Origin of the sequence: Bacillus cereus group sp. BfR-BA-01383 (assembly GCF_022663495.1) — a bacterium.
Classification (GTDB): Bacteria; Bacillota; Bacilli; order Bacillales; family Bacillaceae_G; genus Bacillus_A; species Bacillus_A cereus_AU.
This window is the reverse complement of the sequence record NZ_JAKUFP010000008.1, coordinates 115,343-173,013: the sequence shown is the minus strand read 5'-3', so window position 1 is coordinate 173,013 and position 57,671 is coordinate 115,343. Positions and strand designations below refer to the sequence as shown.

Here is a 57,671-nt window from a genome sequence, read left to right as displayed (position 1 = left end):
TGTAACGACAAAAAAGGCAAGGTGTTCACGTTAAATAGACTAAACTAAGAAGAGGATATTATGTTCAATATATGAGCATATATCCTCTTTTCTTATACATATTAGATTAGTTATATAGATATTGAAAATATAGTTCAATATCTATTATAAAGAGAACGGTGTTCTCCTTTCCTATTCGACTCGCGAACAAGCTTATCATTTATTACTACAACAACATAGGATAGTTGAACAAGAACAATAGATCTTTATGGTAAAATTTATTTGTGTAAGAAGAAATGAGAATTTGATTTTGAATAAGATTAAAATTTACTAAACAATCACTGTAGTGAAGGTATTATGTTTAAGACGTAAGAGGAGAATAAATAGCATGATAAATCAAGCTGAATGGTTGTGGCAACGTATTATTGAAAGAGGATCAAATTCTGAAGGTAACTTTAAAGAATCATTAAATCTTCGGCCAGGTGCAAGTGATGAAGAGTTTCAACTTATTGAGGATACACTGGGGGTTACACTCCCTGAAGAAATGAAGAGCTTTTACAGAGTGTATAACGGACAAACTTGGGAACTCGAGGTGAATCCATTTGTAAGGAATTTGACTCTGTCCCCTACTTCTGAAATTATCGATAATTGGAAATTTTTACAGGAAGAATTCGATCCTGATGATGATTTAGAGCCAGATATTGAAAAAGAGCTTAAACCAGATCTTTGGAATTCTAAGTGGATTCCAATTGCAGAAAATGGTGGCGGAGATTATCTTTGCATTGACACAGATCCATCTGAAGTTGGAGTGTCAGGACAAGTTTTATACTTTTACCATGATTGGGGAAGACGTGCTATTGAGGCAAAGAATATTTTTGAATTCATCGAAATTTGTTTAAAAGAAGAGAATTGTGAATAAATGTACTTAAAGTAACGGGTGCTTTAGTTAAATAAGAAAGGACATTACATATTAGTCATATAAAATATGCAATGTCTTTTAATTTATCTAACTTTTTTCATTTTAGGTCTTGATAAATGGTTTCACCTTGTCTTTTTCTGTAACTTGTTTCATGTGAAACTATTTTTAATAAATGGTTGTTTTATGGAAAAGATACGTTAAAATGAATACATATTATGAGGAGGGACAACCAAATTGAATACAAAAAACAAAAAAATAGCTATGGGAACTATTTTACTAACTTCTATTATTGGAGTTATCAGTGTATCTCTTTATTTCACATATTATGGTACTCCTTGGGGAAAACAAACAGCAATTACAGAATCAAAAAATTATATTACAAAATACTTTAATCTAGACACGAAAGTCAAAAATACTTCTTACGATTCTAAAATGGATAGCTATGCAATCGCCTTTGAAACAATTGAAGATGGAGAGTTTACTATCGAATATAAAGGTCCTAATAACTTTAACATTTCCCCAGGAGTTCAAGAGTATTTAAGTAAACACTACAAATTTAAAGAGTAGTAACGAAACATACATATACAAAAAAAGAGTTGGTGTAACGCCAACTCTTTTTTCTTATTCTTGTCACACTGTTACATCTTCCCTCTCTATATTTTTAATTCCGTAATATGCAATCGCAACTCCAATCGCTGCAAATGCTAGTTGAAGGGGAAGAAAGGTTGCTATAGGAAACATTTGGTTGCCATTAATTGCGATTAGCACAACGATAATAGATGAAACAATAGTAGCTGGTACTGAACGTTTACGCATTCCGAAGTATAATGGGATTAAACTCATTCCCGCAGTTGCAATCGCTAACGGAACAAGGTTTATCCCTTCTTGCATTAATTGATCTACTGTGAATGGATTAGGAAGAATCGAAAAATAACTATCTATTCCAAAGAAAATTCCTACTACAAAAATATTAGATAAAATAACTGTTATGAATGTTACTATTGCTGTAATAGCCAACTTACTAATCATCATTTTCTTTCGGCTAATTGGATAAGAAAACATAAGTAATATTGTTTTGTTTTTATATTCATCAATTATTAACTTGGCTATTAGTACACCACCAAAAATAATAAATGTTGCTCTTACTATTGCACTAGCCATTAACAAAATCGCCTGTGGATCCCTTATTTCTGGATCTCCTTCTATTTGAGAAACGATGCTAACAAAGATCAATAATGCCAGTATAACAATATTTGCAATGACTGCTCTCTTCACATACCATCCGAGCTTAAATTTCTTCAGTTCTAGCTTCATAAGACGTAACATAATAGTCCTCCTCTCTTTTAAAATTTAATTGATATAAATTTCCTTTATCGTATCTATCTCAAAAGCAACCTCCTTCTTAAAGTCTTTTCCAGCGAATGTCTTAAAACCAAAAACTACACTAGCAATTGTAAGAAATAAAATAGAAATTACTATTATTTTCTTCACTGATCATACCCCAGTTCGTCGTTGTTTTACGCTTGCTTTACGCCACATCAATCTTGTCGATTTTGCGATACGAAAGATAACTAATAAAAATCCCTAATAAACAGAGCACTATTGGGATAGCTATAAAATTATAAAAACTTACTTGATTGTTTCCAATGTTACTGTTCATTATCATCCCAATTATTACTGCAGAAGTAATCGTTGTTGGTGCCGATTTCTTTCTCATCCCAAAAAATAAAGGAATTAAACTTATACCAGATATCATAAATGCATTTATAAAAGTAGCTGGAACGGTAGCTATTATTTCACCCATCGTAACAGGCGTTTCAATTACTCCCATCATTGGATTCATAAAAAGTATGAGCAAACTAATAGTGAAAGTAGCAATAATCATGCTCACAAAACAAAAACTAAAAACGATTGTTAATTTCGCCCTCATTAACATTTTCCTTTGCAATGGATACATAAACAATAGTTGCATTGTTTTGTTCTTATACTCATCAATTACTAAACGTGATAAAATGACCGAACTAAAAATAAGAAATGTCATCCTAATAAAGATGTTTGCTAAGGTCATATATTTTGTAAAATCAGTGAGCGCCGCATCTACTTCACCTTTCGCTCCTAACCCCATAAGGCTTACTGCAACAAAAATTGCTATAATACAAATCGCTACCCCTTTAAAGTAACTAGATAGTTGATGTTTCTTCCATTCGAGCTTCATTAGTTTAAACATATAAGCCACCTCCATTAAGCGTGAATGCCTTCTCCATCCATTACATTTAAGAAATACTCTTCTAAGGAACTATGTTTCTTATTAATACTTTCTATCTCTATATCGTTCATAATGAGTGCTTTTGAAATGGCTTGCTGCGTCACCTTCAATTCATACACACGAATCATATTTCCACTCATTATTTTGTAATTTCTTATACCGAGTTTATCTTCTAAAATATAAGCTGCACGTTTTACATCAAGAACAGTGATTTCAATGTACTCTGTTTGTTTTCCATTAATACTCTTCATTGAAACTTCTTTTATTAGTTTCCCATTTTGAATAACACCAATTGTATCTGCCATTTGTTCCATCTCGCCTAAAATATGACTAGAAACTAATAAAGTAATGCCATATTCTTTGCAGAGCATTTTAAATAAATCTCGCAATTCTTTAATACCAATTGGATCTAAACCATTAATCGGTTCATCTAAAATAAGTAGCTCTGGTTTTGTCATGATTGCTCTTGCAATACCGAGTCGTTGTTTCATCCCTAATGAAAAATCTTTTACTTTTTTATTATCAATGCCGTGCAGTTTCACTAAATTTAAAGCATGATCAATTGCATTTTTATCGTAATAGCCCATATATTCACAATGTAATTCTAAGTTTTCCTTTGCTGTTAGCTTCTCATAAAAAACCGGATATTCAATAATTGTCCCCATTCTTTTTAATACTTCATAAGAAGTGTCTGTTAACTTCTCGCCGAAAATTTCAATATCACCGCTCGTCGGTTTAATTAAATTCGTAATCATTTTCATAATCGTTGTTTTACCCGCACCGTTCGGTCCTAAAAAACCGTAAACCTCTCCTCTTTTCACATGCATATTAACACTAGAGATGACTTCTTTTCCTTCGAACACTTTCGTCAGCTGATTCGTTTTTAATATATATGTCATGTCACTTTCCCCTTTCGCACTACTCTATAGTTCTATAATAGACAACGGAAATCTCTTTTTTCTTACCCGTTTCTTACAAATTCCTTACGTTCAAAAAAGCTTGTAGAATCTACTTCTCTACAAGCTAAAACTGCATCTTTTTTAATACAACTGTAAAAATTGTTTTTTCATACGGCTTACTAGAAAGATGAATTTTCCCATCCATCGCTTCCACAAGTCTTTTCGTAATCGTTAACCCTAGACCGCTTCCTTGGTACAATCTATTTCTCGAATCTTCAAGTGTGTACATACGCTCAAACACTTTATCAATATGGGATTCATCAATTCCTTTTCCTGTATCCCATACGTCTATATACACGTTCGTTTCATCATCTCTTAAAGTCATACCGAGTGTCTTTCCATCGTCCCCATATGTAATCGCATTTGATATTAAATTATTTAACACTCTGCCTAATACTTCCTTATTTCCAAGTGCATATATATTTCTTTCTGGTATATCAATATGAACCTGAAAACCTTTCGACGTCACTAAATCATAAAAAGATAAAATCTTTTCGCGACAAACTTCATTCATATTTACTTTTGTCATCTCGATTGCTTTGTCACCAGATTCTAATTTTGCCAAATCAAAAAACTTATGAATCAGTTCCATCACTTCCAGCGTTTTCACATGCACCTTTTCAAGTAATATTCGCTGTTCTTCTTCACTTATTGTTTTATCCTTATTTAACATTTCTGTATATCCAAGAATAACTGTTAGTGGTGTTTTTAAATCATGTGAAATATTTGAAAGCATTTTTCTCATCGAAATTTCTACTTTTGCATGATCTGCATTCGTTTTCTGCTTTGCATCTAATAAATGATTAATCGCCACTAATAACTTTTGCAATTCTAGATCATCTGTCATAACGAGTAACTTCTCGCCTGTTTTTTCATGTACAATATCTTCTAACTTTTCATATGTGTATCGTAAATTTTTGCTACTAGTTTTCCTCATTTTATATTGTATGTAAATGACACATAACAATATAAAAATAATGCCCATTAACAGATTGACCATATTACATCACTTCCAACTTATAGCCGATGCCCCATAATGTTTTAATATATTCTGGATTAGATGGATCACTTTCAATTTTCTCACGCAATCTTCTCATATGGACATTAATAACGTTATCGTCGCCATAATACTCTTCATTCCAAACTAACGTATATATTTGCGCTTTTGTAAATACACGATTTTGATTCTTTACGAACAGTTTTAAAATCTCAAATTCTTTTAAAGTAAGTTTGATCGGCTTCCCGTTTTTTTCTACAGTAAAATTAATTGGATCAATCATTAAATCACCAATCTGAATCATCTTTTCTGTTGTTTCTGTAGCTGAATATTTCGTAGATCTTCGAATACCTGCTTTTACACGTGCAGCCAATTCAATCATAGAAAATGGTTTACAAATATAATCATCTGCTCCAAGTCCTAACCCAACAGCTTTATCAACATCTGTATCTTTTGCTGACATCATTAAAATTGGAACAGCACTTTTTTCTCGAATGATTCTAACGACTTCTAATCCATCTAACTTTGGCATCATTATATCGAGGATAACTAAATCAAAGGATGATTTAAAAAAAGCCTGCACCCCTTCTTCTCCATCAGACGCGATTGTAACTTGAAAGCCTTCTTTCTTTAAATATTTTTCCACCATCTCTTGAATTGAATTATCGTCTTCAACTAATAAAATATGATGTGACATATGCCTATCCCCTTTTTTACAAACATTAACAATTTAATTGTATCGTAACTGCTAAAGACTGGGAATAATTATTTGAATTTTCAAACCAACTTCCCTTCCTTCCTTAACAATGATATGATGAAATTCACTACTATTGTTCATAATTAACTTTATATAAAGGAGACTTATCATGTCAGAAAACAAAAAAGTAAGCTTAGCTGATTTAATGCGCGAACAACTTGCAAAGAAAAAGCAAGGAAATGGAAATGGTTCAAATAATACAAATCAAAGCCAAGCAACGAAAAAATTACAAAACCAACAAACAAAGAAAACAAACAACCAACGTAGACGTACAGGTGTATAAATGAACGGGCAAAAACGATCTAACATCGCGTCAGGTCTTGAAGTTGATATTGTATTAAAACAAGATCAACGAACTGGCAAGCTAACAAGAGGAATTGTAAAAGATATTTTAACAAACTCACCATCTCATCCACACGGAATTAAAGTACGATTACAAGATGGGCAAGTCGGTAGAGTACAAAATATTATTCAATAAGAAAAGGAGCTCAAGTAAACTCGAGCTCCTTTTTCTTTATTAACCTTTAATTTTCTCGATGAAAACTACTTTTAAATAGTCTCCCTCTTTAAACTGATCGATTGTACGGAAATCTTCTGGTAAAGAATGTTCTTCTAATATTTTATATTTGCCATTCATTTCTTTAAATGCTGTATCAATGAAGCCTTTAAACTTTTTCATATCGAATGCACTACAATTTGTAGAAGCAACGATAATACCGTTATTTTCTGTAATGGCAATTGTTTCTTTTAATAAATTTTTATAGTCTTTCGCTGCGCTAAATGTATATTTTTTTGAACGTGCAAAGCTTGGTGGATCTAGTACAACCATATCAAACTTCATCTTTTTCTTAGCTGCATATTTAAAGTAAAGAAATACATCTTCTACGATAATATCTTGTGCTTCGTAATCAATTTCATTTACACTAAACTGCTCAATCGTTTTACTTAAACTACGATTTGCAAGGTCAACACTCGTTGTTTTGCTCGCCCCACCAAGCGCTGCAAATACAGAGAAAGCACCTGTATAAGAGAACATATTTAACATCGTTCTTCCCTTTGCATACTTATCACGAATTTGTTTTCGTACGTTACGCTGATCTAAAAATACGCCAACCATCGCTCCGTCATTTAAATATACAGCAAAGTTTACACCGTTTTCTTTTACGATAAGCGGGAATTCACCGCGCTCTCCTGCTACGAAATCATCACCTTCAATGTATTTCCCTTTCGTATCAAAACGCTTTTTCTCATAGATACCTTTAAAGTTTGCCACTTTTTGAAGCGCTGCTACGATTTCATCGCGGAAAGTATAAATCCCTTCACTATACCAACTTATTACGTAATAACCATCATAATAATCGATAATTAAACCGCCAAGACCGTCTCCCTCACCATTTAGGACACGGAATGCCGTTGTATCATTTGACTTATAAAAATGTTTTCGTTTATGTAAAGCAGATTTGATTTTACTTTCAAAGAAATCCTGATTAATTTGCTCTTTCTCTTTTCTCGTTAAAATCCAACCGTATCCTTTATTTTGCTTTCCATAATAGCCTTTTCCGATGAATTGGTTCTTTTCATCTACTACTTTAATAATAGTCCCTTCTTCTCGGACATCATTTAAATTTTGAATTGCATCTTTTAAAATAAGCGGGTATCCACTTTTAATTTCTTTTATAAATTTCGGTTTTATTTTTATAGTTACTTCAGATCGCATGTAATGTCTTCCTTTCCATTTGAATGCTTTCTATTAGTAGGAAGCATATAAAAAAGAGGCTAAAAAACAGCCTCGTTTCACTATACCATATTATTGCTTCGCTAGTACAACTAGCTCATCTCCTGGCATAACTGTTATATATTTATACAATGTCGAAAACGTAAGACTACCGTCATTGTGACGAATCAATAATAGTACGTCCTCTGAATGGATCTCTTCTTTATTAATTTTTTGTTCTTTCTCAACTTGTATCGTTTTAAATGTATAACTCAGTTAACTATAGCCAAATCATTTCTTGATAGAAAATTTTATAATTAACTATATTTATATGAAAATTACAATTGACATTGAAAATGATTTTCATTATCATTAAAAGTATATGAATTCTTGAAAACCAATTTATATTATAGGAGGAATAAACATGATTATTGTTACAAATACAGCTAAAATTACAAAGGGCAACGGACATATATTAATCGAACGTTTTAATAAAGTAGGTAAAGTTGAAACGATGCCAGGATTTTTAGGACTAGAAGTTCTTTTAACACAAAATACAGTTGATTATGATGAAGTAACAATTAGCACTCGTTGGAATGCAAAAGAAGATTTTCAAGGTTGGACAAAGAGCTCAGCATTCAAAGAGGCTCACTCACATCAAGGTGGGCTACCAGAATATATTCTTGATAATAAAATTTCTTACTACGATGTTAAAGTTGTACGTATGCCAATGGCTGCAGCACAATAACTTTTGGTTTAATACTTGGTATAGAAGTATGAGAAGTAATGTATCTTCTCAACTTCTATACCTTTTCTTTTTTCAACTTCTTTTCACCAACTTCGCATGAACGACTAGTCTGCCAGCCTCTGGGTCCAGTGCATAATCACACGTAGAAAGTGTTAAAATTTGATCATCTACTGTCACTTTTGTATCTGTTTTATAGAGTGACCTTTCCTTAAGTTTTTCTAGAAAAGATCCATAGTCTTCATCGCTTCCAAAATCCGTTTCAATATAATAGAAATCAGTTGTCGTTGTATATACTGAAAATACTTCTACATCATACCCTTCAAACAAAGTATCGTAATACAATTTGCGATGAGACATAAAGAAATCTTCTTCTAACATTTTTTTAAGACTCCCAAACATAGAGCCATCTTTCATACGATGTCCGTATAAAATTGTATTTCGATTTTGAGATTTCACATCGTTACGATGATCCATAAAAATACTGCCTGCCCTCATATCTTCACCTTTATAATTACGGTATAAATAGTAATCATTATCTTTCGCTTGAACAATCGGATAATTAATTTGCGTATCATCCATCGTAATCCAACCAACTATTTCTGGATTGATTTTTTGTAAAGCTTGAAACTGTGTTCGTATTTCTCCGTCTTTTGCCTTTTCCTCTATCGGACTCCGCTCATAAATTTCTTGCGCCTCAGCCAGTACTTTACGATTTTCATAGTAATCCATAAAAATACCGCCTAATTCATACATAGAGTAGAAAAAGATACCTAAAAAGACGACTGTAAGTATTCGTTGAAAAAAAGAACTCTTTTTCTTTTCTTTTTTACTACTCAAATTATCACCTCAAAATAGAGTCGTATATTTAAATACCCATTGGTACCATATACAATCCTGTATCCTCATCGTGCTTTACAACAACGTCTACACCATATATCGTCTTAATCATATCTTCCGTTACGACTTCACCTGGCTTACCCTTCATCACAATTTCTCCATCTTTCATAACGATAATATGATCGCTATAACGGATTGCTTGATTAATGTCATGTAATACCATAACAATCGTTAAACCATGTACTTCATTTAACTCTTTCACTAACTCTAATATTTCAAGCTGATAATAGATATCTAAATACGTCGTTGGTTCGTCTAAGAACAGCATGGGCGTATTTTGCGCTAAAGTCATCGCAATCCAAACACGTTGCCTTTCTCCACCAGATAATGCATGTATTGGCTTATCACGCTTATCTTGTAGTCTCGTACACGTCAATGCTCTTTCGATTGCTTCGCTATCCTCATCAGTTTGTGTAGAAAAAATATTTTTATATGGCATACGCCCAAAACTCGTCAATTTCTCAACTGTAATATCTGATGGCGCCTCATTTTGCTGATGAACGACCGCTAGCTTTCTAGCAAATTCTTTCGGCTTATACTGGCTAATAGCTTTCCCATCTAGCATTACTTCCCCGCTACGTGGATTATGATTTCGCGACATAACACCTAGTAATGTTGATTTCCCACAACCATTTGGACCAATAATTGTTGTAATTTTTCCAACCTCTATCTCACTACTAACAGACTTTAAACGATCCGTTACATTATCATAAGAAAAGGTTACATTTTTAATTTCCATGAACTCGATCACTCTTTCTAAGCAAGAATATTAAAAACGGACCACCGATAACTGCCATAATCGTCGCCGCTGGAATTTCATTAGGCGGTACGATTAGCCTACCGATTGTGTCTGCCGTTAAAATTAATAACGCACCTGCAAGGGCTGAAAACGGAATAAGTACTTTATGATCTGATCCAACCAATTGCCTTGAAATATGCGGGATAAGTAATCCAACGAAAGCGATAACGCCCGCAATCGCAGTTGATACAGCTGCTAACAGGACAGCAATGGCAGAAATAATAAGGCGTACCCTTGTCACATGAAGTCCAAGGTTTTTAGCCGTTTTATCTTGTAAAGATAATAAATTACACCATGCCCCTACAAACAGTGCAAGTATAAGGCCGATCGATCCATATGTAACAAGTACTTCCACATCGCTCCATGTCTTCATCGTTATATTAGATGTTGTCGTCTGTTTAATACTTTTAATGAAATATCCGCAAATCGTAACGAAAGATTCATTTAAACCAGTAAACATCGCATTAATTGCTATACCGATTAAAATGATGCGCAGCGGACTTAAACCTGATTTCCAAGAAAACGAATAAACGAGATAACAAGCAAACGCTCCGCCTAAAAATGCGAATAGTGGTGTCCAGAAAAAGAACTGAGGAAATAGCGTAATGATAACAAGCGTCATAAAACTGGCCCCTGAAGATATCCCGATAACCCCAGCATCCGCAAGTGGATTTTTCATAACAGCTTGGAAGAGCACACCAGAAACAGCAAGCGCTGCTCCAGTGAAAAGTGCGATAATAATGCGCGGGAAACGTAAATCTTTAATGACTTCAACATCTTCATTTGTCCCTGTAAATATACCTTGTAAAAGCTCAAAAACTCCAACTTCTAGACTCCCTTTCACTGCCGAAATAGTAGTCATCACAACGAGTAATACAGTAACTATGAAAAAACTCCAAATTTTTTTATTCATCGTAATCTTCCTTTATTTATGAGATGTATCATGGATACATCTTTTTCTTTAGTTCATCTAACGCCTCTATAGCTGCTAAATTCCCCGTTGTTCCAAACAAACGCTCTTCTAAATCGTACACTCTATTATTTTTAACTGCGGCAAAGTGCTTCCAAATATCGTTCGTTTTGAATTCCTTATCAAACATTTTCACAACTTCATCTGGCATACCGTGTGCTGCACGTAAAATAATATCTGGGTCAGCTTTTTTTAAATACTCTGTATTAGAAGCTAAATACTCTACTTTTTCACCTTGTACTATATTTTTACCACCTAGCTGTTTTACTAAATCCCCAATATATGAGTGTTCTGTCGCTACTAAATAGCTTCCAGGCACTCCAAGTAAAATAAGGACTGTCGGTTCTTTCTTCCCTTTTACTTGTTTTTGAATGTCTGCAACCTTTTTATCAAACTTTGTTACGACTGCTTCAGCCTGTTTCTCACGCCCATATTTTTTACCCAGTTCTGTAATTGAGTTTTGCATGTTTTTTAAACTCGTTAAATTTAAAAAGTTTGTCTTAATGCCCGCTTCATTAAAAACTGGCTTCAACTCATATTCAAGCGTCGTAACAGATAATACTTCTGATGGTTTCATTGATTTTACTTTTTCCATATCAGGACTCATCGGGTTTCCAACACCCGGTAAACCTTTATAACGCTTCGGTAATGTTTTATAACTAGTTGGAACACCAACTAAATCTACTTCTAACGCATCCATAATTTCAGTCACAGCAACTGTCGTTGCAATAACACGTTCCTCACTACTGCTCTTTACCTTTTTTGCCGTTTCTTTTTTGGGTGATGAGCACCCAGCTATACTAAATAAAAGAATGATAGCCATGAATACACTCGTGATTTTCTTCACTCTCAATCACCACTCCTTTCAGTACAATATGAAACGAGTCTTGATGCATGAAACCATGCATCAAGACTCCAAATTTTACAGCCTACCTGCTCTATATTTACGAACTAATAAAGCAAGTGAACCTAATAGTAGCACCATGTATAAACCAAGTTGTGCTGTATCTGCAGTTTTTGAGTTTTTCTCTTTTTTTGCACCATTATCTGTAGCATCGTTTTTCTTCTTACCGTCTGCATTTCGATTAAAATCAGGATTACTGATTGTTTTTACATTGTCTACTTTCGGTGTAATCACTGGATTTTTCGAATCATTCTTCGGATCGTTTTTTGGATCCTCTTTAATAGTTCCTACTGCACCAATACTATTTGTATCAAATTGAATTTGTACGTCATAGAAATGATGGTAGTTCATTGAATCGATATCTACTTTTACTTTCGCATTTAATTTCGCAAATAAATCATCAATCTCAAATTCTACTACTCTCGTATTTACATTTTTATCTTCACTCACTACTTTTGCATCAACAAATGCACCAGCGTTTTCTGTTTGGAATTTCGTAATCCACGCACTATCTTTTAGTGTCACCGCAACATATTTTTTGCCATCTTTTACTGTTAATCTCGCTGGATTTACAACGTATTGATTCATCATTGAAATCTCATCCGTTTTATCTTTTAACACTTTAAAAGCAATATCATATTGACCGTCTTTTAAATTTTTCGGATCAACTGTTACGTGTCCATTTTTGTTATTATTTCCGCCTTGATTATTGTTTCCATCTTGGTTACCGTTACCACCTTGGTTGTTGTTTCCGCCTTGGTTACCGTTACCATCTTGGTTATTATTTCCGCCCTGGTTACCTAAAGCTTTAATACTACCTTTATCAAATGCAAATTGAATATTATAGAAATGATGGTAATTCATTGAATCAATATCTACTTTCACTTTCGCATTCAATTTTTTCGATAAATCGGCTACTTCTACTTCCACTACTCTTGTATCAGCTTTCGAATCTTCGCTTAATACACTTGCATTAACAAACGAATTGTTTTTCTCAAACTCAAACTTTGTAATCCATGAGCTATTCGTTAATGTGAAGGATACATACTTTTTGCCATCTTTCACTTTTAACACACCTGGACTCTTCGTGTACGTGTTCATCATTGAAATTTCTTCAGTTTTATCTTTTAACACTTTAAAATTGATGCTGTATTCGCCATCTTTAATTGTTTCAGCATCTGGTTGCTTGTCTCCATCTGGTTGTTTGTCTCCGTCTGGTTGCTTGTCTCCATCTGGTTGTTTGTCTCCATCTGGTTGTTTGTCCCCGTCTGGTTGTTTGTCTCCATCTGGTTGTTTATCTTCACTTTTAATTGGTTCAAGTTTGTCTTGCTCAAATACAAGTTGTACGTCATGCGTTTGCTTGTAATTTTTTGATGCCATCTCGATAAATACTTTTGTGTTTAGTTTTTTTGATAAATCGGCTACTTCAAACTCTACTACTCTTGTATCTTTTTCTTTATCTTCACTCACTACTTTTGCATCAACAAATGCACCATCTTTTTCCGTTTGGAAATTTTTAATTAATGAGCTACTTTTTAGTGTTACGATTGCTTTTTTCTTACCATTTTCTACTTTTAATACTCCTGGATTTTCCATGTAAGTATTCATTTTAGATTCTTCATATGTTTTATCTTTTAACACTTTAAATGGAATGCTGTACTCACCATCTGCAATTGTGTTAGAATTTGGTTGTTGATCTGGGTCAGGCTTTTGGTCGGGCTTCTGACCTGGATCCGTAGTTTCATTTGGATCTGGCTTATTAGCTGGGTCCTCTTTTTCATCTGGTTTTTCTACATGAATTGGTGTAATGCTATTTTGATCAAATGCGATACGAACGTTATAGTCATGATGATAATTTAAAAAATCAATATCTACTTTTACTTTCGCATTTAATACCTTCTCTACATCTTCCACATCAAATTCTACTACTCTTGTATCTTTTTCTTTATCTTCACTAATTACATTTGTCTCAACGAGCTGACCTGCCTTTTCTGTTTCAAACTTCGTAATCCATGAACTATTCGTTAATGTAAAGGATACTTTCTTTTTCCCATCCTTCACTTTTAAAGTTCCCGGACTTACTGAATATTGATTCATCATCGACTCTTCATCTGATGTATCTTTTAACACTTTGAACCCAACTGAATACTCACCATCAGCTAAAGTTGTAGCTGCTTGAACTGCAAGTGGTTGTAGCGTTGATACGAATGTAAATATCATTAAAAACATAGCAACAACAATCTTAAGATACCTGTTCAATGAAATAACGCTCCTTTATAAAAAAATTTAATTATTTAATACTGTTCTCATCAAATACAAAGCGAATATCATATGAAGCATTATAATTAATAATTGGGATATTAATTTTCACCTTGCCGTTTAGTTTTTTTGAAAAGTCATCGACTTCAAATTCTACGACTCTAGTATTCTCTTTTTTGTTTTCACTTAACACAGCCGTTTCTACAAATTGTCCATCTTTCTCCACTTGTAAACTCTTAATAGAAGCACTATCTTTCACTTTAAATGAAACGTATTGTTTTCCCTTTTTGACTGTTAATGTTGCTGGGCTTTCAAAATAACTATTCATTCTGGATGCTTCATCTTTATCGCCTTTCCACACAGTAAAAGCAATATTATACTTTCCATCAGCTAATTTGGTAGCAGCTTTTGCATCTTGTAAACCTAGTGTTGCGATAAACGTAAATAAAACAGCAAATACAGCAATAATCATCTTAAATTGTTTAAACATATATTCATCGCCCTTCGAAAGAGTTATTTACTTAACTTCACTTTACGAACTAAGAAAACACCCGAGATAAGAACTAACGCTGCAAATAATCCAATGCGGGCATCATCACCTGTTTTTGGGTTATCTGTTTTTTCAGCCTTGCCACTCTCATTTGTTCCTTTATTTGTATCTTTGTTTGTTTCTTTACTCTCTTCTTTCTTTTGCTCTTCTTTTACTTGTCCATCTTTTTTAGTTTGATCATCAGTTTTTGTTACAACAGCTGCATTGTTATCGCCGCCTACAGCTTTTACGTTTGCATCAAATGCAAAACGAATTGTGTAGTGGTGATCATAGTTTGCACTTGGTACAACAACATGAATTTTTACTCCTAACGGTTTAGATAAATCATCAACTTTAAATTCAACCGTTCTTTTATCTGCTGCTTCATCCTTGCTAATTACTTTTGAATCAACGAAATTACCATTCTCTGGTGCTTTAAATTCTGTAATCCAAGCACTATGATTCATTGGAACTTGTACTCTCATCTCACCATTTTTTACAATTAACTTAGCTGGTTTTTCAAAATAATCATTTGCCATTGAAGCTGAATCATCTTCCGCCTTTTTGATAACGTAGTTAATATCGTAAGTACCGTCAGCTAATTTTGCTGAAGCTTGTCCAGATGGCATTACGAGAAAAGCTAGCATACATACTAACGTTATGATAAATGCGGGTAATACTGAAAACTTTCTCATTTTGCTTACTTCCTCCTTGTTTATCTTTCGTTTTATAATTCGAAAATGATAATCATTCTCAATTTATGAGAAAAAAATAATCTCTTCTACCTTTATTTAATTGTCATTACTTTATGTAATATAAGTATCATTGATTATCATTCTCATTGAAGGTCAAAAAAATAATTCCCTTCTCTTTCCCTATAAGAAGCACTATACAATACTTCAATTGATTTATTGATTATCATTCTCAATTCACCACAAAAAAAATAACCTACCTATTCTATTGTTCTATCACCTCTTCTCCCAAAAATGATATAGTCATAGAAAACCTCTTCCCTTGCTCCCGTCACTTCCCTTCCAATATTTCCACAACTAAGTCAATCTTAGCCTACTCATAAATTTTTTGTCAACTATATTATGTATATTTTTTTAAATATCCGAATTTCCCTATATACGACTTTTTCTACAAAAAAAGAGACTTTCTATTATAGAAAGCCCCTTTTCTCTATTTTTCTACAGCAATTTCATGCTTTTGAAACTTAGAAACTATATAACCAAATCCTATACCGATTATACCTGGAACCAACCAACCAATCCCTACACTATATAATGGAACCTTATCCAAAATAGGTGCTAATGCTGCAATTTGAAGGTTTGCATTGTGCAATCCATCAAAGAAACTGATTACGAACGCTCCTACAATACCTCCTACATACATCGCTAATGGAAGACGAACGTAATTTTCAACAAGTGACAATACAATAAGTACGATCCCAATTGGATAAATTGCGATTAAGATTGGTAATGCTAATGCGTTTAACTGAGTTAAACCAAGATTTGCTACCATAAATGCCAATACACAGAAAATGAAAACAACTTTTTGATATGAAAGCTTCGGTAATAAGGAAGAAAAGTATTCTCCACAAGCAGCAACAATACCTACAGAAGTTGTTAAACATGCTGCTGTAATCGCGATACCTAGTAATAAAGTTCCGTAACTTCCAAATAAATGATTCACAACGTTTGTTAAAATAATTCCTCCGTTTGCGCCCATTCCAAGAGATACACTAGAAGCCCCAAGATACGCAAGCGCTAAATACACAAGTAATAAACCAAGTGCTGCAATAAGTCCTGCAAAGATTGTTACTTTCGCAATGCTGTTCTTATTTGTAACACCTTTTGCTTTTAAAGCATTAATGACAACATTTCCGAATACAAGTGCTGCAAGTCCATCTAAAGTTAAATATCCGTCAATAAAACCTTTAAAAAGAGGAGCACTATATGCTTCTGTCGGTGCACCAAACTCTCCCATTGGTGTAATAAGTGCTTTCACTACGATAATTGCAATAACAGCTAACAAAATTGGAGTTAACACTTTACCGATGCGTCCCACTAATTTCGATGGATTTAAAGCTAAATAGAAAGTTACTGCAAAGAAAATAAATGTAAAGATAACAAGTGGATATGCTTGACCAGCTATCTCACTTGGTAAAAACGGTGCAACACTCATTTCATAAGCAACTGTTCCTGTACGTGGCACACTTACAAACACACCTAAACATAAATAAATTGCAGTAATAAAAACAAGTGCAAATACAGGATGTACACGTCCCGCTAGCTCGTTAATATCTCCCTTTAAGGCTATAACAATTACTCCTAATAAAGGCAATCCAACGCCTGTTACGATAAAACCAAACAGCGCGATCCATACATCAGTTCCAGCACCTTGCCCTAACGCTGGTGGAAAAATCATATTACCTGCACCAAAAAACAGTGCAAATAACATTAAACTTATTGCAAACATCTCTGAAAACTTTAAAGATGATTTCATTTCCACTAACCCCCTAAAAAAAGTAATCACAAAATATTCTGAATTCAAACCAGTCACATGTTCCCTTTCAAGCATACTTCCCTATAAAAGAACGCAAAAAACACCCGTCCCTAACAAAGGGACGAGTGTTGAAATCGTGGTTCCACCCTTATTCTAATAAAATGAATTTATAACGAAATAAGCTCATTTTATAGCTCGTGTAAATTGATAACGGTTTTATCCGCCAAGAATTACAATGCATCATGTATGCAGTTCACTCTTGAAGTTTAGAGGTGGTAAGCTTGTCTTTTCGTATTAGGAAGCTCACAGCCTAAGGCTTCCCTCTCTGAGAATCGTAAAATACAACTCATGTCCTCATCATTACTTTTATAAAATATTTTGTCGAAACTTGTTGTTTTTTATTATATGAGCTATTTTCAAAAAAATCAATAGTTTTATTTTTTCTGACAAAAAAATATAGGGAGAAAACTTTTCTCCCTATAACTGATCAATTAATATTTTTAATTCCTCCGATGTAACGCTCCGCCATTTTCCAGATTTAAGCTCATTTAGCTCTATATTCATAATGCGCACTCGCTTTAACTTTGTTACAGTAAACCCGAAAGCACGGCTCATTCTACGAATTTGCCTGTTCATCCCTTGCGTTAAAACGATACGAAATGTTGACTGATCGACTCTCGTCACTTTACACGGCTTCGTCATGCCACCTTTAATTTTTACACCGCTGGACATCTCATCAATAAACCAATCCGTAAAAGGTTTATCGACTGTAACAACATATTCTTTCTCGTGCTCATGATCTCCGTGTAAAATTTGATTCGCAATCGCGCCATCATTCGTTAATAAAATAAGACCTTCTGATGCTTTATCTAGCCGTCCAACAGGAAAGATTCGCTCTGGATAATTGATATAATCAATAATATTATCTTCAATATGATCCGCTGCTGTACAAGTAATTCCGACCGGCTTATGAAAGGCGATATACACCTTTTCTTTCTCTTCTTTTGCAATAACCTGTCCATCAATCGTTACAACATCACCATCGCTCACGTTTGCACCGTGCGTACATATTTCGCCGTTAATAGCCACGCGGCCCGCTTTAATAAGGCGGTCTGTTTCGCGTCTTGAGCAGGATTTTGCTTCGCTTATGTGTTGGTTGATTTTCATAGCTTATTCCTTTTCATATATATTAAAAGCGTCAATCTATGGCAATATCATTATGCCACGATTGACGCTCCTTTACTTCGCAAAAACAACTAAATAAATAACCCCAATCACCAAAAATATTCCACAACAAGCTAACAATACTTTTGCAAGTTTGTCCATAAACATATAATGGTTTCCCCTTTTGTTTGGTTGTTTGCTATTTTAATTCGACAACTGTTACGCCTAGGCCTCCCTCGCCCATGTCACCGTAACGGAAGTTCTTCACACCGCGGTGCTTCTTCAAGTAATCTTGTACACCTTGGCGAAGCGCTCCTGTTCCTTTACCATGAATGATTGATACACGAGGATAGCTTGCAAGCTGGGCATCATCTAAGTATTTCTCAACGCGCATCATTGCATTTTCAAATCGTTCACCACGAAGATCAAGTTCTAATGAAACGTGGTAATCTCTACCCTTCACACTTGCGACAGCTTTTTTCTCTGTTTGCTTCGGTGTATTAATGTATTCCATATTGGACTCTTTCACTTTCATCTTCAGAATACCAATTTGTACGCTCCACTCTGTATCACTTACTTTTTCAAGTAGTTGACCTTTTTGACCGAACGTTAATACTTTTACTTCATCACCTGCGCGTAATTGTTGTTTCGGCGCTGTGTTTTTCACGTTTACTTTTTGTTTCTTCACAAGCTCTGGCGCTGCGCCTTCTAGACGGCTTTTCGCTTCAATAAGTTCGTGATCTTTCACGTTTGCAAGCTGTGCTTTACGCAATTGACGAAGTTCTTGAATAATGCCTTCTGCTTCTTTCTTTGCAGCTTCGACTTTTTCTTCCCCTTCTTTTTGCGCTTTTAATAATCGTTCATCGCGATCTTCGTTAAATTCAACAATTTGACGTTGTAATTCGCGATGAAGTTTTTCAGATTGTTTGCGAAGCGCTTCTGCTTCGTTCCAGTCACGCTCTGCGTTCTTTTGACTTTCTTCTAACTTCGCAATCATATTTTCAATTTTATTCGTATCTGTACCAATGTGGTTACGTGCTTGGTCAATAACGCGATCAGATAACCCAAGGCGCTTCGAAATTTCAAAGGCGTTACTACGTCCTGGTACACCGATTAGTAATTTATAAGTTGGACTTAATGTGTTCACATCAAACTCAACACTCGCATTAATAACTTGCTCACGGTTATATCCGTATGCTTTTAATTCTGGGTAATGCGTCGTTGCAACAACGCGAGCACCGCGGTTACATACTTCATCTAAAATTGAAATTGCTAGTGCAGCCCCTTCTTGTGGGTCTGTTCCAGCACCTAATTCATCGAATAAAACTAAGCTTTCAAAATCAGCTTTTTCTAAAATATCAACAATGTTCACCATATGTGAGGAGAACGTACTTAAACTTTGTTCAATCGATTGCTCATCACCGATATCAGCAAAGATATTTTTGAATACACAAATCTCTGATTCGTCCATTACTGGAATGTGAAGGCCAGACTGCGCCATTAATACACAAATACCAACTGTTTTCAGTGTAACTGTTTTACCACCTGTATTCGGTCCTGTAATAACAATCGTCGTGAAATCTTTACCGAGCATGATGTTATTTGGCACAATAATTTCCGGATCAATAAGCGGATGACGTGCTTGTCTTAAATTCATATAACGCTCATTATTTACGATTGGCTTCGTTGCTTTAATTCGCTTCGCATAAAAAGCTTTTGCAAAAATGAAATCAAGATTTGCAACTACTTCTACGTTCGATAAAACGATATCAGCTTCTACTGCCACTTCTTCTGTTAACATCAATAAGATGCGTTCGATTTCTTGTTTTTCTTTCACACGTGCTTCTTGAAGTGCGTTATTTAATTCTACAATTACTTGTGGTTCAATAAATAACGTTTGTCCAGAAGCAGATTGATCGTGAACAATACCGCCATATACGCCGCGGTATTCTTGTTTTACCGGGATTACGTATCGTTCATTACGTATCGTTACAATTGCATCTGATAACATCTTTTGTGCGTTTGAAGAACGCGTCATGTTTTCTAACTTTTCACGAATACGGCTTTCCGCAGTACGAATTTGGTTACGAATACCACGCAGTTTATCACTTGCGCTATCGACTACTTCACCGCCATCACCAATACAATTTGTAATTTTCTTTTCTAAATCATATAAAGATACAATTTGAGCGACATGTCTTTCTAAAATCGGAAGCTCGACACCATTATCAACCATATCTTCGATGAAACGTTTCATATTGCGACTACCGTACATCGTATTTGCGATATCAAGTAGTTCATTTGGGCTTAACATACTTCCAATCTTTGCACGCTTCACATTTGAGCGAACATCAGTAATACCACCTAATGGTGCACTCCCTTTTAAACGAATGACTTTCGCCGCTTCATCCGTTGTATCTTGCATTTCTACAATTTCTTCAAAGTCAGTGCTCGGCACTAAATTCTTCACTTTATCACGACCAAGTGAAGATGCTGTATGTTCAAGTAATTGTTCTTTTACTTTATTGTATTCTAATACACGCAACGTTCTTTCTAACATGTTGCAGGTCCCCCTTGTGTTACTTATTACGTTTAATATAGTCTAATAAACGTTCAATATCCCATGTGTTAATCACGTTATCTTTTTGAATCCAACCTTTACGCGCTGCTGCTACACCTGTTTCCATATCCTCTAACATTTCAAGTGTATGAGCATCCGTATTAATCGCTACTTTTACACCAGCGTCTTGTGCTTGTTTTAATAATTTCGCGCTTAAATCTAGACGGTTCGGATTGGCGTTTAATTCTAAAACTGTATTTGTTTCTTTCGCAAGTTCGATTAGTAAATCTGTATCTACATCATAACCCTCGCGGCGTCCAAGAAGACGTCCTGTCGGATGAGCAATCATCGTGACATGCTTATTTTCAAGTGCAGTGCGAAGGCGTTTCATAATCGTTTCACGGTCTTGTGAGAAGCTAGAGTGAATAGCTCCAATGACATAATCTAGTTCTGCTAATACTTCGTCATCAAAATCAAGCGAGGCATCTGGTAAAATGTCCATTTCAATTCCGCGTAAAATTGTAATGTCTGGATACTTTTCATTCATGCGCTCAATTTCTTTCGCTTGTTCGCGAAGACGCTCTTTCGTTAAACCGTTCGCTACTTTTAAGTATTGTGAATGGTCCGTAATCGCCATAAACTTATATCCACGGGCACGGCATGCTTGTACCATTTCCTCAATGGAAAAAGCACCATCACTCCACGTTGTATGCATATGCAAATCACCTTGTATATCAGAGAATTGAATTAAGTTTGGATACTCTTTAATTAATTCAATTTCTTTTCCATCTTCACGCACTTCTGGCGGGATAAATGGAAGACCGAAATGAGCGAAGAACTCCTCTTCTGTGTCAAATGTTTTCACTTCGCCTGTTTCTAAGTTTTCCACACCGTACTCACTAATTTTTTCGCCCTTATCTTTTGCAATTTGGCGCATTTTCACGTTATGATCTTTTGATCCTGTAAAGTGGTGAAGCGTTGTAATAAACTCTTCTGGTTTTACTAAGCGGAAATCGATTGAAATATCATATTCATATTGAAGACGAACAGAAACTTTCGTATCACCACTCGCGATTACTTCAATCATATTATCGAACTGTAGTAAATGTTCACGTACTACTGCTGGTTCTGTCGTTGCAATGATAAAGTCTAAATCCTTCACTGTCTCACGAACACGACGTAAGCTACCAGCGCGAGAGAAACGAATCACTTCAGCAATATTCGACAATTTCTCCTCTATTTCCCCGGCAATAGGCAATACCATCGCAATTGGTAAACGCTCTGGACGAGATCCTACTTGATCGATTGCTTCTAATATTTTCTCTTCTGTTTTCTTACCGAAACCTGCTAAAGCTTGTACTTTATTTTCCTCACAAACAGCTTTTAGCGAGTCCATATCAACAACACCAAGTTCTTTATATAACTTAGCTACCTTCTTACCACCAAGGCCTGGAAGTTTTAATAACGGTAATAAACTGCTCGGTACTTCTTTTTCAAGCTCTTGTAATACTTCGGATGTTCCCGACTCTATATATTCTTGAATAACCGCTGCTGTTCCTTTTCCAATACCAGGAATCTTTGTGAAATCTTCAATTTCAGAAAGGCTACGATCATCACTTTCTAGTGCTGCTGCCGCTTTACGAAATGCAGATATTTTAAATGGATTCGTGCCCTTTAGTTCCATAAACAGGCCGATTGTCTCTAGTAATTTAATAACTTGTTTTTTATTTACTTTCATCATTATCCCGCCTTTCTTTCATAGAAAAAAACTTCTCTTTCCGAAAAAAGAGAAGTTATACTCTGCTACCTGTCTGCCATAGTTCCTTCACCTTTTCAGAAAGAATCGGTGTATCGTCTACAATTATTTTGCTAATTGTTGATTTTTGTAATGGTGTTTGTACTTGTTCAATTGGAAGAATGTTTCCAACGATAATTAAGACAAACAAAATAATATACACTTCTAAAAATCCGAGGATTGCCCCCGCAAACGCATTTACTTGCTTTAAAACCGGTATTTCTGCAAACATATTTAACAAATTACCAAGTAATGAAAGTGCGATTTTTGTAATAACAAATAATAAGATAAACGCAAGTGCTTGATAAAATACTGTCTCAATATTATTTGCATCAATCCATTCTGGAACAGATACATTTTTATCAAATGGATACGGAATAAATTTCGCAAGTGCTGGCGCTAAATCTTTACAGTACCAGTATGCAACAAGGTATGCGATAATAAAGCTTGTTAACTTTACAAGTTGCAGAATAAACCCTCTGCGTAAGCCAAGGAAAAATCCCATAACAAGCAGTAAAATGATAATAATATCAATCATGTTATTCCATTCCTTTTTTTGTCATACTTTCTTTCAATTTCTCATGTTCTTCTTTTAATTTTATGTAATCGTGTATGACGTTTACCGCCGTCAATACCGCTAGTCTACTCGTATCAAGCGAAGGATTCTTGGCATTGAGTTCGCGCATTTTATCATCCACAATCGCTGCTACCATGCGGATATGACTTGTACTTTCATCGCCAACAACTGAATACTGTTGGCCATATATTTCTACATTAATTCGACTTTTATTTCCCTTTTGTTGTGACAACTCACCGGCCTCCAATCACGTACAGAATCCTAAAGTTTATAATACCATGAACCATCATATTATGGAAACAGAAAGAACAATCCGATATGATAAAAATAACAATATAAAAAAAGGAGCGACCATATTGTCAAATTCTATCGTAATACAAACAAGTTCTACAGTAATTGAAGACATGAAACAACAATATAAACAAGCGCTAAGCTCGAAAATTCCGCAAGGCGGTATCTTCATGGCAAAGGTGCCATCTTGCACGATTACAGCGTATAAATCTGGAAAAGTAATGTTCCAAGGAGGACGCGCTGAAGCAGAAGCTTCTCGTTGGCAAACTGTCTCTCAAACACCAAAAACAGCTGTAAAAAAATCGGTCGATTCGCATCGTTATGCTCCGCCCGCTTCCATCAGCACAATGTCTATTTTAGGATCAGACGAAGTAGGTACTGGTGATTACTTCGGGCCGATGACAGTAGTTGCTGTATATGTGGATGCGAAGCAAATTCCACTTTTAAAAGAACTTGGTGTAAAAGACTCAAAAAACTTAAACGATGCTCAAATTGCTGAGATTGCAAAACAACTCCTTCACGTTGTTCCTTACAGCTCTCTTGTACTTCATAACGAAAAATATAACGAGCTGTTTGATAAAGGAAATAATCAAGGTAAGCTAAAAGCTTTACTACACAATAAAGCAATTACAAACTTATTAGCAAAAATGGCCCCAACAAAACCAGAGGGCATCTTAATCGACCAATTCACGCAACCGGATACATACTATAAATATTTAGCAAAACAAAAACAGGTACAGCGTGAAAATGTTTACTTCGCTACCAAAGGTGAAAGCGTCCATTTAGCAGTAGCTGCCGCTTCCATTTTAGCCCGTTACTCATTCGTAAAACAGTTTGATGAACTAAGTAAAAAAGCTGGTATGTCTCTTCCAAAAGGTGCCGGTAAACAAGTTGATATTGCCGCTGCTAAGTTAATTCAAAAGTTTGGTAAAGAAAGACTACCTGAGTTTGTGAAACTGCATTTTGCTAATACAGAGAAGGCGTTTCGCTTATTGAAAAAATAACTACTTTTTAGTATCGACAGGATTTTTATGAACTAAACAAGGCGAAAAGAATTGAATTCTTTTCGCCTTTTATAAATGAACTATGGGCAAATTAATATGCTGTTTCGAATCGCTAATATACAACATTCTTTATTAAGTAAAAAAGGAGAGTCTCCATGACTCCCCTTCTTCATATTTAACTTCGCTTCTGCTTCTTATTTGATGAAGGTACTTTATGAGAACCCGTTTCATGCGTTGTTGTTCCTTGTCCTTCCACCTCTGGAGAACCTAGGACTGATCTAGAATGATCTGTTTTCACTTTTTTACTCATTGCACTCACCCCCAAGATTACTTTTTACTTAAGGGTAAAAAACTATTCAACATAACCATATGAACAAACACTCTTTTACTCTCGTATCTGTTTTTCACTAATGTCCCATAGACGTTTTGCGGCATCTTTATCCAAGGCAGCTTCAGACGTTTTTCCTATTTGCTTATCGGCATAGTAACAGCCACTATGATTAGTAACTCCAGTTGATTCCGCTAGCCATATTAAAGTTTCAGCACCTTCCTCAGGCGTACGAGAGAAAGGTTTCATTGCTGCCATAGTTAAGCGAGCAACCAGACCATTGTCCTGGTTAAAATTCGTATTCACTAGCCCCGGATCAAAGCTATAAGCACTAACACCCGTTCCCTCCAACCGCTGTGCCAATTCAGAAGTGAATAAAATGTTAGCTAGTTTTGTTTGTGCATAACGCATTGTAGGACCGCCCATGAACTTCCTAACACCACGATAAAGTTGTTCTGCATCTAAATCACCGAAATCAATTCCCTTTTTAGCCATTTTGTGACCGTGAGATGCGGTGGTGATAACACGAGCAGGAACACTTTCCTTTAAACGCTCCAACAACAAATTAGTGAGTAAGAATGGACCTAAATGGTTTACCGCCCAAGTCATCTCCAAACCGTCCTCCGTAAGCTGCCTTGTTTGAAATAAAGCACCAGCATTATTCACTAATATATCAATTCTCGGACACCTTTCTAAAATCTCAGTAGCTACCCGGCGTATAGATTGTTGGGAAGCCATATCAGCGAAAAATATATCTACCACTGCATTCCCATTCGTTAAATTTTCAATTTGAGTCATAACATCATTCGCTTTTACTTCATTACGTGCAATGATTCCTAGCTTGGCACCGCGTTCTGCAAATACCTTAGCTGCCGCTAATCCAATACCACTTGTTGCACCAGTGATTACTATATACTTGTCACGTAATGTCCATTTTGTATGACTTGGAATTTCCCCCATTGTATCAAAACCCCTTCCCCATAAATGTCGCATTCATTTTACTTATATATGAAGTGAGAAGGGAACTTTGAACAACATCTTTTCCAATCGTGAAACACTTTATAAAATTCGAGTTCTAATTACATCCTTTTCCAATAAAAAAAGCGAGAGCAATTGCTCTCGCTTTTTTGTATATTTTAGAATTCAGAAGAACCTGGAGTTCTTGGGAATGGAATTACGTCACGGATGTTAGCCATGCCAGTAATGTACATTAGGAAGCGCTCGAAACCTAGACCGAATCCAGCGTGTTTTGTACCGCCGTATTTTCTAAGTTCTAAGTACCACCAGTAGTCCTCTTCGTTCATACCTAGTTCTTTAATTCGGTCTACTAAAACGTCCATTCTTTCTTCACGTTGGCTTCCGCCGATTAATTCGCCGATACCAGGAACTAGAAGGTCAGTAGCAGCTACTGTTTTACCGTCTTCATTTAAGCGCATGTAGAATGCTTTAATGTCTTTCGGATAGTCAGTTACGAATACAGGGCGTTTGAAGATTTCTTCTGATAAGTATCTTTCGTGCTCTGTTTGTAAGTCAATACCCCATTCTACTGGGTATTTGAAGTCAGCGCCTGATTCTTGAAGCACTTTAATTGCTTCTGTATAAGTGATGCGGCCGAAATCAGAGTTAATTACGTTGTTCATGCGCTCTAGAACTGTTTTGTCAACGAAGCTGTTGAAGAATTCCATTTCTTCTGGTGCATGTTCTAGTACGTATTTCATTGCATATTTCAGCATATCTTCTGTAAGGTTCATTACGTCACCTAATTCAGCGAATGCAATCTCAGGCTCAACCATCCAGAACTCAGCTGCGTGGCGAGTTGTGTTTGAGTTTTCTGCACGGAATGTAGGTCCGAATGTGTACACATCACGGAATGCTAACGCATAAGCTTCAGCGTTCAGCTGTCCACTTACTGTTAAGTTTGTTTCTTTACCGAAGAAGTCTTTTGATTCGTCAACTTGTCCGTCTTCACCTTTTGGTACGTTGTTTAAATCTTGCGTTGTTACGCGGAACATTTCACCAGCACCTTCTGTATCACTACCAGTGATGATTGGTGTGTGAACATGTACGAATCCACGCTCTTGGAAGAACTGGTGAATCGCAAATGCTGCGATAGAACGCACACGGAACGTTGCAGAGAATGCATTTGTTCTTGGGCGTAAGTGAGCTATTGTACGTAAGTATTCAAATGTGTGACGCTTCTTTTGAAGTGGGTAATCAGAATCTGATAAGCCCTCGATATCAATTTTTTCTGCTTTAATTTCAAATGGTTGCTTCGCTCCAGGCGTTGCAATTACTTTACCTTCTACTTTAACTGAAGAGCTAAGTGGAAGCTTTGCAATTTCTTTGAAGTTTTCTAATTCTGTATCGAAAACGATTTGAACGCTTTTGAAGAAGCTACCGTCGTTTAATTCGATGAAACCAAATGCTTTTGAATCACGTAAGTTACGAATCCAACCTGATACTTGTACTGTTTGATCTGCATACTTTTCTGTATCTCTATACAGACTTTTTACTAATGTGTTTTCCATAGTGAAATGCTCCTTTGCTCATATATTTAAATACAAAAAAACCTTTCATCCATAAAGGGACGAAAGGTTAAACTTCGCGGTACCACCCAATTTGTCATAAAGACCAACTTTAACTCGTATGTAATACATACTTCCCGGTTTGTAACAGGCCGGATTCCCGTCTAAGTCTACTCTTGAATACAAGCTTCAATTTCGGTTAGCAACTCCAAGGTGTTCTTCACATATACCGCCTCATCAGGCTCTCACCGCCCCTGACTCGCTTTGGATTATAGTATATACTACTTTTCCTTATCATCGTCTTTCATTTTGTTAAACTAAAATTAATGTACTACATTCGAGAGAAAGATGCAAGGTGTATATCAACTGGTTAACACCTCGTCTAATAATAGAATAATTTTGTCGTTCTCTGTCGATAAGTCGATATCTCTTGTCGAAACGGCGATATAATTAAAGTTATGTTCGATATATTCTATTTTGCAGCGATATAATGAGAGTTGCGTTCAATATATTCCAATTTGCGGCGATATATTTATACCGCTGTCGATACATAAAAGAACTGCCGGAAAATATTCCGGCAGTTTTTTCATTACTTACGTAACTCCGCACCAAATTTCTCTTCTACCGCTGTTAATACACGGTTATGTGCTTCTGTTACTTCTTCGTCTGTTAATGTACGTTCTGCATCGAAGTAGTTCATAGAGAATGCAAGTGATTTCTTGCCTTCCTCCATTTTTTCACCTTCGTATAAGTCAAATAGTGTTACATCTTTCAGAAGTTCTCCGCCAGCTTCAGCAATGACTTGCTTCATTTCACCAGCTTTTGTTTCTTTTGTTACTACAACAGCCATATCACGTGTCATAGATGGGAAACGTGGAATTGCTGAGTAGTAAGTTTCTTCCACGTCTGCACCGAATACTTTTGCAAGAGATAGTTCGAATACGAATGTATCTTTCACATCTAATTGTTTTTGCGCTTCAGGGTGCAATTGACCGATGAAACCAATTACTTCGCCATCTAATACGATGTCAGCTGTACGGCCTGGGTGCATGCCTTCACGTTTTGCTGGTGCATATGTGATTTGATTTGCAACGCCTAGTACGTCGAATAATCCTTCTAACACACCTTTAACTACGAAGAAGTCTACAACTTTCTTCTCACCTTGCCATGCATGGTGAAGAGCAAGACCTGTCATAACACCTGCAAGATGTTGTTCTTCTTTCGGAAGTTCTCCTGCTTCTGTTGGTAAGAAGATAGAACCTACTTCATATAAAGCAACGCTGTCGTTTTTACGAGCAACATTGTATGAAACTGCTTCTAACAATTGTGGCACTAAGCTTAAACGAAGTTGGCTACGCTCTTCGCTCATTGGAAGTGCAAGGTTTACAGGTGCTTTTTCATTTGGCTCAACCATGTATTGTTTCGCTTTGTCAGCGCTTGTTAATGAATACGTGATTGCTTCATATAAACCAGCACCTTCTAGGAAGCGACGTACTTTACGACGTTTCGTTTGTGCTGCTGTTAATTTACCACGAGTCATCGTTCCAGAAGGTAATGTAACTGGAATGTGGTCATAACCGTATAGACGGCCCACTTCTTCTACTAAGTCTTCTGAAATTGTAATATCAGGACGACGTGCTGGTACATTTACATGGAATGTTCCTTCTACTTCTGTGAATGGGAATTTCAAGTTTGTGAACATTGTACCCATTTCACTCGCAGAAATATTTGTACCTAATACACGGTTTACTTTTTCAGCAGTAACGGATACTGTACGCTCTTCTACTTGTAAGTTATCAGCTTCTACTACACCTTCAAGTGCTTCACCGCCAGCGTATTTCGCCATTAAAGCAGCTGCGTGTTGAATTGCTTCAAATGTACGTGTTGGGTCGATTCCTTTTTCGAAGCGTGCGCTTGATTCACTGCGAAGACCTAAGTCTTTTGATGTACGGCGCACTGTTTGACCTGCAAAGTATGCAGACTCAATTAGAACGTTTACTGTATCATTTGTAACTTCAGAATCAGCCCCGCCCATTACACCAGCAACAGCTAAAGCTTTTGTACCATTTGTAATCACAAGGTGATGGCTTTGTAATGCACGTTCTTGATCATCTAACGTTTGAATCTTTTCGCCTTCTGTTGCTAGACGAACAACGATTTCTTTTGAACCTAATTTATCGTAATCGAATGCATGTAACGGTTGACCGTATTCCATTAAAATGTAGTTTGTAATATCAACTACATTGCTAATTGGACGAATGCCAGCTGCCATAAGGCGCGTTTGCATCCACATTGGTGATGGACCAATTTTTACGTTTTTAACCATTTTTGCAATATATAACGGGTTTTCTTCTTTCGCTTCTACGCTTACAGAAATGTAATCAGAAGTTTTTTCTGCTGTTTCTTGTAAGTCGATAGCTGGAAGTTTCACTTCACGGCCGTAAATAGCAGCTACTTCATATGCAACACCTAGCATGTTTAAGCAATCTGCACGGTTTGGTGTTAAACCAAGCTCAAGTACTTCATCATGTAAGTTTAGAATTTCAAGTGCATCCGCACCAACTTCAGCGTCACTTGGGAAGATGAAGATACCATCTGCGTATTCTTTTGAAACTAACTTTCCATCAATGCCAAGCTCTTGAAGAGCACAAACCATGCCGTGAGAAGCTTCACCACGTAGTTTTGCTTTTTTAATTTTGAAGTTACCAGGAAGTACAGCACCAACTTTTGCAACTGGTACTTTTAAACCTTTTGCAATGTTAGCAGCACCACAAATAATTTGTACTGGTTCTTCTTCACCGATATCGATTAAGCATTTGCTTAATTTATCAGCTTCTGGGTGTTTTTCACATTCTAATACGTGACCAACTACAACACCTTTTACACCTTTATTTAATACTTCAACACCTTCTACTTCAATACCACTTTTCGTGATTTTGTCTGCTAGTTCTTGTGCTGTTACATCTTTAATATCTACATACTCTTGTAACCAACGATATGATACGAACATATTTATCCTCTCCTTCCCTTACGCTCGTTTGAATTGTTGTAAGAAACGTACATCATTTGTATAGAAATGACGAATGTCATCAACGCCGTATTTCAACATTGCGATACGCTCTGCGCCCATACCGAATGCGAAACCTTGATATTCTTTTGAATCATAACCAGCCATTTCAAGTACGTTCGGGTGAACCATACCTGCGCCTAAAATTTCAATCCAGCCAGTTCCTTTACAAGTGCCGCAACCTTTGCCGTGACACATCATACAAGAAATATCCATCTCTACAGATGGCTCTGTGAATGGGAAGAAACTTGGACGAAGACGGATTTCACGGTCTTCACCGAACATCTTTTTCACGAATACTTGCAGTGTACCTTTTAAGTCACTCATACGAATGTTTTTGTCAATTACAAGACCTTCAATTTGCATGAACTGATGTGAATGCGTCGCATCATCGTCATCGCGGCGATACACTTTACCAGGACAAATAATTTTAATTGGGCCTTTTTCTTTATTATTTTCCATTGTACGCGCTTGTACAGAAGATGTATGTGTACGTAGTAGCGTTTCTTCTGTAATGTAGAATGTATCTTGCATATCACGCGCTGGGTGATCCTTCGGTAAGTTTAACGCCTCGAAGTTGTAGTAGTCTTTCTCTACTTCTGTTCCTTCAGCAACTTCATACCCCATACCGATGAATACATCTTCAATTTGTTCCACAACAGCTGTTAACGGATGGTGACAACCTGTTTCAACAGGACGACCTGGCAATGTAACATCAATTGTTTCAGTAGCCAATTTCGCTTCAATTACTGCTTTTTCTAAGTTACCAATTTTGTCATCTAGACGCGTTTGAATCGCTTCACGTACTTCATTGACTAATGCACCCATACGTGGACGCTCTTCTGCTGATAATTTCCCCATACCACGTAATACTTCTGTGATTGGGCCTTTTTTCCCTAAATACGCTACGCGTACGTCGTTTAAGCCTTTTAGCTCTTTCGCCTCTTCAATAAGCGCTAACGCTTGCTGTTTTAGCTCTTTTAAACGTGCTTCCATTTGGAACCCTCCTAATTTTAAAAATAAAAAAACCTCGCTCCCAAAAAGGGACGAGGTAAATTCGCGGTACCACCCTAAATTGACAGAACAAGTCTGCCCACTCATTAGTTATAACGATCAATTCTGACCGGAACGCCTTTACATATACATGGTCCTGGCGTCAACTCCAGAGGTGAATTCACTTCCGTCTACCATAAGAATGCTTTCAGTCTATGGCATTCTCTCCCTATATGGCGATTTTGTAAGCTACTCTTCTCTATCAACGTTTTTCATTATTTAACTTTTATTGTATGTTCAAAAAAGTTCGATACTCATTTCACCACTTTTTTATGAACATGTACTTCAACTTATTATAAGAAGTTTTTTATTTGTTCGCAACTGAACTTTGTAAATAATACGTTAAAATCCCTGCTGCAACCGCAACATTTAATGATTCTGCCCCGCCGTAAATCGGAATATACAGGTTTTGATCTGTTTTCACAAGAATTTCTTGGCGTACGCCACTTCCTTCATTTCCTACAATTAATGCAAAACTTCCGGCCGGTGTTACTTCACCATACGGAACTCCATTTTCAAGAGCCGTTCCATATACAGGGACGTTATTTTCTTTTAACTTGTCTACCCATTCTTCTAAGTTCCCTTTTACAATCGGTAAGTGGAAAATAGAACCTTGTGTAGAGCGTAGTACTTTACTATTATAAACATCAACACAACCTTCTCCAAGCACAACGGCATGAATACCAGCTGCATCAGCTGTACGAATAATCGTTCCTAAATTACCTGGGTCTTGAAGGCCATCTAATAAAAGAAATTTCCCATCAGTAAGAGCTACTTCTTTCTCATGCTTTTCACAAACAGCAAATACACCTTGTGTCGTTTCTGTTTCACGAAGTACTTTTACAATTGCTTCAGGCACAATATACATTTCCACATCATTAACCGTCCAATCTTTCGGAAGGTCTGTCTGATCTGAAACGATAAGCTCTGTTACAACTCCTGCCTTTAAAGCTTCCTCTACTAAATGGAATCCTTCTACAAAAAATAAACCTTTTTTATCGCGTTCTTTTTTCGTTTGCAGCTTTTTCCACTGCTTCACACGCGGATTTTGTACTGAATCAATGTTTTTCATAATATGTATTTCCCTCTCTTCTTGTCCTATCATTATAGCCTATTTTTCATACATATTTACATAAAAAAGAACAAAAACTAACGTCAGTTTCAATTCTGAAGAAGAGGTGAAAGTGATGAGTTTTAATCTACGCGGTGCTGTATTAGCGAATGTATCTGGAAATTCACAAGACCAATTACAAGAAACGATTGTCGATGCAATTCAAAGCGGTGAAGAAAAAATGCTTCCAGGTCTTGGCGTTTTATTTGAAGTCATTTGGAAAAATGCTGATGAAAATGAAAAACACGAAATGTTAGAAACACTGGAGCAAGGATTAAAAAAATAAACAATAAAAAAATCACCTTAGAAAAAACTAAGGTGATTTTTTTATGTCCACAAAATTTTTCTTTTCCTAAACATTTCTACTTTACTAACGCTGATTGATGGAGTACAATGTTCAAAATACATTTAAACCGATCGATTTTCTTCATATACACCATTAGATAAAAGGAGTGAATGTTTTATGCACCGTATTACGCTTGAACAAGTTTTTAAACACCACATTACACAAAAATATGTAAATCGTTCTGGAATGGTCCATGCGATTGCTGTCGCTTACCATGCGTTTCACTTAGCTAAAAAGCATCACGCCTCAGTCGATGCTGCGACAAAGGCTGGTTTCCTTCATGATATTGGACATCATACGTGGTACACAGGCGGCGAATGGGACTATGACTTATATAAAAAGAATGATATACATGCAATTAAAGGGGCAGAAAGAGCTCACAAATTGCTTATTAGATTAGGAGAACATCCGAAACTAGCAAAAGAAATTTCTATCGCAATTCTTCTTCATACAGATTCTTTCTTAGTGGAACAAGAAATTGAAAGAACATCTCTGCAAAACATTATTAAATGGGCGGATGAAGCAGATGAAGAACCCGGCGGAGCGCACCATTATAGAACGATTTCTTATGAAAAAGCGTTAAAAGCAATGCAGCAGTTAGATCGATTGGTAGAACGTGAATTGCAAATAGAGCAATCGAAATCAAATAACAAGGCAGAACATAGTTATCAATGAGAAAGAGGCATCACTATAGGGTGATACCTCTTTTATTATTTTTACTAATCATGTAACAAGAAGTTCAATTTAAAAAATTCTAACTTTGTATGTAATATTTGAACATAACATTATAAATAACAATACTTTATAATTATATATAAAAATATAAAAGAGGTGATTTTATACATGCAATCCACTACACAACTTCCATACGAACAGAAACACTCCATGTCATGGGGGCAATTTATTAGCTCTGTCTTATTTGCCTTTTTTGGAACCGGACTTATCACTTTATTTCTAGCATTACCTTTAATGATTTATACAGCTGGTCTCACAAATAAAAAGCAAATAGCCTTATATGATTCTATTGCAAATACTACAAGTATCGCATTGCAACTAGGGATTTTATTGTTCTTCATTTTTAAATACGAACCTGCAAAAAGACTATTACTAGAGGCATTTAACTTTAGGGCACTCAAAGAATGGCGTACATACATATACTTGTTCCTGTTTTTCGCATTAAATATTCTTCTTAATTTCATCATGTCAAATTATGTATTTCAAGACGCAACAAAACAACAATCTTCTGCACTAAACTTAGAAGTTTTTAATCAATATCAAACATTACTACTTATTGGCTTTGCAATACTCACACCCATTTTTGAAGAACTCATTTTCCGTGGCTTCATACTTCGCTTCTTCTCAGAACGCTTTCCATTTTGGATTGCAGCAGTCTTAACGAGTTTCTTCTTCGGTATCGCACACACATACTCACTCGGAGTCATGGTAATCACCTTCTTCATGGGACTTTTAATGGCGATTTTATGTAAGAAAACAAATTCCATTATTCCAGCTATGTTATTTCATATTATGAATAATACGTTGGCGTTTTTAAGTTAAAAAGAGGTATCATCCCGATGCCTCTTTCATTCTTTTATAGCAACTTCAAACTCTTCTTCTGTTAACACTTTTCGATCATTCGTATCATTACTACACATTTCTATCAAATTATATATATTTATTAATAATATCCAAAATAACCCTCATGTAGTAAAATATAACTCATTACATAGAAGGAGATTATTTATGTTGAGCTTACTTTGGATTTTTTATATGCCACTTCTTGTTTTATGCGGATTTTTTTGTGGTATTTTTTTAATTATTACTGGCATTAAACATCGCAAATTACTTGTTGGTTTAATAGGGCTACTCAGCCTCTCCTTTGTCACACTACCTTTTGTTTTTTGGGGTATGGGGGTGAATAGCGATACAATCCTTCCTATTTCAACTACTTTATATTGGATACTGTTTTCTTTAACTGGATTATTGGCGGGATTAAGTGGATTACAAGCAAAAATTAAAAGTATACGTAATATGGGGTTTATTATTTTTATTGCTGGAATATTAGGGGTTATCTTCTGGCAACTCATGTCTGTAGGGGATTCATTCTATATCCAATAGTTTTTTAGAAATCCACAAATCGGAGGTAATATAGAAGTGTTTGGACTATTAACTTGGATGATTTTGGCTCTTATTTTGATGTTATGCGAATTCATCGTTGGCAGTTTTTTAATCGCTGCCGGAATTAAATATCGCAAATTACTTACCTTTATAGCTGGATTGATTAGTGTATTACTTATCATTGTTCCTATCATTTGTATAGGTTATGGAATAGATTTAGAGAGGATGGTTCCAATTTCGGGAACTTTATATTGGTGTTGCTTCTCTTTAGCTGGACTATTAACTATTATAAGCGGACGGAAAATATCTAGTATTCGTTATATGGGGACGATTTTGTTTATAACAGGGCTGTGCTCCGTGACTGCTTATCATCTTTTATATCTAACTACATGAAAACATAAAAAAGCAGGGAAATTAATTCCCTGCTTTTCTATTTCGTTTATTGCCGGATGGTAAGAAGAATGATAACACCCAAGCGATACCTGCTAATATTGTTGCAATTAAGAAGGCATCATTAATACCGTTAATTGCAGATAGCTTTGAAATTTGCCCAAATAATAGTTGCGTACTCATTGCATCTCCTGCTTGTGCTGATCCGGCTAATGCCGCTAAGCTTTGACCCATTCCATGAACTTTATCAACTAAAATTGGATTTGATGTTGTTAACATATTGCCGTAATCCGCTACGTGAGCAGTAGTTTGTTGCGTCATAAGTGTGATTAATATCGCTGTTCCAATTGAACCAGCTACTTGTCTTGACGTATTTTGCGTTGCTGTACCGTGAGAAATTAATTTCATCGGCAGTGCGTTCATACCAGCTGTCATAATTGGCATCATAATGAATGACATACCAATTGAACGTATAATATAATCCGTCATAATAACGATATACGGTGTATCCATCGATAACGTTGTAAATTTATATGTCGCAAATGTTGTAATGGCTAATCCGACAATTGCTAACGGGCGAATGCCATACTTATCAAATAGTTTACCTGCTACTGGTCCCATAATCCCCATAATTAATGATCCCGGAAGGAGTAGTAGACCAGATTCCATCGGCGTAAAGCCACGAATATTTTGCAGATATACCGGAAGTAATAACATACCTCCGAATAATGCCATCGTTACGATTGCGTTAATTACTAATGTGAAAGTGAACGTTGGATATTTAAACACTTGTAAATCAAGCATTTTATTGTCCGTTGTTAACTCTCTCCAAATAAATACTGCTAAACCAATGACACCGATGATCAGTGTTATAATAACTTCTGCACTAGTCCAACCATTATTTCCAGCTTCACTAAATCCGTACAATAAGCTTCCTAGTCCAATACTTGAACTAATAACACCAAATACATCTAACTTTGTTTTAGACACCGGCTGTGCTAGTGTGAAGAATTTTAAAGATAAGAACGTAATAATTAAACCGACCACAAACATACCGTAGAACATTAAGTTCCAGCTATAATTTTCAATCACCCAACCTGTTATAGTTGGTCCGATAGCTGGTGCTAAAATCATCGCTACCCCTAGTAACCCCATCGCTGCTCCGCGTTTATGAGGTGGGAATAATGTCATGAAGATATTCATACCAACTGGCATTAAAATACCTGCACCGACCGCTTGAATAATGCGGCCCGTCATCATCATTGTAAAGTTACCTGATGTAGCACAAATGATAGATCCTACCGTGAAGAATAACATTGCAGCTACGAATAATTTACGATACGTAAATCGTGAAACTAAAAAGGCACTAATCGGCACTAAAATTCCGTTTACAAGCATGAAGCCTGTAATTAACCATTGGGCCGTTGAAGTTGATACGTTAAATTCGTTCATTAACGGAGGCAATGCAACATTAATGATCGTTTGATTTAAAATAGAAATGAACATACCAAGAATTAATACAGTTACAACTGCCTTTACATTCACATTCTCTATCGGCAATTGTCTCTTCAGCATTTCTTTTTCCTGTTTTACTTGCTCTTGCTTCCCTGTTTCTAATTCCACAACGTTAGAAGCTTCTGTTTCTTGTTTTTGTTTAATTTCTTTCTCTACTGTTTCTACCTTACTTACTTCTATTTTACTTACGGCTGGGACTTGTTCTTCTCCCACGTTCGTTTTTTTCTTTCGTAAAAGACGATTTACAAGGAAGAAGACGATTATACAAAATAGTGCATATCCTACAATTGCAATTGAGGACATCTCATCTCCCCCTTACTTATGAATACGAACTGACACATTCATTCCAGGAACAATATTTACTGATTTACTATGGTCTAAAGAAATTTTAACTGGTACAACTTGCTTTACTTTCGTATAGTTCGCTGTTGCGTTACTTGATGGTAACATTGAGAATGTATTTGCTGTTGTTAATCCAACTTGTTCTACTTTTCCTGTTAACGTTGTATCTGGGTATGCATCTACATACACATCTACTGTTTGGCCTTTTTGAACATCATCAATCGTTGTTTCTTCAATGTTTGCTGTTACCCATAAGTTATTCATATCAAATGCGTAAGCAATTGGGCTACCTGCTCCAACGAACGCATTTGTTGTTGCGTTTGATTGTACAACTGTTGCATTTTGCGGAATTGTTACGTCTACTGTTTGTTCTCCATTTGCTGCCGCTACAGTAACAGCACCTAATTTATCGTTCTCATTGTAATTTTTGCCCACTTCAGCTTTCCAGTCGGTTAATTTACCTGCTACTGGTGACGCAATTGGAATTACCTTTCCGTCAATTTTTGCATTGTCTGTTTTTAAATAGTTTTCCGTTTGATTGTAATAGTAATAACCGCCAATACCGCCGCCAACTAATACAATCAATGTGATAATGTTGATAATTACCATTCTTCGAAACTGATTCATTGCATTCCTCTCCTTATATCGCATATAATTTTTTTCTAAACTATTTACATCCTTATTGTTTATATTGTTTAATTGTTAATTATATTAACTTTTAAACAAAAAAATCACACCATCTGCAGTGTAAACTGTAATTCGTCTGCCTGCGAGCGGTGCTGATTACTGAAGGACTATCGTTTATAATTATAAATAATTATTTTGAATCTACAACCGACAATTTGAGTATGAAATGTCGGTTAAACAACAATATAATACCAATATGTTGTTTAAGTAAAAAAAACTAAACGAGGAGAAGTTAAAATGTCTATTAAAAATACAAATGATCCACGTGTAAAGCGGACGAGACAACTCATACAGGATGCTTTTGTCGCTTTAGTAGGCGAAAAAGGTTTTGAAAATGTAACTGTTCAACATATCGCAGAACGTGCTCCTGTAAACCGTGCTACGTTTTATAGCCACTACCACGATAAATATGACCTATTAGAAAAAAGTATTGAAGAAATGTTAGAGAAGTTAACGGAAGTAATTAAACCGAAAATTAGAAATAAAGAAGAGTTTCAACTGACATTCGATTCACCACATCCGACATTTTTGGCTTTATTTGAGCATATTGCAGAAAACGCTAAGTTTTATAACGTTATGCTTGGTGATAAAGCAGCTGGAAACTATACTCATAAAATGCTGAAAACAATTCAAACATATTTAACTTTAAGCTTATCTATTTCACAGCCGAACGACGAAAAGCTTATGGTCCCTCGTGATATCCTCATTAGCTATGTTACTGGTGCTCATCTAGGAATGATTATGTCATGGCTTAAAAAGGGTATGATCTATACCCCACATTTTATGGCAATGCAATTAACGCGCTTAATTATTTTAGGAACCCATACTGCCGCAGGATTAGAAAGGCCTTTTTAAAACATAAAAAGCGAAGGTGGTTATCCTTCGCTTTTTCTTATTAATTAAATGTAATGTTATGTACAGCCTCTTTATCAAGACGTTTAATAACTTCTACAATTAACTTCACTGCATTTTCATAATCATCACGGTGTAACATTGCCGCATGTGAATGGATGTAGCGTGTCGCAATTGTAATTGCCATAGATGGAATACCGTTTACAGCAATGTGAATTGCTCCTGCATCCGTTCCACCACCCGCTACAGAATCATATTGGTATGGAATTTGTAACTCATCAGCAACATCAACTACAAAGTCACGTAAACCTGTATGACCAATAACAGAAGCATCATATAAAATAATCTGCGGTCCATCACCCATTTTACTTTGTGCTTCTTTTGCCGTTACACCAGGTGTATCCCCAGCGATACCAACATCTACTGCGAATGCGATATCTGGTTTAATATAGTTTGCAGATGTTTTTGCACCACGAAGACCGACTTCTTCTTGTACAGTCCCTACGCCATATACAACGTTTGGATGCTTTTCATCTTTTAATTGTTTTAATACATCAATCGCAATTGCACAACCAATTCGGTTATCCCATGCTTTTGCAAGTAACATTTTTTCATTCTTCATCACTTGGAATTCAAAGTAAGGTACAACTTGATCTCCAGGTCGTACGCCCCACTCTGTCGCTTCTTCTTGGCTAGAAGCACCGATATCGATGAACATGTCTTTAATTTCAACTGGCTTTTTACGTGCTTCTGGAGGTAAAATGTGCGGTGGTTTTGAACCAATTACACCTGTTACATCTCCTTTACGCGTTACAATCGTTACGCGCTGTGCAAGCATAACTTGTGACCACCAGCCACCAACCGTTTGGAAACGAAGGAAACCTTTGTCATCAATTTGCGTAATCATAAAGCCAACTTCATCTAAATGACCTGCAACCATAATTTTCGGGCCGTTTTCTTCCCCTACTTTTTTCGCAACTAAACTTCCTAAATTATCAGTAGAAAGTTCGTCCGCAAACGGCTCGATATATTTCTTCATTACTTCACGTGGTTCACGCTCATTACCAGCAATACCACGTGCATCCGTTAATTCTTTTAGCATTGTCAATGTCGAGTCTAATTTTGTCATTGCCAACACCCTCCTTTTTCTTCAGTCACTTCATTATACAATAATTAAATTGAAATATTCAAAAATTAAATCAGTATCCTTGTGTTTGACGCTGATGATTCACTTCATTTTTATCTAAATAAGCCTTTTCAATCTCTTCTTGTTCAAATTCAAGCGCTTGTCCAAGTCGAAGATAGCTTGTAAATAATTCAATATAGTTCGTAATAGATGGTTGATCTGTAAAACGAATCACTTTCGCATATGTGTCTAAGAAAATTTCTACTTGTGTTTTATTCGTTTGTGCACATTTATAGAATAGGAAGTTTTTATCAATACCTAAATCAATTCCGATTGATAAAATAAAATGCAAACCATCCACGTATTCTTCTAATATTACTTCACGTTCCGAAGCTGGTTTTTTGCTCCAATATTTAAAACAACGTGTTTCGTTTGCAAGTTCTCCAATTTCTACAAGAAGAGCTAACATTTTTTCTTTCAACAACTTTTTCGGCTGTAAGTCATGTTCTTTCACAATACGGTCATCTAATTCTTTTTGTAATTTAAATAGTTGTAGTAAGTCCATTCTATTGTCCTCCTCCAACATCGCATTTTACGCAACAATGTTGTTTCATCTCAAAGTTCATTATTATTTTTCAGTTCTTATTAACAAGTCAGCTACCTACATCTTTATAAAGATAGCTTGTCCTTAATTTACAAATACGTTTCAATCATCACTATTAGATTGTTCACCCGATTGGTTATCGCTAATACTTAGCCGAGGGTAGTACACCACTGATTAAAGTTTTACTTTATCTGATGAAAGTTCCATATCATCTTTCCATTATAGCAGTGTCGTTTCGGCTAGGAAAGATACACTTCATTAAGAATGAGTGCAAATAAAAAAAGGCAGGAGGATTCTCCTGCTTTATATATATATTCTTTTATATTGCTATGATTTTTATATTAATTTTGTCATATCGATAATAAATGGAGAATTTTACAAATAATAAATACAAATAAAAAAACCTTAGAAGAAAAATCTTCTAAGGTTTTGATTAATTAGTTAATGTTGTTTTTTGCAACTGTTGCTAATTCAGCGAAAGCTTTTTCGTCATGAACAGCTAAGTCAGCAAGCATCTTGCGGTTAACTTCGATGCCAGCATTTTTAAGACCGTGCATTAAGCGGCTGTAAGAAAGACCATTCATACGAGCTGCTGCGTTGATACGTGTGATCCATAATTTACGGAAGTCACGTTTCTTTTGACGACGGTCACGGAATGCATACATTAGAGATTTCATAACCTGTTGGTTAGCAACCTTGAATAATGTATTTTTAGAACCGTAATAACCTTTTGCTAATTTTATTACTTTTTTACGACGTTGACGAGTAACTGTACCACCTTTTACTCTTGGCATAATATTACCTCCTAATTGTTCTATATATCAGCCGAACTTATTTTAAGTTGTCAAGCATTTGACGAATGCGTTTGAAGTCACCAGCGCTTACTACACCAGCTTTACGTAGTTTACGTTTAGCTTTTGTAGATTTGTTAGCGAATAAATGGCTTGTGTAAGCGTGAGAACGTTTCAGTTTACCTGATCCAGTCTTTTTGAAACGCTTTGCAGCGCCGCGATGAGTTTTTTGTTTAGGCATAGGTATTTCCTCCTCTATCTATTACTTATCGTTTTTCGGTGCTAAAACTAAGAACATACTACGTCCTTCCATTTTAGGCTTAGATTCGATTGTACTAACTTCAGCACAAGCTTCTGAGAAGCGATCTAAAACACGTTGACCGATTTCTTTATGAGTAATGGCACGTCCTTTAAAGCGAATTGACGCTTTAACCTTGTCGCCTTTCTCTAAAAACTTGATAGCATTACGAAGTTTTGTGTTAAAGTCGTGTTCATCAATTGTTGGACTTAAACGAACTTCTTTCATGCTAATTACTTTTTGATTTTTGCGCTGTTCTTTTTCTTTCTTCTGTTGCTCAAAGCGGAATTTACCGTAGTCCATAATGCGGCATACTGGCGGTTTCGCATTTGGAGCAACTAATACTAAATCAAGATTAAGATTTGCAGCTAAGTCTAAAGCGTCATTACGAGACTTGATTCCAAGTTGATCGCCATTTGCACCAACTAAACGTACTTCACGTGCACGAATTTGCTCGTTAATCATCATATCCTTGCTAATAGTAAGCCACCTCCAAGGTTTTCTCAGAACATATTTTGTAGTCATAGAACCCGACAAAAAAAGTGCGGGCATACGACACCCACACTTGTAAAATCTTAAGTAAGAAATACATTTACCTGCTAACTGCGAATGCGTCCATCAGGTGAGAAGCGGGTGCTTCTACTTGTTCCACAAAACAATATTCTATTATCCTTGATGAGTTTATCATAGGACATGACGTCTGTCAAGAAGACGCGATGTGTTTTACTAACAACAAGAAATATTGTAACAAACAACTAGCATACTTGCAATACTTTTTTATGATAAGTGTCACTTGGTTATTTTTTCTAATTTTCCTCACTTATATTACATAGAAAAGCCGCGGTATACCGCGGCTTTGTCTTAGCGTTTGCCTTCTACTTTAATCATGTCAACAAAAGCATCTAATGCGATTGTTTCTGATTTTTGTTCACCATATTTACGTACATTTACGCCGTTTTCAGTTACTTCATTGTCACCTACTACAAGCATGTACGGAATTTTTTGCATTTGCGCTTCACGGATTTTGTAACCGATTTTCTCTTCACGAGTATCTAATTCAACACGGATGCCAGCGCGTCGTAATTCATCTTGTACTTTCTTCGCGTAGTCTAAATGTACTTGCGGAGAAACTGGAATTACTTGTACTTGAACTGGAGCTAACCAAGTTGGGAATGCACCTTTGTATTCTTCAATTAAGAAGGCAACAAAGCGTTCCATAGTTGATACAACACCACGGTGAATTACAACTGGACGATGTTGTTTACCGTCTTCACCAACGTAATTTAATTCAAAGCGTTCTGGAAGTAAGAAGTCTAATTGTACAGTTGAAAGTGTTTCGTCTTTTCCAAGAGCAGTACGAACTTGAACATCAAGTTTTGGACCGTAGAATGCTGCTTCACCTTCAGCTTCGTAGTAATCAAGACCCATTTCATCCATCGCTTCTTTTAACATACCTTGTGCTTTTTCCCACATCTCGTCATCAGCATAATACTTTTTAGTATCTGCTGGATCACGATAAGATAGACGGAATGAGTAGTTCTCTAAACCGAAATCTTTGTACACTTCTAGAGTTAAGTTCACAACGCGTTTTAACTCTTCTTTAATTTGATCTGGACGAACGAAAATGTGCGCATCGTTTAAAGTCATTCCGCGTACACGTTGTAATCCAGATAACGCACCTGACATTTCATAGCGGTGCATTGTTCCAAGTTCCGCAATACGGATTGGTAATTCACGGTAGCTGTGAATATCATTTTTATAAACCATCATGTGGTGAGGGCAGTTCATTGGACGAAGAACTAATTCTTCATTATCCATTTCCATTGATGGGAACATACCGTCACGGTAATGGTTCCAGTGACCAGAAGTTTCATAAAGCTCTCTGCTTCCTAGTACTGGAGTATATACGTGATCATAGCCTAAGCTTGCTTCTTTATCAACGATGTAACGCTCGATAATACGGCGAATTGTTGCACCTTTTGGTAACCAAAGCGGTAAACCTTGTCCTACTTTTTGGCTATTAGTAAATAGCTTTAATTCTTTACCTAATTTACGGTGGTCGCGCTCTTTCGCTTCTTCAAGCATACGTAAGTGCTCATCTAATTCTGCTTTCTTAACGAATGCAGTACCGTAAATACGTTGTAGCATTTTATTATTGCTATCGCCGCGCCAGTAAGCACCTGCAACGCTTAATAATTTAAACACTTTAATTTTCCCTGTAGATGGAAGGTGAACACCACGACAAAGGTCGAAGAATTCGCCTTGCTCATAGATTGAAATAACTGCATCTTCTGGAAGATCGTTAATTAAATCTAATTTTAACTCATCGCCAATTTCTTCAAAGCGACGAAGTGCTTCTGCACGTGGTACTTCATGACGAACGATTTCTAAGTTCTCGTTCACGATTTTTTGCATTTCTTTTTCGATTTTCTTGAAGTCTTCAACTGTAATTGCTTCTTCCATATCGATATCGTAGTAGAAGCCATTTTCGATTACTGGACCAATACCAAGCTCAAGCTTAACATCTTTATATAAACGTTTTAACGCTTGGGCTAAAAGGTGGGCTGTTGAATGGCGTAAAATGTATAAGCCATCTTCAGAATCTAATGTAATAATAGAAACTGCACCATCTTCTTCGATTGGTGTAACAAGATCGATCATCTCATCGTTTAATTTTCCAGCCACAGCTTTTTTCTTTAAGCCTGGGCTAATAGAAGCTGCGATTTCTTCAGTTGTTACGCCTTTTGGAAACTCCTTCACAGCTCCATCAGGGAAAGTAATTTTAACTACATCTGCCATCACTGGTCACTCCTCTTTTTTTTCAAAATAAAAAACACTCATCCCGTAAAAAGGGACGAGTGTTGAATTCGTGGTTCCACCCTTGTTCCAATTAACATTATTGTTAATTGCTCAAGTTCAACATAACGGTGTTGTCCGTTAGCAATTACTAGAAAAATCGTTCACTGCTAAAGTTTAGAGGTGGTAAGTAATAATCCCGTACTAGGAAGCTCACACCCTAAGGCTTCCCTCTCTGAAAATCGTAGAAAACTACTCATGTCCTCATCATGACATTTCAATATATTTCATTTATGTAGGTAATTATATGCTCAAAAACTTAGAAAATCAAGGGCGTTACCTTTATTTTTTAAATTTTTCACATTGCGCTCAAACTCATGCAATCCATGTAATTGTAGGCGTTCTTGAAATACATTTCGCAAAGTAATAATCATATTATGGTCTTGTTCTTTCGTATATAAATAAATTTTTTTCGGCGAAATAGAAAGAAGTGGTGCAATTACTTTCGTATCAATATATACATCCTTTTGCTTTAACAAATCCTCATCTATATATTGGACCAATTTCTCTTGTTTTAAACGTCTACCTTTATCATCATAGAAAATAAAACTTTCGTCAAAAATAAGATGTATACAGGACAAACGTGACTTCCGACTGCTAACTTGTTGCCGGAGCATCTCGATGAACATTTGATATTCTTGTTCCATCTTATACTCATCAATTGCCACTTCCGCAAGCCTAGCTACCATCTCCCTATATGTACGAAGACGAAAACGAACATATGATGAAAATGAGAATGAGAGCGGATCACAAACCCAATTGTTTAAAGAAGACTTTATATACGATTCAAATGTATGACGTGTTAATTCACGAGTAACCCCTTTTCTTCTTCCCTTTAAAATTTCTTGTGCCATATGCAATATTTGATGGCACTCTTCTTGTTCTTCATAAAAAAACTTTTCTTTTAAAATTGTATAAATCCACTCATTTTGTTTCACATTCACAATGAAATACACCATTACTGGCAATAAAATCTTTTCAATATAATTCGATTCACGTACTGGTATGTGAATCACAACTTTCTGTTCCTGTAAGTACACACTCGTTTCCTTATATAACATTTCCGCTCTTTTCAGTAGTTGTCTATATACGTGCATAGCATCATTTTTTTCTTCGAAGCAAATTTCAATCACTTTTGTCCCCCCTTTTATCCCTGCTCTAAAGGATTGTATCTATACGTTACAAATCCTATAAGAGTCCGTCCTGTGGAAGTTCACTCTTAGTAGAATTACATTTCCTATCGTTAGAAAATCCACTCGATATGGCTTGCTAATTTTATATATATTAAGGGAGGGAGAAAAAAATGATACAAGCTACTATGAATTTTCAATAAGAACTGTCCATTTTACAATTCGACTACTCTGAAAAAATATCCGAAACGAAAAAAAGAGCAAGCTTCTCAGCTTGCTCTTTACTTATGACGACGATTCTTCCCACCAATCGAAATTGGTTTCGCTAAATATTTAATTCGTTCCATAATACGGGCTGCCTTCATTTCTTCTGCTTCACCGCGCTGTGTATACGTTAAATGGTGTTCCAACTCCTTGAAATCAAAGTTGGACGTAAAGAACGTCGGCAAGTTTTCTAGCATACGGAATTGTAAGATTGCACCGAGCACATCGTCACGTACAAAGCTTGACATCGCTTCTGCTCCAATATCATCTAACATTAACACTTGTACGCGTTTTACTGCATCGATCTTTTCCCCAATCGAATTATTTTGAATCGAACTTTTAATTTCGCGTAAAAATTCAGGGAAGTATACAAGCATCGAACTTATTTTCTTTCGGGCAAGCTCATTCGCAATTGCTCCTAACAAATATGTTTTCCCTACACCAAATTTACCGTACAAATATAAACCTTGCACTTTTTCACCTGGTTTATATGTGCTTAAAAATTCATTCGCTGCCCCAATTGCATCAATACGTGCATCTAAATCGGACGGATCTAAGTTTTCCATCGTTGCCTGTAAAATATCAGTTGGCATATATACACTTTGAACAAGTTTTTCATATTTCTTTCTCTCATCATATGCTACTTTTCTAATGCAACGATCATATTGAATATCAATCATCTTACCTTGGATAACAAGCTTTGGCTCATATCCTTGCAACATATTTTTACACGACCCTAGATCCGGACAATCCGCACAACCTACACTTTGTCCAATATATTCATATAACTTCACAAGACTGCGCTCAATCATCGAAGTCGTTACTTCACCTTTATGTTCGTCTATAAATTCTTTCACACGCGGGTGTGCCATCACTTCTGCTTTTAATACTTCATATCTATTTTTAAAATTTTTATTCTCCATTAATTTTGCAAATGAATTTTGAATATGCTCCATTTTCTCACCTCAAAGAGCGTTCATTCTCTTCTATTAATCACGCTTATATTTTTTCAACACTTCTTCTAGTCGTTTTCGTTCATCTTCTAACGTACTTGCACCTTTTTCTGAACTTACATCTTTCTTCACAGTTTCTTTTGCTTGTTCGTTAGGCTCTTCTTTCAGCCAATCTGGTACCATTTCTTTTCGCACTGTTTTCTTCGCCGTACGACCTTTTTTCTTCGTCTCAGCCCACTCTTGGTATTGACGATTTTCTTCTTTTGCTAGCGCCATCGCTTCGCCTACTGTACTGACCTTTTTTCGTGCCCAATGCCCAGCGATCTTCTCAACATACGTTTTCGCAAGTTTCATATCTGAGCGTAGCATAACGTAATAAATAAGGACATTCACAACCCCTGGCGTTAACTTTTGTTTTATCATTACATCCTCAACAATTTGCAAGTCCGCTTTCGTTGCCTCTGCACCGCCCGAAATTTCTTTCAATAGTTGTTTTGGTGATATTTCCTCTAATTGCTTTATTAGCATCTCTTCTTGCGATGAAGGCTCTTTCTCTTTCATCGTACGTGCAGCATGCGGCTGTACTCTTTCACTTAATACAGGTAATGCTTGACCATTTTCAAATTGGTACCAATCGCGGGCTCCTTTTCTAAGCCTTTCGATATCAATTGTTTGCATCTCTGTCACCGCACCAAGAACGATATTTTGCATCGATAACACATCTACACCGTACACATAAGCGAGTGTGATGACACATTCTCGCACTTGATCTGTAATCGCCTTTTTAGGAACAAGAGCGGACAACCCATCTACAAATAAGGAGAAATCAAAGAAATCATTCCAAACTTTCGGAGCGCCTCCCTTCTCATTACTTGGCATAGTTGTCGTTTTTGGAATACGAAGATCTTCTTGCGCATGCTCAAGCTGTCCTGGATTAAACGAGCCAAACACCTCATTGAAAGAGCGCGTCACATTTTCATAAGAAGCAAAATCAAATTCTTCTTCTAAGAAATATTGCTTTACTTGATTATATTTTGTCCGACTCAATCGATTGTATAAAAAGATACTTAAAACAATATCATCAAAAAACTGCTTTGGAGATAAAGGCGGTTGCAACTCGTATATAAACATTCGAATATCTTTTTCTTTCTTAATATATACCTTTAAAAGCCCAATTGCCTCTAACTTTACTCGTTCCTCATATATTTCGGGAAGTTGCATTTGCATAATCACCATAAGGGAATGATGTGTATTCTCTTTTCCAAATACACGATCTTGCTCTAACTCCCCCCATAGCGTCATGTATAAGCTAAAAGCTCTACTACCTATTAACGGCTGATACAACATCGTTAACACTTTTCGGTCGTAATTATGTAGTAGTCCTTTCGCACTTACTTTATAACGATCAATTGGCAATAGCTCCATCCATGACTGTTTTTCCATTCTTGCTTTTCCTTTCTCTCATCCAATCTATCCTCTACTTCATTCGTTCTATCTCCATTATATATTTTATTAGCGAAAAAGAGCTATTAGCTTACGCTTCTAGCTCTCTTATCTCATTACTTACAGTATGTAAAGAGAATGGAATACAGCTTCTATTCTCTTTCTTTTTGCAGTATATCTTTCAATTCTTCAATAAATACATTTAAATCTTTAAATTGACGATATACAGAAGCAAAACGTACGTAAGCAACATCATCGATATCACGAAGCTCTTCCATAACAATTTCACCAATCATATCACTTTTCACTTCTGAAATACCTAAATTACGAAGTTCACGTTCCACACTTTGTGTTACTTCCTCTAATTGTCTTAAAGATACTGGTCTTTTTTCACATGCTTTAATTAAACCGCGTAAGATCTTTTCTTTATTAAATTCTTCTCGTGTGCCTTCTTTTTTAACAACGATAAGAGGTGACTCTTCTACTCTTTCAAATGTCGTAAAGCGGCTTAAACAACTTTCACACTCTCTCCTTCTTCGAATAGAGCGCCCCTCGTCTACCGGACGCGAATCTAACACTCTTGTGCCATTATGAGAACAGGATGGACAACGCAATTCATTCACTCCTTTACACTATACTCTTTATTTTTCTCTACTCAATTCACCTGAAAATATATATATACAATATTATATAACTCATTCTAACGCTCTTACCACTTTAAGTTTAAACGCATTATTTTATCATCTTGTTTTCAAAAAATAAGATGGTAGATGAAGCGCTAGCTTATTTGTAAGAGTTCAATTTATCCAACTAACGAGTACGTTACGTTTTTCCTTTTTTATAAACTAAAAAAGAGGTGCATTATACACCTCTTTACATTTTAAATCAATTATGTTCTTTTTTAAAGAGCTTTTGTTTCTCTCTGCTTAATTTCGAAGCTACCAGTGCCTCGAGGAAGCTCGATGCTCTCACGCGTTTTCGCGTTTAAACCTTCTGCAATATATTCTGCAGCAACATTTGGATCAATACGATCCCCACAAGTATAAACATCAATACTTGCGTAACCGTGCTCCGGAAAGCTATGAATTGTTAAATGTGATTCCGAGATAATTACTACTCCACTTACACCTTGTGGTGCAAATTTATGAAAAGCAACCTCACGTACTTCAGCACCAGCTCTTAGTGCTGCATCCACAAATAATTGTTCAATATACGGCATGTCATTAAGCTTGTCGAAATCGCAATCCCAAAGTTCAGCGATTACGTGACGACCCATCGTATCCATAGTATCCATTCTACAGTTCCCCCTTGTAAATTTATTCTAACTGTTCGAATTGAAAACTAATTTGCAATTTGGCTTGCTCCACTACCACGGGGGAAAGTTAGTCCAGAGAGGTCCTAACCCTTTAAGTAGTGACTACGTACCTCAGCTCTTAAGTTTACGAGTGTTAGTATACTTTGTTTATTTTCATTTTGCAACAACAGTTTTTTCGAATTTCTGTCATATTTTCCTCTTTACTTTTCCCTAAAAAAAATAAATGATTCACAAATACAGTAATCACAACGTTTTTGGTATGTCCACTATTTGAAAATATACCCATATAATTTTTTTCTTTTCAGAAAAAAATAAAAAAAGAGGGCAAATATTTACTTGCCCTCCCTCTATTTCACTTAAATATGTTGTACATTTTCTTGTTTTGCTAATTCATCTACAACCAACGTTACAAGATCTACAACACGACGAGAGTAGCCCCACTCGTTATCGTACCAAGCAAGTACTTTCACTTTACGATCACCCATTACCATTGTAGATAAACCATCAATAATAGCTGAGTGTGTATTTGTATTAAAGTCGATAGACACTAAAGGCTCTTCGCTAAATTCTACAATTCCTTTTAACGCACCGTTTGCAACAGTTTTGAACGCTTCATTAATAGCTTCAACTGTTACATCACGTTTTACATCTACTACTAAGTCAACAAGAGACACGTTTGGTGTTGGTACACGAAGTGCCATACCATGAAGTTTTCCATTTAAATGCGGAAGAACTTTTGCAAGCGCTTTCGCAGCACCCGTCGTTGTCGGAATGATTGACTGTCCGCAAGCACGCGCTCTTCTTAAATCTTTATGTGGGTTATCAATATTTTTTTGGTCATTTGTATAAGCGTGAACAGTTGTCATTAAACCGTTTTCAATTCCGAACTGCTCATCTAACACCTTCACAACAGGTGCTAAACAGTTTGTTGTACAAGATGCATTTGAAATAACGGTATGTTTTGTAATATCTAATTGGTCTTCGTTCACACCAACTACAATTGTTACATCTTCATTTTTACCAGGCGCTGTTAAAATAACTTTTTTCGCTCCAGCTTCAACGTGAAGAATTGCTTTTTCTTTTGAATTAAATTTACCAGTTGCTTCAATTACAACTTCAACACCTAGATCTTTCCAAGGCAATTCCTTTGGATCACGGTTGTTTAAAAGGCGAATCATTTTCCCATCTACTAATAAGTGATCTTCAAATGCTTCCACTGTTCCGGCAAACTTACCGTGTACTGTATCATATTTAATTAAATGTGCTAACGTTTCGGACGGATAGCTTGCATTGATTGCTACAATTTCGAATGCGCTTTCTTTTATTGCTTGACGAAACACCATTCTCCCAATACGTCCAAATCCATTAATTGCCACACGAGTCATAATATGTTATCCCCCTTGAATGCGTTATACTATTTATCTCTAATCCCAATAATAGTATAACACAAAAAGGAGAAATGTCACTAAGCATTTTCATTAATTTCACAATTTTTTAATCAATAATGTTCCACTTCTTTAAAACTACCTGTAATTGTGTTTTCGTTTCCATAATTGTGCCATCATTATTTATCACTTCATCCGCATTCTTCACTTTTTCTTCTAATGGCATTTGAGATTGAATACGCGCTGTTGCTTCTTCTTCTGAAAAATTATTCCGTTTCATTAAACGGTCTAATTGCGTACTCGGCGTGACTGCTACAACTAAAACGCGATCAACGAGACTTGTTAATTTACTTTCAAATAAAAGAGGAATATCTAACACAACCGCTTGCACACCTTCTTTTATGTACATTTTCTTTTGCATATTCATTTCCTCACGTACTGCCGGATGAACAATTTTATTTAACTGCAATCGTTTTTCTTCATTATGGAAAACGACACTTCCTAATTTCGGTCGATCCAGTTCTCCATCTTTTTGTAACACTTCCGTTCCAAATACTTCTACAATTTTGTTATATGCTGGTTTTCCTCTTTCTACCACTTCTCGCGCAATAATATCCGCATCAATAACCGGTATACTCAGTTCACGAAACATTTGAGACACTGTACTTTTTCCACTTGCAATGCCTCCCGTTAATCCAATTACTACTGTCATCATAATCCTCCTTATAATAAAAGGCGCGAAACTAATGTTCCACGCCCATACTTACATTTTCCAAATTCCAATAATAATGAGTAATACCCCAGGCAGGAATGTAAATTTTTGTAACCATTTCATATTCGATAAAACCGTTCCAAGTTTCATTCCAATAAATAAAAACAAAGAACTCATCACCGCAACTAATATTGCCATCATAGCAGGTGCATAACCTAATAAAGATGCACCAATTCCAGCACCAAACGAATCTATAGAAAGAGCTATACCAAGAAGTAGCGCTTCTCCTGCAGAAATGGTGCCCGATTTATCAAAATCCGCAACAGTCGGTTTCCGTAAAATTTGAATCACTAGTCCTAGTGAAGCAATCTCTAATTTCCAAACCTTCTCCTCTTGCTTCGGTTCTTCTTTTTTATCACTCCGAAAAAATTGGTATAATACCCAAATCCCTATTCCAATAAGAACAAGTCCACCGATACGCGTTGCGATAACAGGTGAAAAAACTTTCGCGATCATATGTCCAATTCCCATTGAAACAAGCATAACAGCCGCTGAACAGATTCCGATAATTATAATTGATCTTAGTGGAATTCTTACACTTCTTAAACCGTATGTTAGCCCTACACTACAGCTATCTAAGCTTAATGTAAAAGCTAATAAAATAAGAGATAAATAAAGGTACATCGGTAAACTCCTCCCTTATACATAGCTCTGCTGTATGTATATGACAAATGCCTATCCGATGTTATCTCTTTTCTATATTCTAGGCTGACAATTTGGGCAGTAATGCGTTCCTCTTCCGCCAACAACTGTTTTTTCTAAAATCGTACCACAAGTTACACATGGTTCTCCTTTTTTTCCATATACATTTAGAAGTTCTTGGAATGAACCAATTTGCCCTTGCGAATTGATATACGTTCTAATTGTACTTCCGCCTCGCTTCACTGCTTCGCCTAGCGTTGTAACAATCGCTTCGTACACTCTCTCAATTTCTTCTTCCGTTAAAGATGACGCTTCTCGTTCTGGATGAATATGAGAACGGAATAAAACTTCATCTACATATATATTTCCAAGCCCTACTAAAAGACGCTGGTCTAATAATACGACTTTTATTTTGCGATTTGTCTTTTGCAATCTCTCTTGCAAATACTTCGGTGTCAATTCAGCATCAAATGGCTCCGGCCCTAAGTCAGCAAGGGGCATTTGATTCAATTCTTCACCTTTCTTAAAGAGATGCATCGTACCAAACTTTCTCACATCTTTATAATGTAATTCAGTTCCATCTGTAAATAAGAAACGGACATGCGTATGTTTATCAATCGGCTCACCCTCTTGATGCAGTAAAAACTTACCTTCCATACGCAAATGTGACACAATGACATAATTCGTTACATATAAAAGCAAAAACTTTCCTCTTCGCTTTATATTTTCAATTGTCTCGCCTCTTAGCATTTCTTTAAAGATTTCCGCATCATCTGGGCGTTTTACTATTTTAGGATAGGTAACGATGACATCTTCAATCGTTTTTCCCGTCACAAGATTTTCAAGCGTCCGCCTAACATTTTCAACCTCTGGTAATTCAGGCATTTCATCACTTCCTTATTTCGCGTCGTACCAAGTTGGACCGTAAGAATAATCAACTTTCAGCGGAACAGCTAGTTCAATTGCATGTTCCATCACTTCAGGTACAAGCTTCTCTAATTTTTCAATTTCTTCTTTTGGTGCTTCAAAAATTAATTCATCGTGTACTTGCAACAGAAGACGTGCTTGTAATCCTTCTTCTTCTAGACGATCTGCCATAATAATCATAGCTATTTTTATAATATCTGCTGCACTACCTTGAATTGGTGTATTCATAGCTGTACGTTCTGCAAAGCTACGTAAATTGAAATTACGACTCGTAATTTCCGGAATATAACGGCGACGATTTAATAAGGTAGCCACGTATCCTTTTTGTTTCGCATCTTTTACGATGTCATCCATGTATTCTTTTACACCAGGGAAACTTTCTAAATACTTTTCGATAAATTCCCCTGCCGCTTTTCTTGTAATTCCTAAGTTTTGCGAAAGACCATAATCACTAATACCATACACAATTCCGAAGTTAACCGCTTTTGCTTGTCGTCTCATATTCGAAGTTACTTCATCTTTTTCAACGCCAAATACATCCATAGCTGTTTTCGTATGAATATCCATGTCATGTTGGAACGCTTCGACTAGCCCTTTATCATTTGCAATATGAGCTAATACACGAAGTTCAATTTGCGAATAATCGGCCGCGTACATAATCCAGCCTTCTTCTGATGGAACAAACGCCTGACGAATCTTTCTTCCTTCTTCTAATCGAATCGGGATATTTTGCAAGTTAGGATCTGTTGAACTTAATCGACCTGTTTGCGTTAACACTTGATTGAAACGAGTATGAATTTTAGATGAATCTTCATGTACCACTTTCAATAAACCTTCAATATAAGTTGAATTTAGTTTCCCTAATTGACGATAATGTAAAATCTTTGGAATAATTTCATGATGATCCATAAGTTTATCTAGTACATCAGCTGATGTAGAATAACCGGTTTTCGTCTTTTTAATGACCGGTAAGTTTAAGTTCTCAAACAGAATCACCCCAAGCTGCTTCGGTGAATTAATATTAAATTCCGTTCCCGCAAGCTCATAAATTTCCTGTTCCATTTCCTTCAATCTACCCGCAAGGTCTTCTCCCATATTACGAAGACGCTCGGTATCGACCTTAACACCTTTCACTTCCATATCAGCTAATACACGTGCAAGTGGTAATTCTAACTCTGTAAATAGTTCATATTGCTCATTCTTTTCTAATTCTTCTACGAACGTTTGCTTTACATCATATAATACATGCACTTTACGAGCTACGTGCTCCGCTACGACATCTAACTCTGGAACAGCACGCTTCGCACCTTTTCCGTAAACTTCTTCATCGGATTTCACAGCATGTGTTTCTTTCATTTTCGCTACAGCACGGAAATCTTTGTCCGTATCAGCTGGATCAAGTAAATAAGCAGCAATTAATAGATCAAAGTCAATCCCTTGAATATCTATCCCATTCCATTTAAGCGCAACGATAGCACGCTTCGCATCAAATGTATGCTTTCTCATTTCTCCATTTGCAAGCCATGTTTTGAATGCATCTGATTTAAGAGCTGTTTCTGCCGAAATGAAGTAACAACCATTTTCATTTTGAATACCAAAACCTTGAATATCCGCTTTATGATAGTTATCTTCTTGTACTTCAACAATAAGCGCACTATCTTGCTGAAGCATTTCTTCTGTAACTTCTTCCACAATATCAAATGTAATATCATCTAATTCCGCTGGAGCTGTTTCCTCTGGCGTAACACCTAACTTATTTAAAAGAGATGTAAATCCTAAATTCTCAAACATCGGAATCACATCACTTGCTTCATATCCTTTATATTCCATATCATCTACATGCACAGTAATTGGTGCATCTGTAATAATAGTCGCCAAATCTTTACTCATTAGAGCTTGTTCTTTATTTGCTTCTAGCTTTTCTTTTAATTTCTTTCCGCTTACTTGATCTAAATTTTCATATACCGCTTCTACTGTTTCAAACTGCGTTAATAATTTAATGGCAGTCTTTTCACCAACTCCTGGTACACCTGGAATGTTATCTGACTGATCTCCCATTAAACCTTTCATATCGATAATTTGTTTTGGTGATAAGCTGTATTTCTCAAATAAAGCTTCTGTCGTATATTCATCTACTTCTGTAATCCCTTTTCGAGGAATGCATACAAGCGTGTTATCAGAAACAAGTTGAAGTAAATCTTTATCTCCTGAAATAACTTTTACACTCGCCCCTTGCTCACTCGCTTCCTTCGCTAACGTTCCCATAATGTCATCCGCTTCGTAATTTTCTAGCTCATAACGCGGTACATTGAACGCATCAAGCATCTCACGAATAAACGGGAATTGCTCTGATAATTCAGGTGGAGTCTTTTGACGTCCTCCTTTATACTCACTATACGTTTTATGACGGAATGTTGTTTTTCCTGCATCAAATGCTACTAACATATGCGTCGGCTTTTCTTCCTCTAATATTCTCATTAACATCATTGTAAAACCATAAATTGCGTTCGTATGTATACCTTTGTCGTTATTTAAAAGCGGTAGTGCAAAGAAAGCACGATACGCGATATTATTACCATCTACTAATACGACTTTTTTTTCCAAACTACAAACCTCCCCATACAAATTTGAAACGATTTTTCCATAGAAAAAAACCGTTCCTTTCCTCTCTCTATATTAACATGACTAATAGAGAGAAGAAAAATAACGGTTATTTTCTTTCATATATACAAACGTTTATTAACATAAAAGGGAAGTGACGAGAACAGCATAACTATTCTCGTCCAAAATTACTCCTTGGATGAAGGGGTTTTCATCTATTATATTAGCAGAGCTTTATTAATATTTAATTAAGCCAATGTTAATATATTGTAAATATCCTTCATCCTATTTATCAGTTGCTGATTTTGGTAAAACAACTGTAAATGTCGTCCCTTCTCCAACTTCACTATCCACTGTAATTGTACCATGATGTGCCTCAACTAAATGCTTTACAATCGATAATCCAAGACCTGTACCACCAGTATTTCTACTTCTAGCTTTATCTACTCGGTAAAAGCGTTCAAAAATACGTGGGATTTCCTCTTTACTAATACCAATTCCAGTATCGGATACTTTTATATAAGCATTATATTTATCTTCTGCTAATTCAACAGAAACAACGCCTCCAGCAGGTGTATATACGATTGCATTATTAATTAAATTAATAAAGATTTGTTTCAAACGACTTGGATCTCCGATGACAGAAACTCGCTTTAATACATTCACTTGTAAAGAGATTTCTTTTTCGCCAGCTTTATTATCAAGCACCATTTGAATATCTTCAAGAATCCCCTTCATATCAACCGTACCCATATTTAATTTAAATCCTTGCTGCTCAATTTTTGACAAATCTAATAAATCTTCAATTAAGCCTTGCATGCGCTCACTTTCTTTTAAAATAATATGCAAGAAATGTTCGCAGAATTTTTTATTATCCATCGCTCCGTCCAAGAGTGTTTCTGAAAAACCTTTAATAGAAGTAATCGGTGTCTTCAACTCATGAGAAACATTCGCTAAAAAGTCTTTTCTCATTTGTTCTAATCTCTTCAGCTCAGTAATGTCATGGAATACGAGAACAATTCCTTTCCACTCATGGTTTGTCCCAATAATTGGAGCTCCGTATACTTCAAAATGCTTTCGCTCAATACCAAGTGGCAACAACATTTGTTTACGCACTTTCACTTCTGTCATAAAGATTTCTTCTACAAGCTCAATAATTTCCGTATGATGAAACGACTCATAGTATAAACGGTCTAAATATTCTTCGTCTGTTACGTGGAAAGTCTCCTTATAAGAACGGTTTACAAGGTTTATATAGCCACGGCTATCAATTAGAATCATTCCACTTCCCATATTTTCAATTAATGTATGCAGGCGGTCTTGTTGCATTTCTTGTTCAAGTGTCATCTCTTGTAAATTACGCGCTAAAATATTAATTGCTTTACTCAGCATTCCTGTTTCATCCGAATGACTTTCGTATGCACGCGCTTTATAATTACCCTTCGCTAATTCGATTGCAACTTTCGTAACTGATTCAATCGGCCTAATGTATTGCCCTGTAATTTTGACACCTAAGAATACAACTACAAGACAAGCAATGACGAATCCAATAATTAATAATCCCCACGTTTTCTGGTGAACGTCCCTCAAAGTATCAACTGTACTTTTCACCAAAATATATCCTTGTTTCCCTT

Annotated in this window: 57 protein-coding genes and 5 other annotated features (2 of these 62 running past the window's edge); of the genes, 13 read left to right on the top strand and 44 right to left on the bottom strand. The window is 36.1% G+C overall.

The features are described from left to right. The 3 genes from MR065_RS11110 to MR065_RS11100 all read left to right on the top strand — a co-directional run. A protein-coding gene (locus MR065_RS11110) for a DinB family protein (protein WP_242213693.1) crosses the window boundary here: on the top strand, positions 1–5 show its 3' end. Its footprint begins 499 nt before the window's first position; the window shows 5 of its 504 coding nt (coding positions 500–504); its start codon lies off the left edge, out of view; the stop codon is at positions 3–5. Between the two features lie 362 nt (positions 6–367). Beyond that, on the top strand, positions 368–898 hold the full coding sequence (locus MR065_RS11105) for an SMI1/KNR4 family protein (RefSeq protein WP_242213692.1): 531 nt from the start codon (positions 368–370) through the stop codon (positions 896–898). A gap of 234 nt (positions 899–1,132) precedes the next feature. Next, positions 1,133–1,465 (top strand): YfjL-like protein, encoded by a 333-nt coding sequence (locus MR065_RS11100; protein WP_242213691.1) that lies wholly within the window; start codon positions 1,133–1,135, stop codon positions 1,463–1,465. Positions 1,466–1,528: 63 nt separating this feature from the next. Here the strand turns inward: MR065_RS11100 and MR065_RS11095 are convergent, their stop codons facing one another. The 5 genes from MR065_RS11095 to MR065_RS11075 form a co-directional block, all read right to left on the bottom strand. After that, positions 1,529–2,224, bottom strand: coding sequence for an ABC transporter permease (locus tag MR065_RS11095; protein WP_242213689.1), 696 nt, complete (start codon positions 2,222–2,224; stop codon positions 1,529–1,531). A gap of 202 nt (positions 2,225–2,426) precedes the next feature. Further along, positions 2,427–3,125 carry an ABC transporter permease gene (locus tag MR065_RS11090; RefSeq protein ID WP_242213686.1) on the bottom strand — a complete coding sequence of 233 codons (699 nt, stop codon included), beginning with the start codon at positions 3,123–3,125 and terminating at the stop codon, positions 2,427–2,429. Between the two features lie 14 nt (positions 3,126–3,139). Next, positions 3,140–4,063, bottom strand: a complete 924-nt coding sequence (locus tag MR065_RS11085) for an ABC transporter ATP-binding protein (RefSeq protein WP_242213685.1) — start codon at positions 4,061–4,063, stop codon at positions 3,140–3,142. Between the two features lie 124 nt (positions 4,064–4,187). After that, the gene (locus MR065_RS11080; protein WP_242213684.1) at positions 4,188–5,123 is read right to left on the bottom strand and encodes a HAMP domain-containing histidine kinase; all 936 of its coding nucleotides are present in this window, start codon (positions 5,121–5,123) and stop codon (positions 4,188–4,190) included. Position 5,124: 1 nt separating this feature from the next. After that, complete coding sequence (locus MR065_RS11075) at positions 5,125–5,817, bottom strand: response regulator transcription factor (RefSeq protein ID WP_242213682.1); 693 nt, start codon at positions 5,815–5,817, stop codon at positions 5,125–5,127. A gap of 169 nt (positions 5,818–5,986) precedes the next feature. Here MR065_RS11075 and MR065_RS11070 point away from each other — a divergent pair, with 169 nt between their 5' ends. Together MR065_RS11070 and MR065_RS11065 are read left to right on the top strand one after the other, a co-directional pair. After that, positions 5,987–6,160, top strand: a complete 174-nt coding sequence (locus MR065_RS11070; protein ID WP_001293584.1) for a hypothetical protein — start codon at positions 5,987–5,989, stop codon at positions 6,158–6,160. Next, positions 6,161–6,355, top strand: a complete 195-nt coding sequence (locus MR065_RS11065) for a YwbE family protein (protein WP_193662602.1) — start codon at positions 6,161–6,163, stop codon at positions 6,353–6,355. Positions 6,356–6,394: 39 nt separating this feature from the next. Here MR065_RS11065 and MR065_RS11060 read toward each other — a convergent pair whose 3' ends face one another. Continuing rightward, complete coding sequence (locus tag MR065_RS11060; RefSeq protein WP_242213680.1) at positions 6,395–7,594, bottom strand: class I SAM-dependent rRNA methyltransferase; 1,200 nt, start codon at positions 7,592–7,594, stop codon at positions 6,395–6,397. Between the two features lie 421 nt (positions 7,595–8,015). On the opposite strand from MR065_RS11060, the gene isdG reads away from it, so the two are divergent. Then, the gene (gene isdG / locus MR065_RS11055; protein WP_242213678.1) at positions 8,016–8,339 is read left to right on the top strand and encodes a heme oxygenase; all 324 of its coding nucleotides are present in this window, start codon (positions 8,016–8,018) and stop codon (positions 8,337–8,339) included. A gap of 72 nt (positions 8,340–8,411) precedes the next feature. Here isdG and srtB read toward each other — a convergent pair whose 3' ends face one another. The 13 genes from srtB to zapA all read right to left on the bottom strand — a co-directional run bounded on the left by srtB (position 8,412) and on the right by zapA (position 23,533). Beyond that, the gene (gene srtB / locus MR065_RS11050; protein WP_242213676.1) at positions 8,412–9,176 is read right to left on the bottom strand and encodes a class B sortase; all 765 of its coding nucleotides are present in this window, start codon (positions 9,174–9,176) and stop codon (positions 8,412–8,414) included. Between the two features lie 28 nt (positions 9,177–9,204). Next, positions 9,205–9,975 carry an ABC transporter ATP-binding protein gene (locus MR065_RS11045; protein WP_098991283.1) on the bottom strand — a complete coding sequence of 257 codons (771 nt, stop codon included), beginning with the start codon at positions 9,973–9,975 and terminating at the stop codon, positions 9,205–9,207. Then, on the bottom strand, positions 9,965–10,948 hold the full coding sequence (locus MR065_RS11040) for a FecCD family ABC transporter permease (protein ID WP_097905803.1): 984 nt from the start codon (positions 10,946–10,948) through the stop codon (positions 9,965–9,967). The genes MR065_RS11045 and MR065_RS11040 overlap by 11 nt, the downstream gene beginning before the upstream one ends. Positions 10,949–10,976: 28 nt before the next feature. After that, positions 10,977–11,858: a heme ABC transporter substrate-binding protein IsdE gene (isdE, locus tag MR065_RS11035; protein ID WP_242213674.1), complete on the bottom strand. Its 882-nt coding sequence runs from the start codon at positions 11,856–11,858 to the stop codon at positions 10,977–10,979. Positions 11,859–11,927: 69 nt separating this feature from the next. Then, positions 11,928–14,168 carry an NEAT domain-containing protein gene (locus MR065_RS11030; protein ID WP_242213673.1) on the bottom strand — a complete coding sequence of 747 codons (2,241 nt, stop codon included), beginning with the start codon at positions 14,166–14,168 and terminating at the stop codon, positions 11,928–11,930. 31 nt (positions 14,169–14,199) lie between these two features. Next, positions 14,200–14,658, bottom strand: coding sequence for an NEAT domain-containing protein (locus tag MR065_RS11025; protein ID WP_242213672.1), 459 nt, complete (start codon positions 14,656–14,658; stop codon positions 14,200–14,202). Positions 14,659–14,681: 23 nt separating this feature from the next. Beyond that, positions 14,682–15,392, bottom strand: coding sequence for a heme uptake protein IsdC (isdC, locus tag MR065_RS11020; protein ID WP_242213670.1), 711 nt, complete (start codon positions 15,390–15,392; stop codon positions 14,682–14,684). Positions 15,393–15,879: 487 nt separating this feature from the next. Further along, on the bottom strand, positions 15,880–17,205 hold the full coding sequence (brnQ6, locus tag MR065_RS11015; protein ID WP_242213669.1) for a branched-chain amino acid transport system II carrier protein BrnQ6: 1,326 nt from the start codon (positions 17,203–17,205) through the stop codon (positions 15,880–15,882). 114 nt (positions 17,206–17,319) lie between these two features. Next, positions 17,320–17,575: a binding site (T-box leader), on the bottom strand. A 107-nt stretch (positions 17,576–17,682) separates the two neighbouring features. Next, positions 17,683–18,372, bottom strand: a complete 690-nt coding sequence (locus MR065_RS11010) for a 23S rRNA pseudouridine(2604) synthase RluF (protein ID WP_242213667.1) — start codon at positions 18,370–18,372, stop codon at positions 17,683–17,685. Between the two features lie 196 nt (positions 18,373–18,568). After that, a complete protein-coding gene (locus tag MR065_RS11005; RefSeq protein ID WP_242213666.1) occupies positions 18,569–20,929 on the bottom strand; it encodes an endonuclease MutS2 in 2,361 nt (786 codons plus the stop codon). A 19-nt stretch (positions 20,930–20,948) separates the two neighbouring features. After that, positions 20,949–22,667: a DNA polymerase/3'-5' exonuclease PolX gene (gene polX / locus MR065_RS11000; RefSeq protein ID WP_098989884.1), complete on the bottom strand. Its 1,719-nt coding sequence runs from the start codon at positions 22,665–22,667 to the stop codon at positions 20,949–20,951. A 55-nt stretch (positions 22,668–22,722) separates the two neighbouring features. Next, the gene (locus MR065_RS10995) at positions 22,723–23,262 is read right to left on the bottom strand and encodes a CvpA family protein (protein ID WP_242213664.1); all 540 of its coding nucleotides are present in this window, start codon (positions 23,260–23,262) and stop codon (positions 22,723–22,725) included. A gap of 1 nt (position 23,263) precedes the next feature. After that, the gene (gene zapA / locus MR065_RS10990) at positions 23,264–23,533 is read right to left on the bottom strand and encodes a cell division protein ZapA (protein ID WP_000082703.1); all 270 of its coding nucleotides are present in this window, start codon (positions 23,531–23,533) and stop codon (positions 23,264–23,266) included. Positions 23,534–23,657: 124 nt separating this feature from the next. Here zapA and rnhC point away from each other — a divergent pair, with 124 nt between their 5' ends. Further along, on the top strand, positions 23,658–24,596 hold the full coding sequence (gene rnhC / locus MR065_RS10985; RefSeq protein WP_242213662.1) for a ribonuclease HIII: 939 nt from the start codon (positions 23,658–23,660) through the stop codon (positions 24,594–24,596). 175 nt (positions 24,597–24,771) lie between these two features. On the opposite strand, the gene MR065_RS10980 is transcribed toward rnhC, so the two are convergent. From MR065_RS10980 to MR065_RS10955, 6 genes are all read right to left on the bottom strand, one after another. Continuing rightward, the gene (locus MR065_RS10980; protein ID WP_002138569.1) at positions 24,772–24,906 is read right to left on the bottom strand and encodes a YuzL family protein; all 135 of its coding nucleotides are present in this window, start codon (positions 24,904–24,906) and stop codon (positions 24,772–24,774) included. A 75-nt stretch (positions 24,907–24,981) separates the two neighbouring features. Continuing rightward, positions 24,982–25,884 (bottom strand): SDR family NAD(P)-dependent oxidoreductase, encoded by a 903-nt coding sequence (locus tag MR065_RS10975; RefSeq protein WP_242213659.1) that lies wholly within the window; start codon positions 25,882–25,884, stop codon positions 24,982–24,984. A 176-nt stretch (positions 25,885–26,060) separates the two neighbouring features. Next, positions 26,061–27,452 (bottom strand): asparagine--tRNA ligase, encoded by a 1,392-nt coding sequence (gene asnS, locus MR065_RS10970; RefSeq protein ID WP_000432184.1) that lies wholly within the window; start codon positions 27,450–27,452, stop codon positions 26,061–26,063. Positions 27,453–27,504: 52 nt separating this feature from the next. Next, positions 27,505–27,756, bottom strand: a binding site (T-box leader). A 282-nt stretch (positions 27,757–28,038) separates the two neighbouring features. Beyond that, positions 28,039–30,459, bottom strand: a complete 2,421-nt coding sequence (gene pheT, locus MR065_RS10965) for a phenylalanine--tRNA ligase subunit beta (protein ID WP_242213658.1) — start codon at positions 30,457–30,459, stop codon at positions 28,039–28,041. An 18-nt stretch (positions 30,460–30,477) separates the two neighbouring features. Continuing rightward, positions 30,478–31,512 (bottom strand): phenylalanine--tRNA ligase subunit alpha, encoded by a 1,035-nt coding sequence (pheS, locus tag MR065_RS10960; RefSeq protein WP_000388228.1) that lies wholly within the window; start codon positions 31,510–31,512, stop codon positions 30,478–30,480. Positions 31,513–31,555: 43 nt separating this feature from the next. After that, positions 31,556–31,784 (bottom strand) — a binding site (T-box leader). Positions 31,785–31,876: 92 nt separating this feature from the next. Next, positions 31,877–32,674: a TrmH family RNA methyltransferase gene (locus tag MR065_RS10955; protein ID WP_242213656.1), complete on the bottom strand. Its 798-nt coding sequence runs from the start codon at positions 32,672–32,674 to the stop codon at positions 31,877–31,879. 82 nt (positions 32,675–32,756) lie between these two features. On the opposite strand from MR065_RS10955, the gene sspI reads away from it, so the two are divergent. The 5 genes from sspI to MR065_RS10930 all read left to right on the top strand — a co-directional run bounded on the left by sspI (position 32,757) and on the right by MR065_RS10930 (position 35,537). Further along, a complete protein-coding gene (sspI, locus tag MR065_RS10950) occupies positions 32,757–32,966 on the top strand; it encodes a small acid-soluble spore protein SspI (protein ID WP_000009509.1) in 210 nt (69 codons plus the stop codon). Between the two features lie 177 nt (positions 32,967–33,143). Beyond that, positions 33,144–33,701 carry an HD domain-containing protein gene (locus MR065_RS10945; RefSeq protein WP_097905780.1) on the top strand — a complete coding sequence of 186 codons (558 nt, stop codon included), beginning with the start codon at positions 33,144–33,146 and terminating at the stop codon, positions 33,699–33,701. 168 nt (positions 33,702–33,869) lie between these two features. Beyond that, entirely contained in the window at positions 33,870–34,583 is a 714-nt protein-coding gene (locus MR065_RS10940) for a CPBP family intramembrane glutamic endopeptidase (protein WP_242213655.1), read from the top strand. Positions 34,584–34,769: 186 nt separating this feature from the next. Next, positions 34,770–35,144: a DNA-binding protein gene (locus tag MR065_RS10935; protein ID WP_242213654.1), complete on the top strand. Its 375-nt coding sequence runs from the start codon at positions 34,770–34,772 to the stop codon at positions 35,142–35,144. A 36-nt stretch (positions 35,145–35,180) separates the two neighbouring features. Continuing rightward, positions 35,181–35,537 carry an ammonia permease gene (locus MR065_RS10930; protein ID WP_242213653.1) on the top strand — a complete coding sequence of 119 codons (357 nt, stop codon included), beginning with the start codon at positions 35,181–35,183 and terminating at the stop codon, positions 35,535–35,537. Between the two features lie 21 nt (positions 35,538–35,558). Here MR065_RS10930 and MR065_RS10925 read toward each other — a convergent pair whose 3' ends face one another. Together MR065_RS10925 and MR065_RS10920 are read right to left on the bottom strand one after the other, a co-directional pair. Next, positions 35,559–37,352, bottom strand: coding sequence for a DHA2 family efflux MFS transporter permease subunit (locus tag MR065_RS10925; RefSeq protein WP_242213651.1), 1,794 nt, complete (start codon positions 37,350–37,352; stop codon positions 35,559–35,561). A gap of 12 nt (positions 37,353–37,364) precedes the next feature. Then, complete coding sequence (locus MR065_RS10920) at positions 37,365–38,018, bottom strand: HlyD family secretion protein (protein ID WP_071771032.1); 654 nt, start codon at positions 38,016–38,018, stop codon at positions 37,365–37,367. A 297-nt stretch (positions 38,019–38,315) separates the two neighbouring features. On the opposite strand from MR065_RS10920, the gene MR065_RS10915 reads away from it, so the two are divergent. Further along, a complete protein-coding gene (locus MR065_RS10915) occupies positions 38,316–38,933 on the top strand; it encodes a TetR/AcrR family transcriptional regulator (protein ID WP_128280769.1) in 618 nt (205 codons plus the stop codon). A 40-nt stretch (positions 38,934–38,973) separates the two neighbouring features. Here MR065_RS10915 and MR065_RS10910 read toward each other — a convergent pair whose 3' ends face one another. The 17 genes from MR065_RS10910 to phoR form a co-directional block, all read right to left on the bottom strand. After that, positions 38,974–40,059, bottom strand: coding sequence for a M42 family metallopeptidase (locus MR065_RS10910; protein ID WP_098990550.1), 1,086 nt, complete (start codon positions 40,057–40,059; stop codon positions 38,974–38,976). Between the two features lie 70 nt (positions 40,060–40,129). Further along, positions 40,130–40,621 (bottom strand): dUTP diphosphatase, encoded by a 492-nt coding sequence (locus MR065_RS10905; protein WP_242213650.1) that lies wholly within the window; start codon positions 40,619–40,621, stop codon positions 40,130–40,132. A gap of 476 nt (positions 40,622–41,097) precedes the next feature. Next, positions 41,098–41,454 carry a 50S ribosomal protein L20 gene (gene rplT, locus MR065_RS10900; RefSeq protein WP_001138362.1) on the bottom strand — a complete coding sequence of 119 codons (357 nt, stop codon included), beginning with the start codon at positions 41,452–41,454 and terminating at the stop codon, positions 41,098–41,100. A 37-nt stretch (positions 41,455–41,491) separates the two neighbouring features. After that, positions 41,492–41,692: a 50S ribosomal protein L35 gene (rpmI, locus tag MR065_RS10895; protein ID WP_001125945.1), complete on the bottom strand. Its 201-nt coding sequence runs from the start codon at positions 41,690–41,692 to the stop codon at positions 41,492–41,494. A gap of 21 nt (positions 41,693–41,713) precedes the next feature. Continuing rightward, positions 41,714–42,217 (bottom strand): translation initiation factor IF-3, encoded by a 504-nt coding sequence (infC, locus tag MR065_RS10890; RefSeq protein WP_000973214.1) that lies wholly within the window; start codon positions 42,215–42,217, stop codon positions 41,714–41,716. A gap of 62 nt (positions 42,218–42,279) precedes the next feature. After that, positions 42,280–42,400: a sequence feature (ribosomal protein L20 leader region), on the bottom strand. 210 nt (positions 42,401–42,610) lie between these two features. Continuing rightward, the gene (gene thrS / locus MR065_RS10885) at positions 42,611–44,548 is read right to left on the bottom strand and encodes a threonine--tRNA ligase (RefSeq protein ID WP_242213649.1); all 1,938 of its coding nucleotides are present in this window, start codon (positions 44,546–44,548) and stop codon (positions 42,611–42,613) included. Between the two features lie 48 nt (positions 44,549–44,596). After that, positions 44,597–44,825: a binding site (T-box leader), on the bottom strand. Positions 44,826–44,856: 31 nt separating this feature from the next. Beyond that, a complete protein-coding gene (gene ytxC / locus MR065_RS10880; RefSeq protein WP_242213647.1) occupies positions 44,857–45,738 on the bottom strand; it encodes a putative sporulation protein YtxC in 882 nt (293 codons plus the stop codon). A 278-nt stretch (positions 45,739–46,016) separates the two neighbouring features. Then, the gene (gene dnaI / locus MR065_RS10875; RefSeq protein ID WP_097905769.1) at positions 46,017–46,955 is read right to left on the bottom strand and encodes a primosomal protein DnaI; all 939 of its coding nucleotides are present in this window, start codon (positions 46,953–46,955) and stop codon (positions 46,017–46,019) included. A gap of 33 nt (positions 46,956–46,988) precedes the next feature. After that, positions 46,989–48,395 (bottom strand): replication initiation and membrane attachment family protein, encoded by a 1,407-nt coding sequence (locus MR065_RS10870; protein WP_242213646.1) that lies wholly within the window; start codon positions 48,393–48,395, stop codon positions 46,989–46,991. A gap of 152 nt (positions 48,396–48,547) precedes the next feature. After that, the gene (nrdR, locus tag MR065_RS10865; RefSeq protein ID WP_001203687.1) at positions 48,548–49,009 is read right to left on the bottom strand and encodes a transcriptional regulator NrdR; all 462 of its coding nucleotides are present in this window, start codon (positions 49,007–49,009) and stop codon (positions 48,548–48,550) included. Positions 49,010–49,296: 287 nt separating this feature from the next. Further along, positions 49,297–49,680 (bottom strand): adenosylmethionine decarboxylase, encoded by a 384-nt coding sequence (gene speD / locus MR065_RS10860; RefSeq protein WP_002003660.1) that lies wholly within the window; start codon positions 49,678–49,680, stop codon positions 49,297–49,299. Between the two features lie 386 nt (positions 49,681–50,066). Further along, on the bottom strand, positions 50,067–51,095 hold the full coding sequence (locus MR065_RS10855; RefSeq protein ID WP_000198961.1) for a glyceraldehyde-3-phosphate dehydrogenase: 1,029 nt from the start codon (positions 51,093–51,095) through the stop codon (positions 50,067–50,069). Between the two features lie 109 nt (positions 51,096–51,204). Beyond that, positions 51,205–51,807 carry a dephospho-CoA kinase gene (gene coaE / locus MR065_RS10850; RefSeq protein ID WP_242213645.1) on the bottom strand — a complete coding sequence of 201 codons (603 nt, stop codon included), beginning with the start codon at positions 51,805–51,807 and terminating at the stop codon, positions 51,205–51,207. A gap of 51 nt (positions 51,808–51,858) precedes the next feature. Next, positions 51,859–52,491 (bottom strand): sporulation membrane protein YtaF, encoded by a 633-nt coding sequence (gene ytaF / locus MR065_RS10845; RefSeq protein ID WP_242213644.1) that lies wholly within the window; start codon positions 52,489–52,491, stop codon positions 51,859–51,861. Between the two features lie 72 nt (positions 52,492–52,563). Continuing rightward, entirely contained in the window at positions 52,564–53,394 is an 831-nt protein-coding gene (mutM, locus tag MR065_RS10840; protein ID WP_098990554.1) for a DNA-formamidopyrimidine glycosylase, read from the bottom strand. Positions 53,395–53,406: 12 nt separating this feature from the next. Beyond that, the gene (gene polA / locus MR065_RS10835) at positions 53,407–56,040 is read right to left on the bottom strand and encodes a DNA polymerase I (RefSeq protein ID WP_242213643.1); all 2,634 of its coding nucleotides are present in this window, start codon (positions 56,038–56,040) and stop codon (positions 53,407–53,409) included. Between the two features lie 282 nt (positions 56,041–56,322). Further along, a protein-coding gene (gene phoR / locus MR065_RS10830) for a sensory box histidine kinase PhoR (protein WP_097905762.1) crosses the window boundary here: on the bottom strand, positions 56,323–57,671 show its 3' portion. It continues 415 nt past the right edge of the window; the window shows 1,349 of its 1,764 coding nt (coding positions 416–1,764); its start codon lies off the right edge, out of view; the stop codon is at positions 56,323–56,325.

Coding starts and splice junctions, on each gene's coding strand:
- MR065_RS11105 (WP_242213692.1), top strand. CDS start 368: ATGATAAATCAAGCTGAATGGTTGTGGCAACGTATTATTGAAAGAGGA.
- MR065_RS11095 (WP_242213689.1), bottom strand. CDS start 2,224: ATGTTACGTCTTATGAAGCTAGAACTGAAGAAATTTAAGCTCGGATGG.
- MR065_RS11090 (WP_242213686.1), bottom strand. CDS start 3,125: ATGTTTAAACTAATGAAGCTCGAATGGAAGAAACATCAACTATCTAGT.
- MR065_RS11085 (WP_242213685.1), bottom strand. CDS start 4,063: ATGACATATATATTAAAAACGAATCAGCTGACGAAAGTGTTCGAAGGA.
- MR065_RS11080 (WP_242213684.1), bottom strand. CDS start 5,123: ATGGTCAATCTGTTAATGGGCATTATTTTTATATTGTTATGTGTCATT.
- MR065_RS11075 (WP_242213682.1), bottom strand. CDS start 5,817: ATGTCACATCATATTTTATTAGTTGAAGACGATAATTCAATTCAAGAG.
- MR065_RS11070 (WP_001293584.1), top strand. CDS start 5,987: ATGTCAGAAAACAAAAAAGTAAGCTTAGCTGATTTAATGCGCGAACAA.
- MR065_RS11065 (WP_193662602.1), top strand. CDS start 6,161: ATGAACGGGCAAAAACGATCTAACATCGCGTCAGGTCTTGAAGTTGAT.
- MR065_RS11060 (WP_242213680.1), bottom strand. CDS start 7,594: ATGCGATCTGAAGTAACTATAAAAATAAAACCGAAATTTATAAAAGAA.
- isdG (WP_242213678.1), top strand. CDS start 8,016: ATGATTATTGTTACAAATACAGCTAAAATTACAAAGGGCAACGGACAT.
- MR065_RS11045 (WP_098991283.1), bottom strand. CDS start 9,975: ATGGAAATTAAAAATGTAACCTTTTCTTATGATAATGTAACGGATCGT.
- MR065_RS11040 (WP_097905803.1), bottom strand. CDS start 10,948: ATGAATAAAAAAATTTGGAGTTTTTTCATAGTTACTGTATTACTCGTT.
- MR065_RS11025 (WP_242213672.1), bottom strand. CDS start 14,658: ATGTTTAAACAATTTAAGATGATTATTGCTGTATTTGCTGTTTTATTT.
- isdC (WP_242213670.1), bottom strand. CDS start 15,392: ATGAGAAAGTTTTCAGTATTACCCGCATTTATCATAACGTTAGTATGT.
- brnQ6 (WP_242213669.1), bottom strand. CDS start 17,205: ATGAAATCATCTTTAAAGTTTTCAGAGATGTTTGCAATAAGTTTAATG.
- MR065_RS11010 (WP_242213667.1), bottom strand. CDS start 18,372: ATGAAAATCAACCAACACATAAGCGAAGCAAAATCCTGCTCAAGACGC.
- MR065_RS11005 (WP_242213666.1), bottom strand. CDS start 20,929: ATGTTAGAAAGAACGTTGCGTGTATTAGAATACAATAAAGTAAAAGAA.
- polX (WP_098989884.1), bottom strand. CDS start 22,667: ATGAAAGTAAATAAAAAACAAGTTATTAAATTACTAGAGACAATCGGC.
- MR065_RS10995 (WP_242213664.1), bottom strand. CDS start 23,262: ATGATTGATATTATTATCATTTTACTGCTTGTTATGGGATTTTTCCTT.
- MR065_RS10980 (WP_002138569.1), bottom strand. CDS start 24,906: ATGAGTAAAAAAGTGAAAACAGATCATTCTAGATCAGTCCTAGGTTCT.
- MR065_RS10975 (WP_242213659.1), bottom strand. CDS start 25,884: ATGGGGGAAATTCCAAGTCATACAAAATGGACATTACGTGACAAGTAT.
- asnS (WP_000432184.1), bottom strand. CDS start 27,452: ATGGAAAACACATTAGTAAAAAGTCTGTATAGAGATACAGAAAAGTAT.
- pheT (WP_242213658.1), bottom strand. CDS start 30,459: ATGTTCGTATCATATCGTTGGTTACAAGAGTATGTAGATATTAAAGAT.
- pheS (WP_000388228.1), bottom strand. CDS start 31,512: ATGGAAGCACGTTTAAAAGAGCTAAAACAGCAAGCGTTAGCGCTTATT.
- MR065_RS10955 (WP_242213656.1), bottom strand. CDS start 32,674: ATGATAGGACAAGAAGAGAGGGAAATACATATTATGAAAAACATTGAT.
- sspI (WP_000009509.1), top strand. CDS start 32,757: ATGAGTTTTAATCTACGCGGTGCTGTATTAGCGAATGTATCTGGAAAT.
- MR065_RS10945 (WP_097905780.1), top strand. CDS start 33,144: ATGCACCGTATTACGCTTGAACAAGTTTTTAAACACCACATTACACAA.
- MR065_RS10940 (WP_242213655.1), top strand. CDS start 33,870: ATGCAATCCACTACACAACTTCCATACGAACAGAAACACTCCATGTCA.
- MR065_RS10935 (WP_242213654.1), top strand. CDS start 34,770: ATGTTGAGCTTACTTTGGATTTTTTATATGCCACTTCTTGTTTTATGC.
- MR065_RS10925 (WP_242213651.1), bottom strand. CDS start 37,352: ATGTCCTCAATTGCAATTGTAGGATATGCACTATTTTGTATAATCGTC.
- MR065_RS10920 (WP_071771032.1), bottom strand. CDS start 38,018: ATGAATCAGTTTCGAAGAATGGTAATTATCAACATTATCACATTGATT.
- MR065_RS10915 (WP_128280769.1), top strand. CDS start 38,316: ATGTCTATTAAAAATACAAATGATCCACGTGTAAAGCGGACGAGACAA.
- MR065_RS10910 (WP_098990550.1), bottom strand. CDS start 40,059: ATGACAAAATTAGACTCGACATTGACAATGCTAAAAGAATTAACGGAT.
- MR065_RS10905 (WP_242213650.1), bottom strand. CDS start 40,621: ATGGACTTACTACAACTATTTAAATTACAAAAAGAATTAGATGACCGT.
- rplT (WP_001138362.1), bottom strand. CDS start 41,454: ATGCCAAGAGTAAAAGGTGGTACAGTTACTCGTCAACGTCGTAAAAAA.
- rpmI (WP_001125945.1), bottom strand. CDS start 41,692: ATGCCTAAACAAAAAACTCATCGCGGCGCTGCAAAGCGTTTCAAAAAG.
- infC (WP_000973214.1), bottom strand. CDS start 42,217: ATGATGATTAACGAGCAAATTCGTGCACGTGAAGTACGTTTAGTTGGT.
- thrS (WP_242213649.1), bottom strand. CDS start 44,548: ATGGCAGATGTAGTTAAAATTACTTTCCCTGATGGAGCTGTGAAGGAG.
- dnaI (WP_097905769.1), bottom strand. CDS start 46,955: ATGGAGCATATTCAAAATTCATTTGCAAAATTAATGGAGAATAAAAAT.
- MR065_RS10870 (WP_242213646.1), bottom strand. CDS start 48,395: ATGGAAAAACAGTCATGGATGGAGCTATTGCCAATTGATCGTTATAAA.
- speD (WP_002003660.1), bottom strand. CDS start 49,680: ATGGATACGATGGGTCGTCACGTAATCGCTGAACTTTGGGATTGCGAT.
- MR065_RS10855 (WP_000198961.1), bottom strand. CDS start 51,095: ATGACTCGTGTGGCAATTAATGGATTTGGACGTATTGGGAGAATGGTG.
- coaE (WP_242213645.1), bottom strand. CDS start 51,807: ATGACAGTAGTAATTGGATTAACGGGAGGCATTGCAAGTGGAAAAAGT.
- ytaF (WP_242213644.1), bottom strand. CDS start 52,491: ATGTACCTTTATTTATCTCTTATTTTATTAGCTTTTACATTAAGCTTA.
- mutM (WP_098990554.1), bottom strand. CDS start 53,394: ATGCCTGAATTACCAGAGGTTGAAAATGTTAGGCGGACGCTTGAAAAT.